This is a genomic window from Pinibacter aurantiacus, from assembly GCF_019130065.1.
Classification (GTDB): domain Bacteria; phylum Bacteroidota; class Bacteroidia; order Chitinophagales; family Chitinophagaceae; genus Pinibacter; species Pinibacter aurantiacus.
Genome location: NZ_JAHSPG010000001.1, coordinates 576713 through 634383, shown reverse-complemented (window position 1 = coordinate 634383; position 57671 = coordinate 576713). Strand labels below are relative to the sequence as shown.

The window sequence follows — 57671 nt, the reverse complement described above, 5'->3', positions numbered from 1 at the left end:
CCGGTAATGGAAAAGCCTGTAACCCTCGAACATTCAGCCGTTATGAAAATGGCTCTCTTTACACCTACGGGACGAAGGGGCGATGTGTATACTCTTAACTTCAATGAACAACAGTTGTTGCCGGCCAAAAGTATTGCGAATCTTAAAAGCGGTCTTACTGCCGGATTTTACAAAGGGGCATTTAAGCTTACCAGTGCGATTAAAGGAGCTCCGGATAGTGTGTATGTTGTGGATGGCATCAAAGTTCCTCCATCAATCAAGGCACCTACCTTTGGTTTGAAGTTCAAGGGATACATTGAAGTGCCGGAAACAGGTATCTACACTTTTTATCTCATGTGCAATGATGGTGGCGTATTGATTATCGATGATAAAAAAATAGTAGACAACGATGGTTTGCATCCTGACAAAACAGTAGGAGGGCAGGCGGCTCTGCAAAAAGGATTACATTCGCTTGCCGTTGATTTTTCAGAGTATGGCGGTGGCTATTCCCTGGAACTCAAGTATAGTTATAAAGGTAGCGAGCCGAAAGTGGTTCCGGCAGCGTGGCTAAAACGAATTAATAATTAATAATTAAGAATTAATAGGACAGGACAAAAAATCTTGACCAATCATGAGAATCATGAAAATCAGCGTTCCTATTTTGATGCTAATAAAAAATAACGATCAATGAAATGTAGAATGACGTTTACCCGCGTGTTTTTTGCGGGTGTTCTTGCAGGTAGCGCGATCGCTTCCGCACATGCACAACTTAAAAGTCCTGTGAAAGAGGCTGTGCCGTTGACTTTTGTTGATCCATATATTGGTTCCGGTGGTCATGGTCACGTGTTTGTTGGCGCGAGCGTGCCTTACGGAGCGGTGCAGGTGGGCCCAACCAACATTGTGAAAGGATGGGACTGGTGTTCAGGATATCATTATTCAGACAGTGTGCTGATCGGTTTTCCGCAAACCCATTTGAGCGGTACAGGCATTGGAGATTTAGGAGATGTAATGATCATGCCTTATACGGATCAACCGAACATTTACAAAGCACCGGACGAAACATCTAATGGAAAAAAAATTATAGGCCGCTCACATCCCGGTTCTAAATACACGCACGAGGAAGAAGTAGCAAGGCCGGGTTATTACAGTGTGCAGCTGCTGGACTATGGTATCAAAGCAGAACTTACGGCAACAGAACGCGTTGCAATGCATCGCTATACTTTTCCAAAAGACAAGGCCGGTAAAGTGTTGATCGATCTGCAGCAGGGCATTGGCTGGGATAGTCCTACAGACACATACCTTGAACAAAAGGATGACTATACACTGGTTGGTTATCGTTTCTCAAAAGGCTGGGCAAATGATCAACGTTTGTGGTTTGTCATAAAAAGCAATGTGCCGGTAAAACAATTGGAATTACTAAAAAATAATGAACCGGTTGCGGGAAAATCGCTCAAAGCGGTTAATACAAAAGGAGTGATCACATTTGCAAACGCAGGCACGGTGCAATTGAAAATAGGTATTTCTCCGGTGAGCAGTGAGAATGCCCTGGGCAATATACAAGCAGAATTGCCGGGTTGGGATTTCACCAAAACGGTAGAAGCCGCGAATGCAAAATGGAATGCGGCGTTGTCGCGCATTCAACTCAGCACTGATAACAGTGACCAGAGAGCAGTTTTCTATACGGCCTTATATCACACTATGGTTGCACCTGCGCTTTTCAACGACCATAATGGTGACTATCGCGGTACTGATAAAAAAGTATATCACAATCCGGGTTTTAATAATTATTCAGTGTTTTCGTTGTGGGATATTTATCGTTCCTGTGCGCTGCTTGCAACACTCATTCAGCCGGAAAAGATCAACGATTTTTGTAACAGCATGTTGGCCATTCACGCACAACAGGGCAAGCTACCTGTGTGGCCTCTGATGGGCAGCGAAACAAATTGCATGGTAGGCTATCACGCAGTTCCATTGCTCGCAGATGCCTACAAAAAAGGCTTTCGTGGCTTTAGCGGAGAGAAGGCATTGGAAGCAATGAAATCAACAGCAAACAATGGCGAGTTTGGTTTGAACTATGTTGCATCCAAAGGTTATATTCCAGCAGAGAAAGAACATGAATCTGTTTCCAAAGGAATGGAGTACGCCATTGATGATTGGTGCATTGCGCAACTGGCAAGGCAATTGGGCAAAAAAGATGATGCAGCCCTGTATGCAAAACGTGCCAAATATTATCAAAATTATTTTGACTCGTCCATTCATTTCGTAAGGCCGAAATTGGAGAATGGCTCATTTAAAATACCATACGATCCATTTAACTCTATTCATGAAAATGGTGACTTTACAGAAGGCAACGGATGGCAATACACATGGCTCGTGCCGCAGGATCCGCAGGGACTTATTAAACTGATGGGTGGCGACGAACCTTTCACCACCAAGCTCGATAGTTTATTTAATGTAAAAGGAGATATGGGTGCACAGGCATCAAACGATATCTCTGGTCTTATCGGCATGTATGCGCATGGCAACGAACCGAGCCACCACGTTACTTACCTGTATTCCTTTGCTGGCAAGCCGTGGAAGACAGCAGAGAAAGTGCGCCAGGTGAATAATGAGTTTTATACAACCAGACCAGATGGCCTTGCGGGCAACGAAGATTGCGGAGCGATGAGTAGCTGGTTCGTATGGTCCGCACTGGGCATGTACCCTGTGAATCCTGCAAACGGTGTGTATGTTTTTGGTAGTCCATTGTTTAACAGGGCGACGATCAATGTGGGTAAAGGAAAAACTTTTACCGTACAAACGACAAACAACAGCAAGGACAATATCTACATTCAAAGCGCTACTTTAAATGGCAAGCCTTACGCGAAAAGCTACATTCGCCATGAGGATATCCTGAAAGGTGGTACACTAATATTTGTTATGGGCAACAAGCCGAATAATGCTTTTGGAAAGGCAATTGGCAACAGACCTCCAGCTGAATAGAATTGTTGTAAGAAAATAAAAAAGGACAAACCGAAAGTAATTTCAGTTTGTCCTTTTTGTTTTCAACTTATGCCACTTCTCTATTGCTTGTTTTTTGTTGGTTGATTTACTTTTAGTTGAACTATTTGGAAAAGCAGAAGCAAATTTAAAAGCCAAAATGTTGCCACAGATTTTGCTGAATACTGCTTCTGTATTTTTCGAACCGCATCGACGTATTCTTTTGCTTTGTATCTAACCGTGTCGATGCTTTGTATAGAATCGATCTCCGCTTTCTTCATTGACGTCAAAGCGTTGTTCTTCGACGTTGCGAAATCAAAGTGTGAGAAATTGTCAGCAAGCAAATAAAAGATTAACCCGAATGAAAGTAGTTGCAAAATTTTTCTAAGAATCATGGTGATCAAACATAATATTATTTGTACAAAGGGTTGAAAGTTTGTGTTCTCATTTGTTCTTGCATCGCGAGTCAAAAAAGTACTTACCTAATCACAAAGGATAAGCCGTATCACTTTTTGTTTCCGACAGTACAAAGAAACTCTGCACTGTTGCGATGTTTGGAAGCTTGGCGAGTTTGTGGCGATAGAACTCGTGATAGCTGTCCATGTCGCTCGTGGCTATCCTAAGAATGAAATCAAAGGTTCCCGTCATTTGAAAACATTCCATTACCTCCGGAAACTTTGACACCTCTGTTTCAAAAGTATTCAGCGTTTCAAATGCGTGGTCACTCAGCAGCACATGACTGAAGGCAATCAGGTTTTTGTTGATCTTCTTGCGGTCGAGGATGGCGACCGTCCTTTTAATGTATTTTTCCTCCTTTAGCCTTTTCACACGTTCGTGAATGGTTGCGATCGACTTGCCGATAGTAAAAGCAATTTCCTTATTTGTCAGCTCTCCGTTTCGTTGTAGCAGCCGGAGTATTTCGTAGTCGGTATCGTCGGGTTGGTACATGGTAAATAATATTTGGTAAATGACTAAATAATCATGTTATTCTGAAAATAGTTCTAATGGATCGGTGAATTTCCATAAAATTTTCGGAAAAATGAGAAATCGTTGTATATATATCCGGAATTGTTGAAGTTTGTTAAGCATTTACGACAAAGTATTTCCTCAACCAACAAATTTTTTAAAAATGGCATCAAACGATTTTTTCTTCGTAAGAAGTGGTGGAACGGCTCAAAAAATTATGGTTGATTCCATCGTCTATATCGAAAGCCTTCGCAACTACAGTAAAATATATTCTTCAAATGCAGAGGTCATGACGCTGACGTCCATGCGCGATCTTGAAGGCTTTTTACCGAAGGATAAATTTATGCGTATTCACAAATCCTATATCGTGTCGCTCGATAGAATTCAAAAAATGGGTGGTCACATGGTCTATTTGGACAAGGACCTTTTCTTTCCCATCGGAGAGACTTTCAGAAAAGACGTGAATTCATTTATTTCCAAATATTCAATTGGCAATTAACGGCCATTCTGTTTAATATTTTTTGATCGTTTGTTTTTTCTCATGGTGTACGGGACTGTTATTTTTATAACGAGTCCCTTTTTTGTGTCCGGCGGTAGGCAGGCCTGCCTACTTGTTTATCACTTCGATTGCTTTATCCAACACTTCATCTTTGCCTTTTTTAATTCCTTCAATAGTTGGCTTTACGGTTATGTCAGGAACAATGCCGATGCGTTGGGTTTCTTTGCCATTTGGATAATATACTCCGATTCCCGAAATGATGGTGCTTAAACCGCCAGGTAAAACTATTGATGAAACATTTCCATCAGCGCCTGCGGTCGTACTTCCGATGATGGTGGAATTTTTACCTGCACGAAATGCCATTGCTGTATATTCTGCCTGGCTTTGTGAGATTTCATTTACCAAAACAACCAACTTGCCTTTGTAAGGATTTTTATTGCCCGGAATTTCCAGTGGTTTTGTAAAAGTGAATTCTTCGGGATTATTTATGTTGCCATTTGTGAATTTAACAAATGAGGTAGATCTGGAAACAAACCAGGAACCCAATGCAAATGGTACAAATGTTGACGGATAATTGCGGATATCGATGATGATTCCTTTTGTATCTCTTAATCTTTCTTTTATGTCTGGAATGTCCTCTTGTTTGATATTTGCCAATGTTACGTAACCGATATTGCCATCTAATAATTTGAAACATCTTTCATTCGCATTTACCTTGTACAAGCGATACATGTTTAGTTTTCCCTTTTCATACAAAGAGAGTTCTGTTTCTTTTCTTTGATTACCCGAAATGTATGATAGGCTGATTGTTTTTTGCGAAGAACGCAATAGATCCACTGACATATCTCTTAACATGGCGGCGTCATTAGATGCAGGATAATATGGTCGTAGGCTGTCAACGATCGATCTTATTGGCTTTCCGTTGATGTGAGTGATTACATCGCCAATCTTTAACCTAGCGACCTCCGAAAATTCAGGATTGTAATAATCTGTAACCACGAATTTATTTTCGACAAAGTCTCCTTTGAAAGGTGCAAAATTATTTCCTCTTAGCGCTGATATTTGATCACCGCCTCCCCATAAGTTCGCGTGCGTGTCATTTAATTCACCAATCAGTTGCAACGCTGCCAGCTCATATGCCAGTTCATCTTTTGAGTTGATAAATGTAGGAATGTATTCTTTCAAGACAGTATCCCATTTCTTGTTGGTCAGATGTTTGTTTGGATAAAAATATTCAACCATGCTCCAATACTTATACAAGCACAAAAGTCTGAAACCATCGTCAGGGTAACTCATCTTGTTGTACCTGTTCTCATGTTCAAAAGTAGGATTGCCAACATCGGGTGTAAGTGCTATATAGTAGTTGTTTCCCTGGTGCCTGTTGGCATAAATCTCTTTGAGTTTAGATTTTAAATCATTTGATAAATTTGAATTGTCGATCCATGAAAGGTCGGGTTTCAATACAGCATCCTTTGATGCCGGATCACATTTTTTGCAGGCAGGTACACTTCCATATTTGTCAATCCACGTGGTCAATATATTATCTCTTTCCTGGTTGTTCTTTACATTCAGATAGTCGGGTAAAACTCTGAACAACTCATAATCCCAGTTGTAGTTTCCCGCTGCGATCGCAGGATGATGATACTTAAGGAAGCCCCATACATTTCCTAATAATTCCAGGTTGTTTACCAACGCATCCGATAAAGCTGGAAAGACAATTTTTGAACCATTGTCAAACGCGGTGTCTTTGTCTGCAGGAAAAGTAGGTTTTTCTAAGACTGCAATTTTTTGAGAGTTAAGGTCCTTTCCGTCGACGATAACTTTAAAATCATCCAGCCACATTTTACCTTTTCCAACCAATAATCCACCAATCACGATTTTGTCAGTTTTATATGGATTAAGTGGTAAAGTAATATCATATTCTTTCCAGTCAGTTGTGCCGGTGATGCCCCTTTTATTCATATTGTCAAAGCCAACCTGCGGGTCAATCCTCATCCATAACCCGGCGTAGCCACCAGTAACATTTTCAGTTTTGATAAAGCCCTTTAAATGGATTGTTTTTCCATCATAATTGTCTGGCAGGTTAAATGCCAGCGCTGCGAAGTCTGATGCATCTCCATTGTTTTCTATAACGGCGGAAAATTTTCCACTCTTCACATGATCTGAGTCTGAGTATATTTTATAGCTTTTGTTGCCGAAAGTCTCCCATGTTGAAGGGAAGTTTTGAATAGTTTGTTCAAAATCAAGATTTAGATTTTGCTTCGATTGTGTAAGTCCGCATTGGAGAAAGAAAGAAGTAATGATAAGGCTTAAGGTTATTTTTTTCATATCGTACTAATGTTGCAAAGCTTCGCCATGTAACTCATAGACGAAGGTTCGTGTTGTTAAAGGGTGAACTTAGTAATTAATCAAGAAAATTAAAAACGAGCACGCCTTTGAGAATAGTTAAAATCCTTCTAAATCTTGCTACTTAAGATTTCGCTGTCTGGTTCCCGTTATAAGTAGTTGAGTAGTATATGAAAATATTCTGGCCGGCCCCGACCAAATTAACAACAGTCCTGAAGCACGCGGTCATGAACGATCACAAATGTCATCCACAATACAACCAGGATTAACAGCAGATTAATAATGGTAAATGTTGTGAGGTATTTCTTCTGGAAATTATTTGGCTTGCTAATGATTCTTTTTGAGAAAAACTTAGAAGCAATTGGAATAAGGCTCACCAACGACAATACAAATATTCCCGGATAAACACCAGTGATTGCGATTCCAACAATGCTCAGTACTGCAGCCGTAAGGGTCAATATCATAGAAACAGATGTAACAACGCTAAATGTTTTCATTTTCATTTTGAATTACTTGCAAAGTTAAAAGTATAAAAAGTGCTTTGAATTGCAAAGTATAAAATTAGAATGTGCTGACCACAGTATCGTGGAAAAGCTTATTGCCATGTCACAACAATTTCGGAACTGACTTGTTGTTTTTATATTAACCAGTTTATTTTTTGAACCTCTATAATTGTCAGTGTTTTATGAAATATCTATTACCCATACTCGTATTCCTAATGCCTTTTGTTTCAAAGGCACAGCTGAATTATAAAGTTGAGGACCGGTACCTGTACTATGGCGAGGTTGTTTCCGTTGACACTTCGTTTACCGTGGCCGACTTGTATAAGAATGCTAAATTGTTTGTGGTTAAGCTGGCTTTGCCAGATGTTAAAACGCTTACCGATGACCCGGCAGGAGGTACATTGAATGTGGCCGTAGAAGAGCCGGGAACCTATAAAACAGAAACCGGCATTGGCACCATACCAATGAAATTGAAGTACAATATTAAAATAGAAGCAAAGCAGGGCCGGTACCGTTATACGATTGACAATATAATGATCAACTATACGGACGATGGCAGGAGTGTAGATCATCCCCTGTACGATGTAGACAAAGGCAAAGGTGGCGGCATCATCGGCAATGGTGAAAGGAAGCGCATCCTGAAATCAATGGATGCATTGTTTATGCGTAAAATTGAATTGCTGAAAAACACCATGAAGGTTAGGTCAGACAGTTTTTAAAGGCAATCATTTCCATTAAAAATATCACTTACAACTTTTGGGGGCTGCAACCAGCTCTGACAGGTTTTTAAACCTGTCAGAGCTGGTTACCCACAAAGTCTGTATTGCCATCGCTAATGTGTAACCGGCACATTTGAATGCCGTTGTTCACGTTTACTTTACTTCAGCCCCAACTTCGGTTTTATCCAATTAACATATCGTGCTATCGCATCATTTGCCTCAGGCGCTCGTCCCACGGCCATTTGAAAGGTATGCTGCATGCCGGGAAAAATGTCCAGGCGAACATCAATTCCTGCTGCCTTCGCGCGCTTCGCGAGGGTGATGCTGTCATCTAAAAGAAGCTCATCACCGCCAACCTGTAGGTATACGGGCGGCAAACCTTTAAGGTCATCATAAAATGGATTTGCGTAACGGTCCTTTGGATTGCCTTCTTTACCGAGACGCATCTGTGCCATTTCAATTAGCCATTCTCTGTTCAATAAGAGATCCTCGCCTTTATTCGATTCCACGGATTCTCCGGTCACCTCCATATCAAACCATGCTGAAAAAGGCATGACCGCTGCAGGCATTGGCAGACCTTTGTCGCGAATGAGCAACGTGCTTGTTACGGCGAGCCCGCCGCCTGCAGAATCCCCGACTATAGCAATATGACCGGCTTGTATTCCCTGCCCGAGCAGCCAGCGGTAGGCTGTTACCACATCGTTGACCTGTGCCGGATGCACATGCTCAGGAGAGCGGCGATAATGGATGATCAACGCCCGGCATCCAACATCTTTGGCAAAATGACCGTACAATTTTCTGTGTGTGTACATGGATCCGCTGAAAAATCCTCCTCCATGCACGCACAAAAGAACGCGGTCCCCAAAGCATTCTTTTGGAATGGCCCACATGGCTTGCACGCCGCCCGCATCTACTTCGATGTAGTCAACGCTGCCTGGTTCTGCCGTAAGACTTTGCCAGTTTTCATTAATGTCGCGAACCTCTGCGAGGGATTGACTCTCTCTGGATGCAGCCACGCTTTTAAGCCACCATTTGCTCACTTCTTCTATTTGTTTGCTTGGTTTTACAGGTATTTCCTGCGTTGTTGTAAATGTCATAAACGGTGATTTTTTGTTTGAAAATTTCAACAAAACTATACAGCGGATCAGATGGCTAAAACTAGCATTGGTGACTTTCTGAGGGGGATAATTTGACATCAGAATGGCTTAAATTTACTGTTACTTATTCGCATAACACCATGAAGAAAATATCATTGCTGATTCATGAGGATGTATATTCATCGTCTGTTGCAGGCGTTATAGATCTGTTTGCCGGAGCCAACTGGTGCCTGCAGCTTGCTGGAAAAAGGCCGGCTTTTAAACTGGAACTGGTAAGTGAAAAAGTGAAAAACATACAACTGGATGCACCGGCCCAGTTTATATGTTTTACTACAATAGAAGAAGTGATGCAAACGGATCTGATCATTGTTCCCGGCTTTAATGGTGACAGCCAGGCTATTCTTAAAAAAAATAAAGCGGTTGTTGAATGGATCAGGGAAATGAACGGATTGGGCGCAGAAATAGCAAGTCTTTGCGTAGGCAGCTTTTTCCTCGCAGAAGCAGGATTGCTGGATGGTAAGATAGCCACTTCGCATTGGGCGGCGGCAGAAGAGATGCAATTGCGTTATCCCTTGATCAAAATGAAAGCAGATCATGTTATCACAGACCAGGGCGGAGTATATACCAGTGGCGGTGGCTTTTCTTCGATAAAGCTGGTATTGTACCTTATAGAAAAATTTTGCGGCAGGGAAACGGCGCTTTGGATCAGTAAGCGGTTTTCAATAGATATTGACCATGTGAGGCAATCGCATTTCGCCATCTTTACGGGACAACACGGGCATAGTGATGAGGTGATTTTAAAATCTCAATCCTATATCGAGCAGCATTATTCAAATGATATATCCATCGATGAAGTGTCGTCATTAAGCAACACAGGCAGGCGGAATTTTGCCCGTCGCTTCAAAGCAGCCACCAACAATACTCCCATAGAATATTTGCAACGCGTAAGAATAGAGGCTGCAAAAAAAGCCTTGGAAGACAATAACTCGCAGTTGAATGAAGTAATGGTTAATTCCGGGTATAAGGATATTAAAACGTTCAGGATGATTTTTAAAAGAATGACCGGTTTGTCACCGACTGACTATAGAAAAAAATATTCACGGGACATGAAACTGTAGAGACGCATTGAATGCGTCTCTCTTTGCACCACGGAATGTGGTTGCTAAATAATTCGTTTTCCCGCCTTTTTGTTGCATCATAGACGTGTTACAGAGACGCATTCAATGCGTCTCTACGGGCCGCCGGTTCGCGGCTATGGCCCAAATACATGCCGCCCAGTTTGATACCACCACGTTTGTTTTAAATTTGAATTTCTTAACTTTGGTCGATGGCAAAGCAAACGGAGCGTTCGGTATCAGCTTATAACAATGAGCTAAAGTTAAAAGGATTCAATGCCTTCCAGATCGGGCAGGACTGCAACACAACCCGCGTGTACAGCAGGAAAGATTTTTACAAAATTTGCCTTACTACCGGTAAAAGCCTGATTCATTACGCCGACCGTACTTTCGAAATGGACGGCACCATTCTGTTTTTCGGCAACCCGCATATTCCATATTCCTGGGAAACGATTTCAACCACTTACACTGGTTATTCTTGTCTTTTCTCAGAAGATTTTTTACAACTGGCCAACCGTTCAGAGAGTTTGCAGCAATCCCCGTTCTTTAAACTGGGTGGTACTCCCATTTTAACCATCAGCGAAGAACAGCGGGACTTTCTCAACACCATTTTCCGTAAAATGATTGAAGAGCAAAAGACTGACTACGCTTACAAAGATGAACTGATACGCAATTACATCAACCTTATTATTCATGAGGCGCTTAAGCTGCGACCCTCAGAAAATTTTGATAAACACTCCAATGCAGTTTCAAGAGTAGCGTCCGTTTTTTTTGATTTGCTGGAAAGACAATTTCCGATAGAGAACACGGACCGGCCGCTTACATTGCGATCTGCCCAGGATTATGCAAAGGCGCTTTCTCTTCATGTTAACTACCTTAACCGTGCCGTGAAAGAAGTGACTGGTAAATCCACTACTGCTCATATTTCCGAACGCATCATAACCGAGGCAAGGGCTCTTTTACAACACACAGACTGGAACGTTGCAGACATTGCCTATTCGCTTGGCTTCGAATACCCTACCTATTTCAACAATTTTTTCAAGCGCCTGACCGGTACAAATCCAAAGACCTTAAGAGAACAAGAGGTTTGAAATTCTTAATAATTGGTTTGATTGTCTTTATAATAACAATGATTTGATTTCGAACTTTGTGAACGAAAAAGATGTTCATCTGCTGCGAACATCGTTCCCCATCCAGTTAAAAATAAAGACAATAATATGAGTACTGTACAAGTAAAAGCATACGGCACAGAAGCTGCCGACGCATCATTAAATCAAATGGCGATCAGCCGCCGCAAGCCGCTGGCGCACGACGTGGAAATTGACATCATTTACTGTGGTGTTTGCCACTCCGATCTGCACACGGCAAGAAATGAATGGCACGGCACCATTTATCCTTGTGTGCCCGGCCACGAGATCGTTGGAAGAATTGTAAGTGTGGGCGATCACGTGCACAAATTCAAAGTAGGAGACACAGTGGGTGTGGGTTGTATTGTAGATTCATGCCGAGAGTGCCAGTATTGCAAAGAAGGCCTGGAGCAGTTCTGCGAACCGGGCATGACAGGCACTTATGGCTCACCTGATAAGTATATACCAAACCAGCAAACTTACGGCGGTTATTCAGAGCGCATTGTGGTAGATGAAAACTATATTTTGCGCATCCCGTCAAATCTTGATCTGGCAGCGACTGCGCCTTTGCTGTGTGCCGGCATTACGACTTATTCTCCATTAAGACACTGGAACGTAGGTCACGGTAAATCTGTGGGTATTGTAGGCATCGGCGGACTTGGTCACATGGGTATCAAAATTGCAAAAGCAATGGGTGCACACGTGGTAGCCTTTACGACATCCCAAAGCAAGTTCGATGAAGCGCAACGTCTCGGCGCAGATGAGGTGGTGCTTTCAAAAGATCCTGAACAAATGAAAAAGTACAGAGGTAAGCTCCATTTCATTTTGGACGCAGTATCTGCTGAGCACGACATCAATGCTTACATGTCCTTGCTTCGCGTAGACGGTTCTCTCGCGTTGGTAGGAGCGCCTGAACAACCATTGCCTGTAGCGGCATTCAGCGTTATCGTAGGACGTAAAAGCTTTGCTGGGTCTATGATCGGTGGCATTGCTGAAACACAGGAAATGCTGGATTTTTGCGGTGAGCACAATATCGTTTCAGACATTGAAATGATCAACATTGATAACATTAACGAAGCTTACGAACGCTTGCTCAAGGGAGATGTAAAATATCGTTTTGTGATTGACATGGCTTCGCTAAAAAATAAGCAGTAAACAACCTGCAAAAAATAAACGAAATGGACATAACAAGAATTGGCACAAAGCCATCCGTGAAGGGTCCTGCAGATTGGTTCACAGGTTCAGTAAGGATCGATTCATTGTTTGATCCCAACGATGCACGTCGCGCAGCTGCTGCCAGCGTTACATTTGAGCCCGGTGCAAGAACAGCGTGGCACACGCATCCGCTGGGTCAAACGTTGATCATTACTGCCGGTTGTGGTTGGGTGCAAAAGGAGGGAGGTCCTGTTGAAAATGTATTTCCCGGTGATATTGTTTGGTTTGAGCCAAACGAAAAACATTGGCATGGAGCAACATCAACAAATGGAATGACACATATTGCCATCCAGGAAAGTTTAAACGGAAAAGTAGTAGAGTGGATGGAGCATGTTACAGATTCGCAGTACCAGGCAAATGATTAATGCCTAACGCTAAACGCTGGGACACTGCGTTAGGCGTTAGGCGTTTAGCGTTCAATAGCTTTTTATCGTTTCACCGATGTATTTCATCGCCTTGTCATAGGTTTCTATGCCATGTCCAACGTTGTCAAAAACCTTTACGTCCTTTAAGTTTTTGAGGTGTTTTTTTGCATTCTCAATTGACCTTTGATAGGGAAACAACAGATCGTTATTGCCTTCAAGAAGATAGGTGTCAACTTTAGCCTCCGCCAACTGCTTATCCATGTAGTAAGGCTTTTGTGTATTGTCTTTGTAACGTGTGAGGGCAAAGATTTCATAATCTATAATCAGCTGCTCTGCTTCCGGCGACAATTGATGGTTGGGTTTTGAAAAGATTGCTTTATCTAAAAATAACAGAACATTTTTGGGAGTTGGTTTTATGATGGGTAACAGGTTGTAATAAAGATTGTTCCATTTCATTGAAAACGGTTGTAAACATCCCGCGTTCAGAAGAAACGCCGCTTTGATTTTTTCGGGGTTTGTAATGCCTAATTTCATACAAATCAATCCGCCAAAAGATGCACCCGCCACAAAAGCGTTTTCGATTTTCAATTTATCTAACACTTCATTTGCCCAATGACCATAGTCCAGTGATTTTATATCAGGCGTGGCTCCGCTGCTGAAATTTGGAAGTCCGTTTGTTTCTACCAGGAAAATCCTCAGTTTCACATTGATGTTGTCAAGTCCTTTATCAAAATCCCAAAACAATGAAGTCGTTCTTGCACCGGGGAAGATCACGAGCGTGTCCAAATCTTCTTTAGTGTTCAAGCCCCAAACGCAGGTTTTACCCAATGCGGTATCTATTTCAAATCGCTCATATTCTCTGCCATTGGCACTTTCCAATTTCTTTACCCATTTATCAAGAAATAGAAAGTCTTGTTTTTCATCTTTAAAAAATGATTGTCGTTTTATCTGCATGTTGCTTTGCTGAATGTGTCGCAAAATTACTGTTAATGACTGATTGACCAATTAACCATTTGCTTAAGCGCACTGATTTTACCATATTGATGTCCTACGGACAATATTGTTCTTGTTGTTACATTTTCTATTGATATAAATGCCCTACGGGCAATTCTTTCCCGTAGGGAAACAATATCAATAGAAAGTAGTCGGATTGGGCTTTGTTGCCCGTAGGGCATAAATATTTCAGCATTTTTTTAGTGAAACAATGTTGATTTGTGATTTAATCAATATCGTCTTTTGGCAATTGGTCGTCACTTTACGCTATTTCAAAGCCGGTATTTTTTTGATGAATATAATAGTAGAACAATGCGCCACCGATATAGGCAAATGCATCCAGCACATCACCCACCGTATTGTGAGCATACCTTGGTATGATCCACTCACACAGTAATCCACAGTAGATGGCTGCCAGGATGAGCCAATGTAAAGCATAGGTAAAGTGACCGCCTTTGAGGAGAATGTGTCGCGTGCAGGTGCGGGCAAAATGTGCCACCGCAGGTAGGAATATAAAATCGGTAAGCCAGCCATTTACATACGGCAGAGGGAAATGTAAATAACGAAAGCAATGAACTATAATCCACACAGCAATGTAGCCAAAGAAAAAAGGATCGAAGAGTTGCTTCACTACAGTGCTAAAAGAATAGCGATGCCAATGGCTACTGTGGCGCCGCCGAGTAAGATGATGGTACTCCAGAACCCAATGTGCTTCCCCGCCTTTACCGCCGGGTGATCGTTCTCCTGAATCGGTAATATCGATGCCTTTAAACTTGCCCATAGCGAATCCTCCTTTTCTTTAGTGTCCATCACAATAAATTTATGGTGCGAAAATACGTTGTTAGTGGAACCGCAAGGATTTTTCTGATTGCATGAACAAACCGTAATTAATAGAAAAATAACGTATTCTTAAGTGCCTTCGTAAGTCGTGGTTCGTGCTATTCCCTGAGCGAAATTTCGGCTCCATCTTTTATGGCCTCTGCAAGTACGTCAAGGTTTATATCACTTAGTTTTTTGAACTTAATGCAATACCCCGTCACGCTCGCTTTGCCTAACGTTTTCCCATAGGTTTGTGCCATGTATGTTTTGTCCTTGATACCGAGAATATAGACAGAGATGCCGGTTGTGTTGCCGCTTACGCCAATTTGAAAAAAATCTTTGGTTGTTCCGTTCGCATATTTGATCGTGAAAGATCCATACCCGATAGTAGGGTTGGCGACAATTTTGCCCTCGCTGTTTTTACCCTCGTCAAACCATAATTTACATTTTGGCAATGCCTGAAGCACTCGTTTGTGCAGCGCCTGTATCTCGTCACGTTTAGGCTCTGGCTGGCTGGCGATATAGTTTTTGATTTGTTCCTGTACGTTCATAAAAAATGATGTGTGTCGTGAAAAGCAAATGCCGGTTAAAGATATAAAAGTTAATGGTTACTGCTGTATAGCTGTTGCCGTTTGCGTATATTACAAGTCCATTTTAGAAACAAACTATGAGGGAGGGTTTATGAAGAAAATAGGATTTTTATCATTTGGGCATTGGGCCAATCATCCTGCCTATAAGGCCCGTACGGCAAGCGATACATTGCTTCAGTCAATAGATCTTGCGGTGGCTGCCGAAGAGATCGGTTTAGATGGTGCTTATTTTCGCGTGCACCATTTTGCTGCTCAGTTAGCCTCTCCATTTCCGTTGCTTTCAGCAATTGGCGCCAAAACAAGCAAAATAGAAATTGGAACGGGCGTAATTGACATGCGTTATGAAAATCCGCTCTATATGGTGGAAGATGCCGGAGCAGCGGATTTAATTTCGGAAGGACGTTTGCAATTGGGCATCAGCAGAGGTTCGCCTGAGCAGGTAATTGATGGATGGCGCTATTTTGGCTACGAACCGGCAGCGGGAGAAACCGATGCAGACATGGGACGTCGTAAAGCGATGGAGTTTTTGGAGAAACTAAAAGGCGTTGGATTTGCCCAGCCTAATCCATACCCGATGTTTCCGAATCCCCCGGGTTTGCTGCGTTTGGAACCACACTCACAAGGATTGCGGGAACGCATCTGGTGGGGAGCCGCTTCTAATGCCACCGCTGTTTGGGCCGCCGAAAATGCAATGCATCTTCAAAGCTCTACACTGAAATTCGATGAAAGTGGCAAGCCATTTCACATACAGCAGGCGGAGCAGATCAGGTTGTATAAAGAAGCGTGGAAAAAAGCGGGACACCAGCGTGAGCCAAGGGTTTCCGTAAGCCGTTCTATTTTCGCTCTGGTCACCGAACAGGATCGTTATCTCTTTGGACAGCAAGCCAAGAGCACCGATACCATCGGAATGATTGAACAGGACAAACGTGCCATTTTTGGGAAAAGCTATGCTGCAGAACCTGATCAACTTGTAAAGGAGCTGGCTAAGGATGAAGCCATACAGGAAGCCGATACGCTGCTACTCACGATACCCAATACACTGGGAGTCGAATACAATGTACACGTGCTGTCTTCTATTTTAGAACATGTAGCACCAGCATTAGGCTGGAGATGATTTTTTAATAGGAGCTCATTTACGATCCAACGTCGGTTCCTTAGCAAGAAGGCTTCGACAAGCTCAGCCTGACACTCCGCTTTCGCTGTCAGGCTGAGCTTGTCGAAGCCTCATTAAACAGAAACAATGTTGTTGAATCGTCTTGAGAAACGACATTAACTCTACGATCCTTTAGAGACACTATAGGCAGGTAAACGAAAAAGCCTTGATAGCTAACACTATCAAGGCTTGTGTTTCTAAATTATCGAGCAGGCACTAGTGTATCTTCCTCGTATATTCAGACAGTCGTACAATCTTTCCATTTTTCAGTTGTAAGTCATTAATGACATCTGCGGAATCTTTTACTCCTTTCGGTGTTTCCCAGGTTTGAAAATACCAAAGCGTTACCCATTCTTCACTTTTGTCTTTTGAAATAACAGATTCCCAATCGTACATTTTCACTTTAATTGTTTTGTAATTGTTCCTTGCGCGAGTCAGCAATGCTGTTAAACTGTCGTGCGACATTTTTTTATCCAGGCCGTCGAACTGCACCCTTACAGAGTCGCCAAAATAGCTGAGAGATTCATCCAATTTTCCATCTTCCCATGCCTTTAAGGCACTCAATGAAGTCGCTGTATTGGCCGGGTTTCCTATTTCCCAATAATCAGGATGCTCAATTGTATAAGCGTAATTTACGGGAGTTGCTGTAGCGGCTGTCGCTGCTGTATCTTTTACCGGCTCCTTTGGTGGTGTTTGCATATTGTTACACGAACATGCAAGCGCTGTCAAAAAAAAGAAAGTCAATTTTTTCATGATGTATTTTTTGTGAGTGAATAAACCGGACTGAGTTTTCTTGACGCGCAGCCGTCCACAATCAGCGGGTTTGCTGATTTTCCGTTTATTTCAGATTGAAGCTTCGAGAGGTTTGCTCCAGCTATAGCTTAGCTGGTAATGTCAACTATGAGCGCAGGAAAAGGTTTTGGGCTTTACTCTCTCAATATACTCAAAATATTTTAGGTTCCTAAGTTATCTTAACTGCAAATGCTTTCGTTCATTGTACAGTTTTCTATCACATCAAAACAATTAAGTAATATTATCAAAGGAATTGATCAAAAAGCACCAACTAAAATGAAGAAGATTATTGTTCTTGTTACTACTCTTTTGTTATTGACCACATCGAAGTTTTTATATGCCCAAAAACCAAAGCCGCCCATTATGGGATGGAGCAGCTGGAACCATTTTCGTGTGAACATTGACGAAAAAATGATCCGCGAACAAGCTGATGCATTGGTGACATCCGGAATGTATGACGCGGGATATCGCTTCATAAACATAGATGACGGTTATTTTGGCGGGAGGGATGCCAATGGCAACCTCCTTATAAATAAATCTAAATTTCCATCCGGAATGAAGGCGCTGGCTGATTATATACATGGAAAGGGTTTAAAAGCTGGCATATACACCGATGCCGGAATGAATACCTGTGGCTCAATTTGGGACAAGGATTCTCTTGGTGTTGGCGCTGGCATTTATGGTCATTGGTCAAATGATTGCAAGTTGTTTTTTAAAGACTGGGGTTTTGATTTTTTAAAGGTGGATTGGTGCGGAGGAGAAAAGCAACATCTTGATGAAGCAACCGAATACCTCAAAATTATCGATACCGTAAGGACAATCAATGCTGATATTGTTTTCAATGTTTGTCGCTGGCGGTTTCCCGGTGAATGGGCCATTAAGAAAGCAGACTCATGGAGAATATCCGGAGACATCAGTGAAAACTTTAAATCTATTCTTGGTATTATCGATTTAAATGCTGAATTGTACCGTTATTCTTCCGCCGGACATTACAACGACATGGACATGCTGCAAGTAGGGCAGGGCATGAGTTACGATGAAGACAAAAGTCATTTTTCCATGTGGTGCATGCTCAATTCACCGCTGCTGGCAGGCAACGACCTGCGCAACATGACGAAGGAAACACTGGAGGTACTTACAAACAAAGAGGTTATTGCGTTGAACCAGGACAAAGGCTTTGCACAGGCTCAAAGAATTATTAAAGATGGAGATGTGGAAGTTTGGGTTAAGCAGTTGGGTAAAGGAAATCAAAAAGCGTTGGCCATCCTGAACCGCGCCGGAGATGCTAAAACATATGAACTTGATCTTGCTAAACTTGGAATAACCACTCGCTATAAAGTGAGGGATTTATGGCTTCATAAAGAATTGGGCAAAGTTGACAGCAATAAAAGCTTCACTATTGCGAAACATGGCATTGTGGTGCTCAAGCTGTACTAGGGAAGCCTTTGGCGCAGTATAACCAGGAAAGAAAGGCTGCTTGTCATCCCGAGGAACGAGGGATCTGAGAGCCGCACGAACAGTATGCAAGCGTGAGACCCAGATCCCTCGTTCCTCTGGATGACAAGTAACATTCTTTTAATTCTTCAAACACCTTAACTAAACGGCATTACATGCTTAAAAAGTAAAAGAGCAATTTTCATTGCTCTTTTACTTTTTATTAAGGCCGCCAGTTTTAACAGCCTTCTATTTCGTTGAAAATAATTCAAGCGTATAAGAGAAATTGGTGCTGTCGCTCCAAACAAGGTATTTCTCCAGCGGTTTTGGTCCACAACTTCTGGAGCCTACACCAAGTGTTTTCGTGGAGATGGTAAATGCCGTTGATGTGCTTGCCGGTAAATCAATTTTATATTCAACCGGAAACATTTGTTCGTCAGTATATGGTAGTGCTGAGATCTGCATCAGATGTTCATCAGCCTTCACCATTAAAGGAGCCAGACCGATGCCCTCCAGTTTCGCCCAGCGAACATCTTCGCGGTTGCCATGTTCCATCGGCTTTTCATATTCGTATTGATCGTCTACCTTGATGAAATATTTTCCGACATCTGCGGATGTTTTGCGGTCAGCATAATTTTCCCATGGGCCACGACCAAAGTAGTTCAGACGATCCAGTTGCTTATTGAATAAAAATCTCACACCAATTCGGGCAAGGTTAATTCTTGGACCTTCGAATTGAACGTTGTTATCAACGTTTACCACGCCGCGGCCATCAACCAGGTAAGCGGCAGTATGATACGCCACAAAGCCTTCCTTGCCTTCTGCTTTTACGGTGGATGTAATTCTTACAGAAGCGGTACTAACTGTTTCCGTTTTAATACCAACCAAAGAAAATTTCAAATCGTTCAAGCCAAATTTCTTCCATGCATCAAAGGCCCAGTTATCATCATTGCGGTGAGGTGTTCTCCACAAAATGAGTTTAGAGTAACCATCGGGGGCAAGCAATTTTTCAGTACCTCTTGTTATCTGACTTAAAGCTCCTGTGCGTTTGTCAAATGTTATCATGAAGCCCGTTCCTTCCACTATTATTGAACTGTCGGTTTTTGTTAGTGAAACATTTTTTGCAACGTAGTCTACAGCCGGAGCTTCGGTTGCAGGTAGTTCGAATTGTTCGGACGCTACTTCAAAATATTTGTCTGCCCACAAGGTTTTATTTTTTTGAACATAAGAAACGCGCAGGAAATATGCTGCGCTTGCTTTTGGTTTAAATGTTGTTTTATATGGAACAGTAATTTTTGTTTCGCCAAAAGGAGCAACCTGAGGCAGCAGCAGATTTCCGCTACTGATTACTTGTCCATTTTCAGTTAGTTGCCATCTTGCCGCAAATCCATCCAGCGAAATAAACTGGTATTTGTTTTTAATGGCGATGGTTCCAGATGCCGTGTCTATCATCGTTGTGCTGATCCACTGAAATGCTTTTTTCACTTCAGGATAATGTGGTTTTACATGCGTGCCGGTTGTTGCCCTGTCATAAGAAATCACACCTTTGTGAATGAAATAGTCATTGTTTGGAAATTCGCCAAAGCCGCCGCCATACGCCAGTATAGGATGCGCCGGATTTCTTTTGTTCCATAATGCCTGGTCCTGAAATTCCCAAATCGCTCCGCCAACGATCTCCGGATTTTTATCAAATTCTTCTGAGTATTCAGACAATGAGCCCATAGAGTTAAACATAGCGTGGGCAAACTCACAAATGTAAAATGGCTTCGTTAACTCTTTGTTTTTTGCAACGGCAGTAAAGGCATCGGGAGTGCCATACATTCTACCATCAAGATCTGCAGGATTCTTTGCGCCTACACCAAAACGTTCATAGTGTACGGGACGGCTGGAATCAATTTTCTTGATTGTATGCATCGCTTCCACGAAGTTAGAACCCACGCCGCCACATTCATTTCCGAGCGACCAGATGATAACGGAAGGATGATTTTTAAAATTCTCAACATTCGCAACATTGCGATCGATAATCGCCGATTTGATGGTTGGCTCTTCATCGAATTTTCCATCGTAGCCATGCGATTCCACATTCGCTTCTGCTACCAGCCAAATGCCCCATTCGTCACACAATTCATACCAACGCGGATCGTCAGAGTAATGGCAGGTGCGTATATGATTACAGTTGCCCTGCTTGATAACCTGCAAATCTCTGATCATTTGTTCTTCCGTAATCGCATGCCCCACGTCTGACCAATGCTCATGGCGGTTAACGCCTTTTAATTTAATGGGCACTCCGTTCACTGTAAAAATTCTTCCTTTGATTTCTATTTTTCTAAACCCAACTTTAGAAGAAAGTATTTCGCCACCTGTTCCCGTTAAAACAACGGTGTACAACGCAGGCGTTTCAGCGGTCCACTTAGCCGGATTGTTTACCGAAAATTTGATCGATAGTTGTTGTTCCTCTTTTGCATTCAATTGCTTTCCTGCAACGCTGCCTTTGGCAACTTCTTTTCCGCTTGCATTGTATAGTGTTGCGGTGAAAGTTTGTGCCTTGCTGCCGGCATCTCCAAAGTTTTTAACCTTTGTCACTACTTCAACCGTTGCGTTTTTATAGTTATTGTCCAGGTCTTGTTTTACAAAAAAATCGCGGATGTGTACCTGTGGTGAACTCCACAGCGTTACGTTGCGAAAAATGCCATGCAGGCGCCACATATCCTGGTCCTCGAGCCAGGTGCCGGAACTGTATTGGTACACTTCAACGGCCAATGTGTTTTTGCCCGGCTTTACATACTTCGTCAGGTCAAAGTCAGCAGCATTGCGGCTGTTCACACTGTAGCCAACTTTTTCGCCATTTACCCAAATAAAGAAAGCGCAGTCTACACCATCAAATGTGATGAAGATGCGCCGGCCGTTCCAATTTTGAGGAACCACGAAGTCGCGCCTGTAACTGCCAACCGGATTGCGTTCTATATAAGCTGTGTACTTTTTATCGGGTTCAGTCATTACTCTTGGATAATCCCTTTGAATGGTATAACCCATGTTGCGGTAGAAGGGAGTACCATAGCCATGCACTTCCCAGTTTGAAGGAACAGGAATTTCTTTCCATTGGGAAACGTCAAAACCCGGTTTATAAAAATCGACCGGTCTTTTTTCCGGGCTTGGCACCCAGTTAAATTTCCAGTTGCCATTTAAACTTAGGGCGTATGAAGAAGCTCTGCGATTGGCTTTTAGCGCCTCCTGCAAGTTCGCGTAAGGCATTAATGTAGCATGCCAGGGTTCTTTGTTAATGCCTAAACATTCAGGATTTTCAAGTTCTGCAGGATAATCTATTCCTGGTCTTAATGTTGGCGGAGGCGCCTGTGCCAACACATCTGTAGTGCTTACTGTAACACTTAGTGCGCTGAATAAAATGATGCATAGAAACCTTGATACAACGGACATGTTTATACTTTTTTTAAGTACAGGATTAAGATGTTTTGTGTTAAGACAGCATATTAATGTCAGACCCAGATCCCTCGTTCCTCGGGATGACAAGCAACATGCTTTTGATTTCTCGAACGGGTTAACAAACAGTGTTGTTTTTATTGTCTGTCTACGACGTAATTCAGTTCTGTTACACCACTGGTAAATGGTCGCGTATTCAACAGGCTTAGCTTTATTTTGTCTTTGATATTTTCAAACAATGGAATGCCTTGTCCAAGTATAACCGGATTAACAAATAGCCAGTATCCGTCAATTAAGTTCAGTTGAATAAGAGCGTGTGTTGCTGTGGGGCTACCAAAAAGCAAGATCTCTTTGCCTGCCTGTTGTTTTATTTCATTTATTCTTTCCGCCAGGTTGTCGCTAATGATTGTTGTGTTCATTAAGCCTTCGGCTTTCGTTGTTTTTGACAGAACAATTTTGTGGGCTTTGTTATACCATTTTGAGTGTTCAACATCATGCTTGCTCGCTCCTGGCTTGTCTCCTGCAGTGGGCCAGTAATTTTCCATCATCTGGTAAGTTGAGCGACCGTATAATGCAGCATCGGTTTCGCTTATGCGCTTTCCTACATGGTCAAAGATCTCTTCATCAACTTTGATCCAGTTCATTTCGCCGTTGGGGCCTGCTACAAAACCGTCAAGCGATATGTGCATGAATGAAATTATTTTTCGCATATGGTTCAATTTTTTATTGTTGCTAATAGGAGGATGTCTTTTCGCAATAAAGATCAAAAATTATTGCGCAATAACGGCAATCAAATTGGCTTGAAGCTTTATTGGGATCAAAGAATGTGAACGATAAGCCGAAGAAGAGTGTTTTTGACACCAATTACTTCGGAAATAACCGTAGGCGCTATTTTTTAATGGCTGTTTTGTTTGTGTCTGCCTCTCAATTTATTGGTGCATTGATTGATTGTTGTTTCTTCGCCAATGCTTTTTTTCTTCCGACAGGAATGAAACCGGCTAGCTGAAAAGAACGGTTGGTATTGGAGCCGGGGTCTTGCGGAAAGATGTCAATAAAACCAAAGTAATAACGGACGCCAATCTTAATGCCGTTGCCTTTTATTTGGTAGGAGATGCCAGTCATTGCACCTATATCAAAACGAGTGGCCGAACCTGAAATGTCCTTTTCAAATTTTAACGTGCCATCATTCCGGTCTGTATAAAATACATCTTTGACCTTCGTCCGCAAAATGATCTGAGGGCCGAGTTCAACGTTGATATAGTTGAACACCCGGTATTGCGCGGTGGTGACAAGTCCCAGGTAATTGATTTGCCTTCCCACATTTCCTGAAGCAAACAAGGTGTCCAGGGCCTCGTCATGCAATTGATACACAGGCAGGCCTTTGGCACCTAATCTATATTTTGCCATGGCATCAAATTGCAGGAAAAAACGCTCATTCATTCTCAGCGTTAAGTATAGCCCCAAATTAAGATTCGATAGTGATGAAGATGTCTTGTAGTCAGATAAATGGGCCCACGAATTACCCACCAATAAGCCAAATGATAATTTCTCAGAGTTGAGTTTATCTCCAAACAAAAGAGAGAGAATTACTTGTGATTTTGCAATTGTACTAAATGTCAACATGCATGTAATAAAAATTATTGCCTTGATTTTCATTGTAGTGCTATTTTGTTTTTCCGGTCAGTCCTGTACACATTGCAAAGTGAACATACAAATTATTCAAGAGAATCAAAAGGCGAAAGATGCAGAACGTCAAACAAAGCGGGTAGAAGGAGATAAGTGCTATTGGTTTTTTAAGCAGAGTCTTCGGTGCAAATTGAAGTCGTCGAGTGCTGAAGTTCTCAAAATCGGTATATTTGTTGTCCTCACAAGGTCTCGCATCTATATTGTCTTGCCGGTTTGATAAGTTTCCAGGATTGAAATGAACAATAGAAAACGTTTCAGGAACCTCAGGCGCTTATTCAAGAATGTAGAAATGATAACAACTTTTGCCTGGTTATATGAAAAAGCATTTTAAATAAATCAATTTGCAGCGTGTGAATTAGAGCAGGCTGCCGCTAAATTTTTCATATGATCGACAGAAGAGTTTTGCCCTTAGCCCTGGGCGGTTTGGCCATTGGAACAACAGAGTTTACTATTATGGGATTATTGCCAGACATGGCTGCATCTCTTCATGCGACTATTCCGCAGGCCGGTATGCTCATCTCCGCGTACGCACTTGGCGTAGTTGTAGGTGCGCCGCTGCTAACGGGTATTTTTCTTAAACAACCTCCAAAGAAAACGCTGATCTTTCTTACCATTTTGTTTACCCTGTTCAATGGGTTATCCATTGTTGCACCGGGATACAGCTCTATGCTTCTGGTAAGATTCCTTGCGGGACTGCCTCACGGAGCATTCTTTGGTATAGGCGCAGTGGTTGCTTCGCGCATTGGAGGCAAAGGAAAAGAAGCCCGCTATATCTCCATGATGTTTACAGGGCTCACTCTTGCAAACCTGCTGATGGTTCCGCTTGTTACTTATATCGGGCATACTTTTCACTGGCGTTGGTACTTCGCGGTGGTTACGTTAATTGGAACAGTCACGCTTGCTTTTATTTCCAGTATGCTGCCGGACATCCAGGAAAACAAAGACAAAAATTTCAGAGAGGAAATGCAGTTTATTAAAAGCAGTCAGGTGTGGTTTGTACTTGCCATCACTGCAATAGGTTTCGGCGGGCTCTTCACCTGGTTCAGTTATATTACACCGCTAATGACTGTAGTATCCGGCATTAGTGCTGCAAACATGGCCTGGGTAATGGTGCTTGCGGGTGGAGGCATGGTGGTGGGCAATGTAGTGGGCGGCATGCTGAGCGATCGCATTGGCGCCACAAGGGCAACAATCGTGCTACTGGCTTCGATGATGATCGTGCTATTGCTGGTATTTTTCTTCAGCGCCAATACACTGGTTGCGCTGGTGCTAACTTTTATTTGTGGTGGACTTTCCATGTCCACTTCAGCACCGCTGAACATTATGATCATGAAAGCGGCGCCCCGGTCACAAATGATGGCAGCTGCTTTTATGCAAGCCGCCTTTAACATGGCGAATTCAGCCGGTGCATACTTTGGCGGCATTCCTCTTAAACATGGCTATGCGTATAACTATCCGTCGCTCGTTGGCGTGTACATGACCTTGTGTGGCTTGCTGATCTGCATCGTATATTCAATTAGATTTTCTACCAAAAAAGAACAACTCGAATATTCTTTGAGATAAGAAAAGTGTTTTTTGTTTTTTCTAAAACGTATTTGCAGATAACCATATCTTCGTCACGTTTAGAAAAACAAGACACCATGTTTAAACGATCAATATGCTTATCCGCTCTCGCAATATTTTCTATGCAGCTGGTAGTCGGTCAGCAAAACCGCAAGCCCAATATCGTCTTCATTTTAGCAGATGATCTTGGGTATGGCGATATACAGTCCTACGGACAAAAATTAATTCAAACGCCCAACCTGAACGCGCTGGCCAAAGAGGGAATGAAGTACACGCAGTTCTATGCGGGTACATCTGTATGTGCACCCTCGCGCTCATCGCTGATGACGGGGCAGCACACTGGTCACACGCCCATTCGCGGCAACAAAGAAGTGATGCCAGAGGGACAGGTTCCTATTCCTGATTCTACATTAACCATTGCGGAACTGATGAAGAGCGCCGGCTACACCACAGGATTGTTTGGTAAATGGGGACTGGGTTTCCCCGGCAGCGAAGGCGATCCAATGAAACAGGGCATTGATAAATTCTACGGATACAATTGCCAAAGAGAAGCACATCGTTATTATCCCACGCACCTTTGGGACAATTCAACAAGAATAGATCTTGAAGGCAATGACCACCTGCTCAAACCAGTTACTTATGCGCCGGAACTTATTCAGCAGAAAGCCTTGCAGTTTATTGATGATAATAAGGCAACGCCTTTCATGCTTTTCCTCACCTATAATTTGCCTCATGCGGAATTACTCGCGCCAGATGATAGTTTATTGAAAATGTATAAGGGCAAGTTTCCGGAAAAGCCTTACCATGGCGACGATTACGGAAGCAAGGCAAACACTGCAGGCTATGCATCTCAGCAAATTCCACACGCTACGTTTGCTGCAATGGTTACCAGGCTTGACATGTATGTGGGACAAGTGATGAATAAACTGAAAGCGCTTGGACTTGATGATAATACGCTGATCATATTCACTAGTGATAACGGCCCGCATTTCGAAGGAGGCGCTGATTCGAAGTTCTTCAATGGTGGAGGCGGTTTGCGGGGCGAAAAAAGAGATCTGTATGAAGGCGGTATTCGCGAACCATTTATTGTAAAATGGCCCGGTAAAGTAAAGGCCGGTACAACCAATAATTATGCTGGCGGCTTCTGGGATGTGTTGCCTACTTTAGCGCAAATAGTAGACAAACCAGTTCCTGCATCCATTGATGGCATTTCATTTCTTCCTTCCATGACCGGCAAAAAACAAAAAGCACATGATTATTTGTACTGGGAATTCCATGAAAGTGGAGGAAGACAGGCTGTACGAATTGATCAATGGAAATGCATTCGTTTGAATGTTGATGATCCTGCAAAAACTACAATAGAGTTGTACGATCTCGATAACGATAGAGGAGAGAAGAGTGATGTAGCCGCGCAGCATAAAGACGTTGTAGAAAAAGCAATCCGGTTGATGGATGAAGCGCACCGCAAGTCGGATGTGTTTCCGTTTGCGGACGAGAAGTAAAAAGTAAAAAGTAAAAATTAAAAAGTTAAAAATGCGGATTCCCGTTTTGGCTTTTGAATTTCTTTTTGTTTGGGAGCTGTTTGAAAAATAAAAAGAATGTTGTTTGTCATCCCGACGAAGGAGGGATCTGGGTTTCACACCAACAAGCTGCTTGAATAATTACCCAGATCCCTCCTTCGTCGGGATGACAAACGGTCTTTCGCTACTTGTAATGAACATCAACAAAATTAGAAAGTCAAAAATCAAAACGGGAGTCCGCATTTTTGACTTTTGACTTTTTAATTTTGGCTTTTGATATCAGGAAACTATTTCCCTCCTTTATTTAGCCTCAACCTTGCAAAGTGATTTTCGAGATGGCTGCGCATACCGTTTCTGAATTCTTCGGGTGTGCCTTTCTCAAGAATGGTGATGAGTTGTTTGTGTGAGGTGAATTTTTGTGCGCCAGCAATGGGTTTAAAGATTGAACTCTTCTCTACGAAATCAAAAATTGGTAATAACAGTCCCTGGAATTTCTTAAGTGTTTCATTTTTTGTGATCTGGTACAATTTTCCATGAAATGCTATTTCGTATGAAGCTTCAAACATGCGGTGTTTGGCGGAGAGTGGTTCGTTTTTTACAATCTCCTTGAGTTCCTTAATATCAGCATCTGTAACGTGGCTGAATAAAAGATCTGCCATTCCTACTTCCAGCACCAACCGTATTTCAAAGATTTCCTTTAAAGTGTCATCACTTAAAATATATGGATTTAGGCTTTTTGCCAGGTTGCCAAAGATGTCCGGACTCGTGATAACCGCGCCTTTCTTTTTCTTCGTGTCGATCAAGCCCATCATCCTTAGCCTCATCAATGCTTCGCGCACAACTGTCCGGCTTACACCAAGCGCAGCAGCGAGTTCGAGTTCTTTCGGAATACTATCGCCTACTTTTAGTTTTCGCTGATGTAACAAGGCAATCAGGCTGTCTTCCACCTTGTCAACCAGTGATTGCGTATCTATTGATTTAAAAACTTCCTTCACTTTTATTCTTTAATTATTAGTACATATTAAACGTACGGCCAAAGATAATATGTAAGATTTTATTAAGTCAAACATAATTTTCGATAAGGTCTGTAGAGACGCGTTGAACGCGACTCCCTGCACCTGAAATAGGTACGTGTAAAAGTGTAGCACCGAGCATTTTTTGTTGCAATACGATGGGATTGCTGAGACGAATTCAATGCGTCTCTGCGGATTTCGGTTCCCTAACCGTTGTAGCTACAAAATACCCCTTACCGAAAATATCTAAACATTTTTTTGGTTGGTATCTAAAAAACTCTCTAACTTTATTATGTCATACATAATACTAAAACCAAAAACTGCTTTTATGAAACTTGCCTGGCTGCGAATTGGAATGTTTATTTCCTTTTTCCTATCTGCCATAGTTGGCTTTTCTCAAGCAAAAATTTCGGGCCGCATTCTTGCATCCGAATCGAACAAACCGCTTGATGGTGTTAATATCTTAGTTAAAGGAACAAAACGGGGAACGATCACTGACGCAAACGGCGATTTTAATATCGCAGCAAATGCAAAAGATGTTCTCGTGTGTTCTTACACAGGCTACCAGGTACTTGAAGTGACCGTTGGCACAGAATCCAGGCTGAATTTGGTCATGGCCACAGCGACCGATAAAATGAGTGAGGTGGTTGTGGTAGGCTATGGAACACAAAACCGCAGAAACATTACCAGTGCCATTGCAAAACTGGATAGTAAGGTTCTGGAAAATGCACCGCGTGCGAACGTTGGAAGTGCATTGCAGGGAACCATATCCGGGCTGCAGGTGGTAAATGCTACGGGCCAGCCGGGTGCTTCTCCGTTGATATTGTTAAGAGGAGGCGCTTCCATCAATAATCCCGGATCTCCGCTTGTGGTGATAGACGGTATCATTCGTTCGTATAACGATATCGCCTCAGAAGATATCGCTTCAATTGAGCTGTTGAAAGATGCTGCTGCCACATCCATTTACGGGGCACGCGCAAACAATGGCGTTATCCTAATTACTACAAGGCAGGGAAAGGCAGGCGTTGCGCAGATTTCGTATAAGTTTACCGGTGGGTACAACCAACGAAGAAAAGGATATTCTTACTTAAATGCGCATGATTATATTTATTACAACAGGCTGGGCAATTTTAATTCGGGCAGAACACTTAGCCAGGTAAATACATCAAGAGGCTATGGCTTGCCTGCAGGCGTTGGTGGTGTGACCACTGGCACAGGTGCTGCTGATCTTGCTATTTTCGACATCAGGAAGTACGATGCCTCTATGAACGATTTGTTTTCTAAAGGCTGGGATACAGTAGGTGATCCTTATGGTGGAACAATTATTTTCAAGGATCACGGTGGCGAGATTGAGAACCTTGTTTTTAGAAATACGTACACACAAGATCATTACGTGAATGTTGCAGGTGGTAACGATAAAGGCAAGTATTTCGCCAGTTTTGATTATTACAACGAACCCGGCGTAATTGTCGGTTCAAGTTATAAACGCTATTCAGGCGTGTTGAATGGTTCTTATAAAGTAAAGCCTAACATAGAAGTATCAACAGGTGTGAATTTATCAACGTCGTCGCAGTTGGGTGTTAACGGTTCTGAGGTAAACAATCTTTACAGGAACTTAAGCATATGGCCAACCATGAACCCATGGCTGGATTCTGCTAAAACCAAACCAAACCCTGGCAATGGCGTGAACGATGGCAATCCTTTGTATTGGCTAAGTAAGCAAGACAGGAGCGATGAGGTGAACAGAATAACAGCAAATGCTTCAGTTAAATGGGACCTTCTTCCCGGTCTCTATTTGAAAGCTACGGGTTCAGCTTACCTGGCTGAGCAAATTGACCAGAGTTTTCAGCGTGCAACCCAAACCTATACAAATGTTTTTTCCAATCCCCCTTCATATAGCAACACGGCAAGAACTTCAATTGCTTATAATTCAAGGTCCTTTCAAAAGCAGTTCACCGCTAATCTGAACTATGATAAAATATTTGCACGAAAACATCGATTGAGCGCAATGGTTGGTGCTGAATACTATGGTATAAAAGACTTAGTTACGCAGGTGTATGGAACCAATGCGCCTACAGATGATATCCGCACAGTGAATGCTTCCACTACTTTCACGGCGGGGAATAATTATTCTACTGTTTCCGAATACAGAATGATCTCTACGCTTGGTCGTGTGGGCTACGTATTTGACCAGCGTTTTCTTGTCAATGGTTCTTTTAGAATGGATGCGGCGTCAAGCCTTGCGAAAGACAATAGAAATGGATTTTTCCCAGGTGTTTCTGCAGGATGGAACGTGCAAAATGAAAAGTTCTTCCGCAATTCAGGCATAAGCAATGTGGTCTCTACACTTAAACCGCGTATCAGTTATGGACAGAACGGAAATATAGCGGGACTGGGCAGGTATGAAGTACAAGGCACTTACGGCAGTGTAGGCTTATACAATAACAACGCAGGGTTCTTAAATACAGGCGTAGTAAATGCTGATCTGCAATGGGAAAAAAGTAAAACAACTGATGTGGGTGCAGATATTGGTCTTTTCCACGACAGGGTATCTTTCGTTTTCGACTATTACGATAGAAGGACGAGTGATCTGTTAACCAATCTTGCACTTCCCGGTTATACCGGTTTCAGTTCAGTAAGAACGAATTTAGGTACTTACCAAAACAAAGGATATGAATTTACGGTCAATGCAAACGTGCTTAACAATCCTAATGGCTTAAGGATAGATGTGAGCGCAAATGCGAGTTACGTTAAAAATAAAATTCTGCAACTGCCATATAACGGGCAGCCTAACAACAGGCAAAACGGCGCAGGCGCAGCAAGCCTGATTCAGATTTATGATCCTAATGCAAAACAACTTGTGTGGGTTTCCGGATTGCAGGAAGGACAACCGCTGGGTGCTATTTATGCATTCAAGCAGGTTTCAATTTTCAGAGATGATGCGGAGATTTTAAAACTCGCTGGCAACAGGAGAGATGTTGTTGCTCAGATCAGCGGACCGGGTGTGGACTTCGGTACAGGTAAAATAGCGCCGGGAGACGTTAACTGGATGGATGTGGATCAGAATGATACGATTGATTCAAGGGACCAGGTTTATGTAGGTAACATTTTCCCGAAATGGACAGGAGGCTTTTCTGCAAACTTCAGCTATAAGGGCTTCACTTTATACACCCGTTTTGAATTTGCTTTAGGTCATACTATATACAATGACCTCGTAGCAAGAACATTGGGCCAATACCAGGGTACATTCAACTATATAGACTGGCAAAAGAATGCATGGTCACCTACTAATACAAACACAGATATCCCTAAAGTTTACTATGCGGATCAGGTGGCAGCACCGCTCGGTAAAAAGAATTATACAAGGATAAATAATGCGTCAGCCACATTAAACAGCAACAACTCGAGATTTTATGAGAAGGGAGATTACCTGGCAGCAAGGGAGATAACACTGTCGTATGACCTCTCCAAATCATTGCTTTCCAAAACAAAGGTCCTGTCTCAGGCAAGAATCTATGTAAGTGCAAACAATCTGTTTTATATAACCAAGTTCAGCGGGCCTTCACCTGAGCCACCAATTGATCCAGGCACAGGTGCCATAAATGGAATTTACCAGGGAACCTATCCTACACCTAAAAGCTTTATGGTAGGTGCACAGATAACATTTTAAAACAAACTAATTGTTGACAGTATGAGAAAGATAAATATAGTTCTTGGGTTTTGTGCAGTCGTTGCTGCAAGCTCTTGTTCAAAGAAGCTGGACCTTGCTCCGGTGAGCAGTATAAGTGACGCCAACTATTGGCAAACGCCCGACCAGGTAGATGCATTTGTTTCAGGTTTGCATACCAGGCTCAGAAGCAGCACAGGACAGATTCAATACTTAGGTGAAATGAGGGCTGATATTTTTGGTACAGATCCGGGTTCAAGTTCCACATTTACAGGTGAGGCAACGCAAGGTGTTGAGAGACTATGGACAAATAATCTCGATCTGGATAATCCCGGTGTGTCTAACTATGGCGGCTTTTACGCCAACATTGCCCAGCTGAATTTGTTGATAGATAAGTTGAATACAACAAACATTGTTACGCAAGCCAATAAGAATTACTATCTCGGCATTGCTTATGGCATGAGGGCATATTCTTATTTTCACATTTACAGAAGCTGGGGCAAAGCTGTTATTCAAACAGAGCCAACCACTTCTTTTGATATTGCCAATCTCGCTAAAGCAGCTTCTCCTGAAGCGGATGTCTTAGCACTGGTAAAAGATGATGTTGAAAAGTCTCTTGCTGCTTTCGGAACGGACTATAGCTTCAGAAATCAAAAAGGATATTGGTCAAAGGCAGCAACGTTGATGTTGAAAGCAGAAATAAATTTGTGGACAAGCTACAGAGGAGGCGGAACAGCTGATGCAACCACCGCGAAAAATGTTCTGACAGATATACAGGCAAATGTTGCGGGACTAGCATTGTTGCCTTCTTTTGCTAATGTATTTGCATCTGCTAATTATGGAAATGCAGAAATGATCTTCGCAATCCGTAACAAGCTAAACGAAGCTCAACTGCCGTTCGCTGGTACATTCTTTCCGCAAACAAGTCTGATCGTAAACTATTATGATTCTGTGGGCAATCGCAAGTTCAACGTTACTACCGATAACTGGGGAGGTTTGTTGAGAGCGCCGATCATGATTTCCACTTTCAGAAAGTTCAGTGATTTGGATAGTCGCAAATGGGCCTCTATTGTAGCGGCATATAATTTAAGCGGCGGCTCGTATAAAATAGCTGGTGCTTTTGTTGGGAAATACCAGGGGGAACAATTGTCAGGGGCCAGGCAGTATACCAATGATTTTCCGGTGTACCGTTATGCTGATTTGCTGTTGATGTTGGCAGAAGCAAAAGTAATTCTTGGTGAGAGTCCTGCAACAGAAATTAACGCTGTAAGACAAAGAGCATATGGCACGAACTACAATGCAACCACGATGGGATATCCTAACCAGTCAGTTGATGCCGATGCTAAAGAGTCGATTTTGCAGGAGCGTTATTTTGAATTTGTCTTTGAAGGCAAACGATGGTATGATCTGCGCAGAATGGATGCGTCAAATGCCTACGTGTACAAGTATACCAACATCCTTCCGGCAGATTCATACAAAGTGCTCTGGCCGGTTGACAGGAACACGCTTACGAATAACAGGGCCCTAACACAGACTCCCGGTTATGCACAATTCTAAATCAATCATACTGACATCGAAATAGTTTTTCTCAAATAAGCAATGGTGCCGGGAGTAATCCTGCTCCTGGTTTTTTTAAACCTTAGAAAATAAATTGAGTTATGAGCATACAGAAACTTAAAGGACTTATCGCAGCTCCCTTCACACCTATGAAAGAAGATGGTTCGTTGAACCTATCCCTCATTCCCCGTTATTACGAAATGCTGATTGCCAACGGTGTTACCGGCGCATTTATCTGCGGATCTACCGGCGAAGGTGTTTCCATGACAACAGCCGAAAAGATGGCAGTGGCAGAAGCATGGGCGAGTTGTTCCCGGTCAAACCCTGATTTTAAAGTAATGACCCTGCTGGGAGGAACAAGCATTGCCGACTGTAAAATATTGGCAAGGCACGCCAGGGAAATAGGACTGTACGCAGTTTCCTTTACTGCACCATTTTATTTTAAACCCGCTGATGTTAAACAGCTTGCCGAGTGTTGCAAAGCGATAGCAGATGAGGTACCGGACATGCCATTTTACTACTATCATATCCCTGTGTTGACCCGCGTGGATTTTGCAATGTTTGATTTGTTGCAGGCGGTGGACGGCTATATACCAAACTTTGCAGGTGTAAAATATACGCACGAAGATTTCATGGATTTTCTTTCCTGTTTACACTACAAAAATGAAAAGTATGATATGTTGTGGGGAAGAGATGAAAACATGCTGGCAGCGCTGGCTTTAGGAGCGAAGGGCGCAGTAGGGAGTACTTTCAACTATGCGGCACCGTTATATTATAGAATGATGAACGAATATGAAAATGGAAGCATTGAAATTGCCCGCAAGCTTCAGCAAAAGTCTATTGATATGATTCGCCTGCTTGGAAAATATGGTGGGATAGCGACAGGGAAAGCATATATGAAAGTGATGGGCCTGGATTGCGGAACCTTCCGTTTGCCGGTAAGAAATATGAGCGCAGAACAATTTCATGCATTTAAAAATGAGGTGGAACAATTAAATTTTGGTAGTTTTTGTTCTCAAATATCGCCTTCGATTGAAGCCTGACATATGAAGTACATACCTTTTTGCATAGTAGCATCGTCACTTTTCGTAACAGCTGATCTGTCGGCGCAAAAAAATAAAGTGGAATCTATAAGCTGGAATGTAAGCGGGCAGTTACCTGCCTCAAATGGAAAGTTGTTAGGTTTTGCTGGCCCCGTTGTTGGCGTAAACAATAATGTATTGCTTGTAGGCGGCGGGGCCAACTTCCCGGGTGATATGCCGTGGAATGGTGGGAAAAAGAAATACTATGATGATCTTTATGTTTTTAAAAAAGATAACAAGGATTCTCTGGTTCTTTTTCAATCTCATAAACTTCCTTTTTCACTCGCGTATGCGGCTTGTGTCTCAACAGGCAAGGGACTCTTGGTTGCTGGCGGAGAAAACGACGAAGGCATTAGCAACAAAGTATTTTTGATACAGTGGGATGACCATGATCAAAATCTTCAAGTGATCAATTTGCCAGATCTCCCACATGCCGTAACGAATGCAGCAATTACAGTGAACAATGATAAAGTGTACCTTGTTGGTGGAGAAACGGTCGATGCTGTTTCCAAAACATTTTTGCTGTTGGATTTAAACAAGACGATACAGGCATGGCAACAACTGCCTTCATTTCCAAAACCCATTTCTCACGCAGTGATGGTTGTTCAGCACAATGGAAAAAATGATTGCATTTATGTCATAGGCGGACGGAAAAGAAATATTGGCAGCATCAGCGATTTATATGCGTCTACTTTTCAATTCGATTTTAAACAACGTAAGTGGAAAGAGAAGAGTGCACTGCCTTCTCCGCTTTCAGCAGGTACGGGAGTTGCTTTTGAGGACGATAACATTTTTCTCTTTGGAGGAGACAACGGAGAAACTTTTCACAGGACCGAAAAGCTGATAGCTGCAATAGCAACTGAAAAAGATGAAGACAAAAAGGCTTTGCTAATAAAAGAGAAAGCGTATGTTCAATCCAATCACCCCGGTTTTAGCAAAGCTGTTCTTAAGTACAATACCCTGAAAGATCAGTGGACGATAATAAAGTACATTCCATATGAATCGCCTGTTACAACAACCGCTGTAAAATGGGACGACCTTATCATTATTCCCGGTGGGGAAATAAAGGCAGGCGTTCGCACGTCGCAAATTATTTCGGCTAAAATTTTTTATAAATGAACATTCAGGGAAAACAATCGCTTACATATACGAGCGCTCCGATCGCCGCAAAGTCTTATTATCCCTGGGTTGTAGTTGCTTTGCTTTGGGTAGTGGCATTGCTTAACTATATGGATAGGCAAATGCTGTCAACGATGAGGCCGTTTATTCAATTGGATATAGCGGAGTTGCAATCGGCCACCAACTTTGGGCATCTGATGGGCATCTTCCTGTGGATATACGGATTGATGAGTCCCATAGCAGGCATCGTAGGAGACAGGGCCAACCGCAAATGGCTGATCGTTGCAAGTCTTTTTGTGTGGAGCGGTGTTACGTATGCAATGGGCTATGCCAATAATTTTAATCAGTTATACTGGCTCCGTGCTGTAATGGGCGTTAGTGAAGCGTTGTATATACCTGCAGGTCTTTCGCTCATCGCAGATTACCATAGTGATAAAACCCGTTCACTCGCCGTGGGCATTCACATGACCGGTTTATACATGGGGCAGGCGCTTGGTGGATTTGGAGCCACCGTTGCTGCGAACTTTTCCTGGCATAAAACTTTTCATTGGTTTGGATTGGTAGGAGTTGTTTATTCATTGCTGTTGATTCTTTTTTTGAAAGAGAAAAGGAACGCAACAGAGTTACATAACAACAGAAGTGAAAAGACGCCAACATTCGAAGGGCTTAAAGCAGTATGTTCTAATATTTCGTTTTGGATCATCGTTTGCTATTTTGCCATTTCGTCTTTGCCGGGATGGGGCATTAAGAACTGGTTGCCTACATTGTTTGCAACAGATTTGAAAATTGACATGGCAACAGCAGGCCCCATCTCAACGATTACTATAGCAGCCTCTTCACTGCTCGGAGTGTTGTTTGGTGGCATCTTATCTGATCGCTGGGTGCAGAAAAATATCAAGGGAAGAATTTACACAAGTGCAATAGGGTTGTCGTTAACAGTGCCCGCATTGTTGCTGATTGGTTTTGGTCACTCACTTTTTAATGTGATAGCAGCGGCATTTTGTTTTGGTTTCGGATATGGAATATTCGATGCGAACAATATGCCGATACTTTGCCAGTTCATCCCTGTTAAATACAGAGCAACGGGATATGGCCTGATGAATATGGCCGGTGTTTTTGCTGGGGCCTTTATTACTGATATACTTGGAAAATCAACGGATGCAGGCAACCTGGGAAAAAGTTTTGCGATGTTAAGTGGCATAGTTGCAATAGCAGTTGTAGGGTTGCTTTATTTTCTGCGTCCAAAGGCTTCGGCAAGCTCAGCCTGACATTCAGGTTGCGCTGTCAGGCTGAGCTTATCGAAGCCAGTGCCATTGTTCGTGAAGACACGGACCGCGGCACCAGGAGAACATTTCTCGCTTCGCGAAATTTAATATGTCGTCCGCCGCGGCGGACTGGCATTCGGTTCATGATAATTTAATAACGTAGCTACTAAATGTGGCCCCGCTGGGGCTATAAGGAGCACTCGGAGACTCCAACCAAGCCCCAGCGGGGCGACACGTCAGTAGCAGAAAATGAAAAAAGAATGAGAGGATTGAATGTTTTTCTATGGCCGGTAATGAATGTTTTTTTGTTGTGCAATGTTGAGTGCTATTCTCAAAGTGAATTAGCATCAGGAATAAGGGCTGTTGCTCATAGTGCCAGCATTCCTGTATTGAAAGGACGTGCCGAAAACCCGGTTTTACGACTTGCCATTTCGATACCAGATGGAAAAACATTTCAATCAACTAATCTGCATTGCTCATTAAATAATTTTAAAGACGTTGAAAAAATAAATGTTTTCAATACTGGTGCAGAGCCGTTTTCTACGACAAATTTGATCACCTATTTTCAACCAACATCTACGGTGTTCAACATTCCGGTGAGTTTGGATTTACAACCCGGCATAAGGTTTCTCTGGTTAAGTATCGTTCTGAAAAACGACGCCTCTGTCAACAAGAAAATTGAATTGCGTTGCCAGCAAATTACAGACGGAAAAGGCAACAAGATTGCGGTGATCCAGCAGAAAGGCAACAATGCAAAATATACGGGTGTTGCTATCAGGAATGCAGGAGATAACGGCGTAAATACATATCGCATACCCGGGTTGGTGCAAACGAATAAAGGAACGCTTATTGGCGTTTACGACGTCAGGTACAACAACAGCAGCGATCTTCCCGGATATATTGATCTCGGCATGAGCCGCAGCACGGACAGCGGACGTTCGTGGCAGCCAATGAAAGTTATCATGCGAATGGGCGGACCCAATGACAACAGCGGCGTGGGCGATCCTTCTATTTTATTTGATGAAACGACCAAAACGATTTGGGTGGCTGCATTGTGGAGCAAAGGCAACCATTCTATTGCAGGCTCCATTGGTGGGTTGTCGCCAGATTCAACGGGTCAATGGTTGCTGACAAAAAGCACTGACGATGGCAACACATGGAGCGAACCAATGAACATCACAGCGCAGATCAAAGATCCTGCGTGGAAACTTTTCTTCCAGGGACCTGGTAAAGGCATTATGATGCATGATGGCAAACTCGTTTTTCCTGCACAATACTGGGATGCTAAAAATATACCTTACTCCACCATTGTTTACAGCGATGACCATGGCAATACATGGAAAGGAAAAATGGCCGGACCCAAATCCAACACAACAGAAAGTCAGATCATAGAAACCGCACCGGGTGTGTTGATGTTAAACATGAGAGACAACAGAGGCAACTACAGGAGTGTTGCAACCTCTGCAAACATGGGCCAGTCCTGGACCGAACACCCATCGTCGTACAACGCACTGGTGGACCCGGTGTGTATGGGAAGCTTAATCAAAGCCCGTGTAATGGTAAAAGGAAAAATGAAAGACGTTCTATTCTTTAGTAATCCTGCAACAAAATCGGGACGGTATAACATGACCATTAAAGCAAGTTTGGACATGGGTGAAACCTGGTCCAATGCAAATGAGTTGCTGATTGATGAAAGACAATGCTACGGCTATTCATGCCTAACGAAAATCGATGATCACACCATTGGGATTTTGTACGAGGGAGTTAGAGATTTGTACTTTGTAAAAGTGCCGGTAAGCGATCTGATAAGATAAGTTTGAGTGAGGAACGCAGATTTTCATGATTGTCATGGTTGGTCATGATTGATATTTGAAAACGCGCACCAACTTTTTCACCACTAAGGCACTAAGGACACTAAGTTTCACTAAGGGTCTCCGATTGTTGTGAATTTCTTAGTGAGGCTTAGTGTCCTTAGTGCCTTAGTGGTAAATCTTGAAGCCTCCATTATGACGCTGTTTCAAAACTAAGATCTGCATTCCAACACATGTTAATAAAACAATCTTAAAAATGATTGATAAAAGATTCTTCATACCACTTCTTCTAAGTCTGATCTGTATTGTTGTTTTTTCGCAGCGGCCGATTAAGATTGCTTGCATGGGCAATTCTGTTACCTATGGATATCTTCATAAAGCACCATTGCAAACGTCTTACCCTGCTCAACTACAACAATTGCTGGGTGCTGATTATCTCGTGGAAAATTTTGGACACAGCGGAGCTACGCTTTTGCGACACGGGCACAATCCATTTAGCAAAACGAAAGAGTTTGCAGAGGCCATTAATTCTCATCCAGATATTGCCATCATTGATCTTGGATTAAATGACACTGATCCGCGCGACTGGCCCAATTATCGTGACGAGTTTGTACCTGACTATTCATGGCTCATTGATACGTTGCGTAAATCAAACCCAGCGGTAAAAATTTTTATCTGCAAAATGACACCCATATTCAGTGATCATCCAAGATTTAAATCAGGCACGAGGGAGTGGTTTTGGCAAGTACAAAATGTAATACCACAAATCGCTTCTGTTAATAAAACCGGCTTAATTGATTTTCATTCGCCATTGTATTCGCGGCCTGATTTATTTCCCGACGCCCTTCACCCAAACGAAGAAGGAGCGTCGATACTTGCTGCAACGGTCTTTCAAAAACTCACAGGCAATTACGGCGGCCTGAAGTTGGCGACGGTGTTCGCATCGCACATGGTGTTGCAGAGAAACAAACCCGTGCATTTTTATGGAAGAGCAAATGCTAATGAAAAAATTGTTGTCAGTTTTAATGGCAAAAAAGAAACTTGTTCAGCGAATGACGATGGGAAATGGGACGCGAAATTTCCCGCAATGCGGGCAGGAGGACCCTATACCGCAAGTTTTGTTTCTTCATCCGGATCTGTGACCCTGGAAGATATTTTAATAGGAGAAGTTTGGCTTTGCTCGGGACAAAGCAACATGTATTTCAAAATGCGCGAAGCTGTGAAGGATAGAAATGACATGGCCGAGGCAGAGACAAGCAGTGCAGTTAGATTGCTGAGGATGCAGCCTTTCGCCGAAACGGATAATTATGCATGGGATCAAGAAACGCTTCAAAAAGTAAATGAACTCGCTTATTTTTCTGGCACGTGGCAAAGATGTGATTCTGCGGCAGCAAAAGAATTTTCTGCTGTTGCTTATTTCTATGGTAAGACATTGCAGTCTGCTCTAAAAGTTCCCGTTGGCTTAATACAGGTAGCAATGGGCGGTTCAACTACAGAATCATGGATCGATCGATACGCCATGGAGCATTCACCCGTGCTGGTGAATGAATTAACGAATTGGCGCAAGTCTGACTTTATTATGCCATGGGTGAGAGAACGTGCGGATACGAATTTGAAAAAAGCTGACAATCCTAAACAGCGACATCCTTACGAGCCCTGTTATAATTTCGAAGCGGGCATTAAACCTTTTACCGGATTCCCAATTGCAGGCGTGATCTGGTACCAGGGCGAAAGCAACGCGCACAATATCGAACTGCACGAAACTGCTTTTACTGAATTGGTGAAAAGCTGGAGAGATCAATGGGGGTACAACTTCCCGTTTTACTATGTGCAGTTGTCTTCCATCAACAGGCCTTCGTGGCCCTCTTTCCGATACAGTCAACTACAAATGCTGAAACAAATTCCAAATACAGGCATGGCTGTCACCAGCGATCTCGGGGATTCTGCAAACGTGCATTACACTTCAAAGAAACCTGTGGGTGATCGCCTCGCAAACCTGGCCTTGCATTTTTCGTATGGACGCACAGACGTAGTGCCTTATGGGCCACTGCCTTTGAAAGCTGTGCGCAAAAATGACCAGGTAATTGTTTCTTTCAACTATGCCAATCATTTGCAAACAAAATGAAAGAAACCCCTGAAAGGATTTAAAATACTTGATGAATATGGTCGTTCAATCCCATCACACGTTTTTATAAAGGACGATAAAGTGGTTATTCAAATCGAAGGTAAGGCAACGCCCAAAATAGTTTTGTACGGGTGGGAGCCTTATACTGACGCCAATTTGGAGAATGGCGCGGCATTGCCTGCATCTACTTTTAGGATTGATATAAATTGACTTTCCCCAACAAATAAATGCGCAAGTGTTATACTTTAAAAACAGGAATAGTAAGATGAAATATTCGCAACAAGACTTAATTGCATTGCAGCAGTTTTATAAAAAACAATTGTTAGGCGATACCGTTCCATTTTGGTTCCCACGCTCATTTGACCATGAGCACGGTGGCTTTTTGTTGATGAGGGACGCAGATGGAGAATTGATCGATGATGATAAAGCAGTGTGGATACAGGGAAGAGCCACGTGGCTTTTGTCGACTTTGTACAACACGGTCGAACAAAAAGAGGAGTGGTTGCAGGGAGCCAAACTCGGTTACGACTTCCTCAATAAATTTTGCTTCGATGCAGATGGACAAATGTTTTTCCATGTAACCAGAGACGGCCGACCCATCCGGAAAAGGCGTTATTTTTTTTCTGAAACATTTTATGTAATTGCTGCCGCCGCTTATGCAAAGGCAAGTGGTGATCAACAAGCGGCCACGAACGCAAGACGTGTGTTTGGCGAGTGCATAGCCTATGCAAGCGGCGAGAAAAAAATGACTCCAAAGTTTACAGAAACGAGAACATCGAAAGGCATTGGCGTACCGATGATCATGATCAATACAGCCCAGCAATTAAGAGAGACCATTGGCGATCCCCGTTGCGATGAATGGATAGAAAAATGGATAACAGAAATTGAAAGGGATTTTGTGAAAGACGATATTAAATGTGTGATGGAGCAGGTTGCTCCAGACGGAAGCATTATAGATCATATTGATGGACGGACACTCAATCCGGGACATGCAATAGAAGGAGCATGGTTCATTCTCCATGAAGCTATTTACAGGAACAACGATAAACGGCTGATTGATTTGGGATGTCGCATGATTGACTATATGTGGGAAAGGGGATGGGACAAAGAATACGGAGGGATTCTGTATTTTCGGGATGTTTACAATAAACCTGTACAGGAATATTGGCAGGATATGAAATTCTGGTGGCCGCACAATGAAGTGATCATAGCTACATTACTTGCGCACTTGATGACGGGTAATGAAAAGTATGCCGGCTGGCATAAACAAGTGCATGATTATTCTTACCATAAATTTCATGATGCAAAAAATGGCGAATGGTTTGGTTATCTGCATAGAGATGGCACATTGGCACAAACAGCTAAAGGCAACCTGTACAAAGGTCCATTTCACCTGCCGCGACAGGAGTGGTATTGTTTGCAAATATTAAATCAATATCTTGAATAGGCAACCTGATAAAACACACTATGAACAATTATACGGCCCATGCAGCAGAGAAAATTTTTACCGGCAACGAATGGCTTGACGACCATGCAATTATTGTCGATGGCGAAATAATCAAGGATGTAGTTGCGCAGAGCAAACTTCCAGCCGACCTCAAATTGAATAACGTTAGTGATGCAATCATTTCTCCGGCATTCATCGATTTGCAGATATACGGAGCAAACGGAAAACTACTTTCTGAACATCCCACGCCGGAAGCATTAACCGATTTGTACAATTATTGCCGTGACGGAGGTGCAGCCTTTTGCATGCCCACTGTTGCAACCAATCATTACGACGTATTTAAGAAGGCAATAGATGCCATTAGAAATTATTGGAAACAGGAAGGTGAAGGTGTTTTGGGAATACATCTGGAAGGCCCATGGATCAATCCGCTAAAACGAGGTGCACATATTGAGTCGCTGGTTCGTTCTCCTTCATTAATTGAAGCAAAAGAACTATTGGAATACGGAAAAGGGGTAATTAAAATAATAACCCTGGCGCCAGAGCAATGCAGCAAAGAAGTAATTGATCTTATTCTTTCCTATGGTATTGTTATTTCCGCGGGCCATAGCAATGCTACTTACAAACAAGCTAAAGAAAGTTTCCGCGCTGGCATAAAAGCTGTTACTCATTTGTATAATGCCATGAGTCCATTACAGCATCGCGAGCCAGGACTGGCAGGCGCGGCAATGGATGATGATAGCGTAATGGCAAGTATTATTCCAGATGGCTATCATGTAGATTATGCGGCGATAAGAATAGCCAAAGCCGTTATGAAAAACAGATTGTTTGTAATTACAGATGCAGTTACGCAAACAACAGCGGGAGCTTATCAGCATGAACTTGCAGGAGACAAATATGAAGCCGCAGGTATTTTAAGCGGTTCTGCATTAACCATGCACAAGGCATTGTTGAACCTGGTGAATCATTGCGGTATAGAAATGGGAGAGGCTATTCGCATGTGCAGTTTATATCCTGCAAGGGTGATGGGTTTGGACAATGAATTGGGAGAAATTAAGAAGGGCTATAAAGCCAAGCTGGTTGCCATTAATCAACAAGAAGGTTCTTGTATCATGTTATAAATTGTCCATTAAAGAGAACAAATAATTGCAATAAAAGAAATGCAAACATCAAAAGCCGGAGGAATAAAATGGTTGGTTGGTGGATTATTATTCGCCATTCTTTGGCCCTCTGCATCCACTGCCACCAAAGCAGGATTAGCAGTGGCACAGCCTTTGGTCATTGCCATTGTGCGGTTTGCGTTGGCGGCATGCATCCTTTTGTTCATAGCACATATCATACAGCGTAAAAGATTACCGGCGGGCAAAGAGTGGAAGCAACTGGCTATTTATGGTTTGCTGAATATCACTATTTATCTCGGATGTTATGTAGTGGCCATGCAAACCGTAACGGCAGGTATTGGTTCGCTGGCAGTTGCTACCAATCCTGTTTTTATCAGTTTTCTTTCTGTTATTTTCTTAAAACAAAAAATGGGATGGCGCATCATTCTTTCATTGGTGATTTGTACACTCGGCGTTGGTTACGCTGCCTGGCCGTTATTCAGTAATGCGTCTGTAACTGCTGGGGGGCTGCTGCTTTTACTGTTTAGCATGCTGTGTTATTCCGCAGCCGCCATTTACTTCTCTTCAAGAACATGGAACAACCTTTCTTTGCTGGTTATTAATGGATGGCAAACATTGTTGGGCGGATTGTTCCTGTTGCCTGCCGTTTTGCTTTCTTATAAGCCGGAACAAAATCATTTTACAAAAACATTTTGGTTGTCAGTGACATGGCTGGCTATTCCCGTTTCAATTGTTTCGGTGCAATTATGGCTATGGCTTTTGTCCATAAACACAGTCAGGGCAGGCCTTTGGTTATTCCTGTGCCCATTGTTCGGGTTCATAATTGCCGCATGGTGGCTGAAAGATGTTATAAGTCTGTACACTGTTATCGGAATTGTTCTTGTTATAACAGGATTGTTGATTTCAAAAAAACGGAACAAGAGCGAAGTGGTTTTTGACTAAAGCTATTTGTTTGTAACAGATGGAGAATGTTGGTCCGGCAGGTAAAGCCAACAGGGTTAACGAGTATAATTTTTTTTGCATTTTCATATAACTTATCGCTCCTACGGAGCTGGCTATTATTTTGCGAAATGTTTACGTGGGCTACGAACGTTTAACCCCTACGGGGTTATTAAAGACACTGGGTGATGGAAAGCTCCGTAGGAGCAAAATGTTCGTAGAATCCAAACCATGACGGTGACAAATACCAGCTCCGTAGGAGCGACATATCAAATTAAAGGATATCACATTGTTAAAAGATTTGCTCTATATTTTTAGAGATCTCAATTCATTTCATAAACTATGAGAATAGCTGTAAAGATTGTTTTCCTGATTATCATTCTCTCATCAGTATTGGCGCAAGCGCAGACACAGATTCGATTGCCCAACCTGAGCGACTCCTTGTTCAGTACTTACTACCAGCAGCGCGTAAGCCATTTTAAACTTTTACCTGCAACGAAAAATGATATTGTTTTTATTGGCAACAGTATTACCGATGGTGCCGAATGGTCCGAGTTGTTTGCAGATATAAATATTAAAAACAGAGGCATTAGCGGCGACATCAGCGCGGGCGTGCTTCACCGCATTGGCGATATTGGCAAACAGAAACCAAAAAAAGTTTTTCTTTTGATAGGAGTCAATGACCTCGCAAAAGGCATCAGTACTGATTCCATTGTAAAAAATATTTTACTTGTTGCCAGTTGGATAAAGCAAGAATCTCCTTCCTCCAAACTGTTCATACAAAGCATTCTTCCGGTATCGGACAGGTTTAAGAAATTTGAAGGGCACACTAATAAAACAGATTCAATCCTGAAGGTAAATAGCAAACTAAACAGCTTCGCTTCAGGCTACGGCTATACATTCATTAATCTCTTTCCTTTCTTCATAAATCAACAGGGCAAATTGAATGAAAAATTCACGAATGATGGTTTGCATTTGTTGGGAGAAGGTTATTTGCTATGGAAGCATATTGTGTTTCCTTATGTTTATGATTTGCAGGCAAAACCATCACTAATCCCTTTGCCACAACAACTCACATGGAACAACGGATTTTTTCCATTATACAAGTGCCACTCCATTATGGTTACCGATAATGCTTTGATGAAGGAAGCAGAAAAATTGAAAGCCATATTTACTGAAAAAGGATTGCAAACCTCCATCAGCAACAAAGCTGGTAAAGATGAAACGGATATTGAATTGCGATTAAATGCCCAGGTTCCCGGCATGACAGATGAAGGCTACGCAATGAATGTTTCTGAAAATAAAATTCTTCTGACTGCTAAAACAACGCATGGGATTTTTAATGGCATTCAAACATTACGGCAGCTGATGAGAGATGGCGCAATGATTGATGCCTGCGACATTACGGACCATCCTACATTTTCCTGGCGCGGATACATGATTGATGTGGGCAGAAACTATATGTCAATGAAATTCCTGAAGGAACAGATTGATGTGATGGCCATGTATAAAATGAATGTGTTTCATTTTCATGCGACTGAAGATATAGCATGGAGATTGGCAAGCAAACAATATCCGCAGTTAACGGCCCCTGAAAATATGCTTCGCAATAAAGGCATGTATTATACCGAAACGGAGATAAAGGAATTGATAACTTTCTGCAAAGAAAGATACATCACATTCGTTCCTGAAATTGATATGCCTGGCCATAGTGCGGCTTTCAAAAGGGCTATGAAAACAGATATGCAGAGTGATTCAGGAATGCTAATGGTGAAAAATATTCTGAAAGAATTTTGCGCAACTTATGATGTGCCGTTCATTCACATTGGTGCTGATGAAGTAAAAATTACTAGCAAAAATTTTGTTCCCGAAATGACAGCCTGCATCGAAAGCCTTGGCAGGAAAGTAATTGGCTGGCAACCGGGTGGGAATTTTACCGGAAGCACCATTCGCCAATTGTGGATGGATGATAATGCACATCACGCATCGGGAAATGAGGTACAGTATATTGATTCGAGACATTTGTACCTGAACCACATGGACCCGCTGGAAGCAGTTACAACAATTTTCAACCGCAGGATAGCAGATAAAGAAAAGGGAGATGCGACCACATTGGGTGGCACCATTTGTATGTGGCCCGACAGGGCCGTTGGCAAGGAAGAAGATGTGCTACAAATGAATCCTGTTTATCCCGGTGTGCTTGCATTTGCAGAAAGATGTTGGCGCGGCGGCGGTCGCAGCGGCTGGGTTGCGAATATTGATGATGGCGATAAAAAACAATTCATAGATTTTGAAGGGCGGCTTCTTGAAAACAAGAAAATCTATTTCAACGATAAAATATTCAATTACGTTAAGCAATCCGATATTGTTTGGAAGTTGTATGGACCGTATGATAATGGTGGTGATCTGGCAAAACAATTTTTGCCTGAAACAAAAAAAGGTGATAAAGCAAACAGTAAGTTTTATAAAGAGGTAACCGGCGGCACCATTGTGCTCCGGCATTGGTGGGCACCCTTAATAAAAGGTGCCATTGAAAATCCTAAAGATAGCACTACGTGGTACGCTACAACATCCATTTGGGCGGATGAAGATGGTGTAAAGAACTTTTGGATAGGGTTCAATAATATTTCGAGGTCACCTGCTACAGATTCTCCGCCGCTGGATGGCTGGGACACCAAAAACAGTGCAGTGTGGGTGAATGGAAAATTAATTGCATCGCCTGTTTGGTTAAGGGGCGGACAGAAAGGAAATTCTGAAATACCCTTAAATGATGAAGGCTATGAATACCGCAGTCCCACAAAAATATATTTAAGAAAAGGTTGGAACGATGTTTTGATTAAAGCACCAATAGGAAGCTTTAAAGGGAAAGACTGGCAGAATCCGGTGAAGTGGATGTTTACTTTTGTCGAAATAAATTAAAAATTCAAAAGAGGGTCGTACCAGAAGCAACATTTTTGACTTCTTAATTTTTACTTTTTACTTGCTCTTTAACTACCACATGCTTTATGTTTGAACGATTGAAGGTGTAAGTAATGTGAATGAGGCCATCGCTTGTTTGAATAATTGCGGGATAACTGAATTCTTCCGTAGTGCCATGCTCAAGTGTCAGGATATCTTGCCATTTCTCACCGTCTTCTGAAACAGCTACTTTAAGGTTAGCGCGATTGTTGAACCATTCTTTGCCAGGCACGTCAGGGTTGTACACGATTAGTTGTTTGCCATTTTTTAGCGTAACTGCATCAGTACCTGAATTAGGATTGAGCAATTGGGTTTTGGACAATGCGCTCCACGACTTTCCATTATCATTCGATCTGGACTGAACGACGTTTCCCTGTTTGCTTCTGCAAAGTATTTGCAGTTTTTTGTTTCCGTAAAGAAGTATGCTTGGTTGAATCACATCAAACTTAGATGCAGTATCTACCGGGATAGATGTCCAGTCGGTTAGGCTTTCATCTGTTTTTTCTATAAAAGCTTTCCAATGCTCGTCAGTATATTCAACACTGGAAGGGCATAGGATAGTGCCATCTTTCAGTTGCACGGGTTTGTTTTTAATAGGGCCCAGTATTCCGTTTGGCAAGTGGGTCGCATTTGACCATGTCTGTCCCTGGTCATTGGAAACTTTATATAGCCCCTGCCATGTACGCGGATTGGGGCCTACTTTATAAAACAAAATGAGCGCTCCGTTCTTTTTTGTAAACAGGACCGGGTTCCAGCATGGATACCTGAGTGTGTCGTTTACAACACCATCAGCAGCTTGTTTGGGAATGACAGAGCCATCGGGTAATATTTTCCCCGTCCAGATAACAACATCTTTATTCCCTTCGTAAGCGCCTCCAAAACAGGCAACCACAATTTCTCCATTCTTTGTTTCTGTAATGGTGGATGCATGGCAGGCTTTGAATGGAGGGTTGTTAAACAAAAGACGCTCACTGATTATTGTCCATTTTGACTGGCTGTGAACATTTTGAATGGTAACAATCAGTACACTCAAAATGTATAACCGGTTTAATATTCTTTTATTCATAGCTGCTTATTGAATACCTTTTTTGCACGGAAAGAAAGATATGACAAATAATCTTTTCTAAAATCTTCGAAGCAACTTGTTTATATGGAATAGGGCTTAGGGGAATTTCTTTATCTTTTATGCGAACCATATCGTTGCAGATAGAAGAAATTTTATCTGTCATGACGATAAAAAACTTATGTACACGCGCATGTGAACCGGGTGGGAGTTTTTCTCCAATCGCACGCATGGTTAAATGCTCTATAAACCCTGTCATTTTATCTTGAACATTTTGTAGAACCTGATAAATAGTGTTTGGACCTGCCAACTTTTTATTTTCTTTATTGTTAACCTTCTACATGTCTCTGTAAACTAAGCTGGTACAGGTGACAAAGTATACAACCGGCAAGGAAGAATGTGACCCGGTGTGTCAAAAAACTAATCATTAACATTTATCAATTTAAAAAGCTGATCCATGGAGCAACAAACAAAAAAGTTCAATTGGCTGGTGACAGCTGGGATGCTGCTATTGGCAACGACGACCGCCCATGCCCAACAAAAAAAACCAAATATTCTCGTGATTTTTGGTGACGATGTTGGCCAAACTAACATCAGTGCCTATTCGTTTGGCGTTGTGGGTTACAAAACGCCGAACCTTGATAAACTGGCGAAAGAGGGTTTAATGTTTACAGATTACTATGCAGAAAATAGCTGCACAGCCGGTCGTTCTACCTTTATAACAGGACAATGTGCAAAGCGTACAGGGCTTTCAAAAGTAGGTGTGCCAGGTGCACCTGTCGGGCTGCAAGATCGCGATATTACAATTGCCCAGGCTTTAAAACCCCTTGGGTATTCTACAGGTCAGTTTGGCAAAAACCATTTGGGAGATAGAGATGAATATTTACCCACCAAGCATGGATTCGATGAGTTCTTTGGTAATTTATACCATCTGAATGCAGAGGAAGAGCCCGAACACGCGGCATGGCCAAAAGATGATCCTGCTTTTAAGAAAGCGTATCAACCTCGTGGAGTTATTCATTCAACTGCTGACGGCAAAATTGAAGATACAGGCCCGCTTACCATCAAAAGAATGGAAACCATAGATGATGAAACTACTACCGCCTGCATGAATTGGATCAAGAAGCAAGCTCAATCAGGCAAGCCCTTTTTTAGCTGGATGAATTTTACTCGTATGCACCTTCATACACATATTCGTCCATCTATGCAGGGAAGAGCAGGAATGCCGGGTAACGACTATGCTGATGGTATGCTGGAAATGGATGACAACGTGGGCAAACTGATGGCATTGTTGGATGAGTTAAAAATTACCGACAATACCATCGTTATTTTTACTACAGATAATGGCCCTAACCAATTTAGCTGGCCAGATGCTGCGACCACTCCGTTCAGAAGCGAAAAAAATACCAACTGGGAAGGCGCTTTTCGCGTGCCTGCATTTGTACGCTGGCCCGGACATATTAAACCAGGTGGCATTACTAACGAAATGTTTTCAGGCCTCGACTGGTTTCCAACGCTTTTAGCGGCAGCGGGCAATGCCAACATAACAAGCGATTTGTTGAAAGGTGCCAGTGTAGGTGGCAAAACATTTAAAGTTCATTTGGATGGCTACAACCAGCTGGATTTTTTAACTGGTAAGACTGATAAAAGTGCACGTAAAGAGTTCATTTATTTTAATGACGATGCACAGCTAGTAGCCATACGATGGGGAAACTATAAAACAGTATTTCGTCAACAGTCTGCACCGGCAGGCTTTGATGTGTGGAAAGATCCGTTCATTCTTTATCGTGTGCCAAAACTGTTTAATCTTCGAATGGACCCGTATGAGAGGGCAGACTTAACTTCATATGTATATTATCAGTGGGTTGTTGATAATGATTTTTTAGTCTTTCAAGGGGGCTTGCATGCCATTGAATTTCTTCAAACGTTTATCAAGTATCCACCTTCCCAGTTACCGGCAAGTTTTTCACCAGATGGAGTAGAGGATGAGATCAACCAGATCAATTCTCAAATATTAAAAGTTAAAGCACCTGTCTCATCTGAAAAATAGTGGGGTAAACATACAATCACGTTTGTGTAGGGTTTACACATTCGGTGAAGGTTAACATATTCTCAGGAGGTATTTAAGTAAGAAGAGGTTTGCAGAGCAATTTTGCAAACCTCTTCTTATTTAAATAAATTCAAGTGTGCCAAAATAAAAAAGGCTGCACTCCTTGCGAGTACAGCCAGTCGTTTTGGTTAATAGTGAGTGAAGCGTATAGTGATGGATTTCGTATCTATCGTATATCTGGTGCGGGAAGCAGAATGCCTCCAAACAAAAGCCAGGCCCAAAGTAGCGTCCATAAAATATTAAATAGTTGAGCGCCGACGAAAGCCAGGGCCGGCCGGCCGCCGTCCATTTTGTACAAATCGGAAAACCGCGCTTCCAGCCCAATGGAGACAAATGCCAACGCAAACCAAATCGTGCGCAAACTGCTGAAGATGCCAGATACTTGTTTGCCGGTATCGCCCGGAATCAAAAATGAAAAAAGTATAGAAGCGGCAATAAAACCGATAACGAATTTTGGGAAGCGTTCCCAAACCAATCTTAATGATGGTTTTTCCGCGTTCTCATTCACACCTGCGGTTTTGCGCCATACCCACCATCCTGCAATGAAAAATGCTGCAACACCTATCAATACATTTTGTGAAAATTTAATGATCACACCCGCTTTGGTTGCGATAGGCCCAACCAGTTCAGACGCTGCCGTTACAGAGGCTGTCGTGTCGAGCGTGCCGCCGAGCCATGCGCCGCCTACTACTTCTGATATGCCCAATTCTCTTATGATCCATGGCATGAAAACAAGCATGGGAATAGCAACAAGAAGCACCAGCGTGGTGATATAAGATAACTTCTTCTTATCGCCATTGATTGCTCCACACGCAACGATTGCTGCAGATACGCCGCAAATAGAAACGGCAGAGGCAAGTATTACTCCGAATTCATCATCAACCTTCAATCGGCGCGCTAACCAAAGTGCAAAGAACCACACTGCAGCTACAACAAAGATCGCTTGCAGGATGCCCGGCAGTCCCGCCTTTACAATGTCTGTAAAAAGAATGCTGGTGCCAAGAATTACAAGTCCGGTTTTAATGAAGAATTCAGAACGTGCCGCTTCTTTGATCCAGTCTGGTAACTTAGTTAGATTGCCTAATAACAAACCTATCGTCAATCCGAATACCACGTATTCAATGCCATAATAGCTAATGGTCTTGTTGCCGGAAACTACAAGTGAAACCAGCGCCAAAAGATAGATTGTCAGAAAACCTAAAATGAATCGGCGCACATTGCCTCCCGAAAACAAAATAGCAATGGACGATAATGAACAAAATACTGCGCCAATAATAACCAATAGAAAAAGGTTATTGAATGACAACACTTTTGTGAGCAAATCTGCTGAAGTCGCCCACTGGAAAACAGGCGTTTTAAAATGAAGGTCAGGTGATAGGAAAGCTCCCACCAATATGCCGGTTACCAATAGTCCTGCGATTATTACGGCCCATACATCTTCGTGCAAACCCTTTAGGATATTGCGTTTTGTCGCAACTGGAATTGCCAGTTCCGGCGATAAAGTGTTGCTGTTAATTGTTTCGTTTGACATGCGCTTTGTTGGTTGTTGTATCCTGGAAAAATGAACGATTTTAAAATCGTTTTCTAATCGTTAAGGATGTTTTATAAATAAGTTGTCGATGGTTTAAAATGCAGAAACCAGTTTTTATGGCCGCAAAATAATTCCTTTATATAAGTCTACAAAAATAATAGACTAGTTTATTAGAATAGATCTTTCAATACACGGCTGGCAGCGTGATAGCCGCACATTCCATGTACGCCACCACCCGGTGGTGTAGAAGCCGAGCATATGTAAATACCTTTTGTTGATGTTCTGTAAGGTGAATAACGCAATGCCGGCCTGGTAAACAGTTGCCCGATATCAGTAGCGCCTCCGATCACATCTCCTCCGATATAATTGGCATTGTATTGCTCCAACTGGCTCGTGTTGAATGTGTGCCTTCCAATGATTCTTTCTTTGAAGCCGGGAGCAAACCTTTCCACCTGGTTCTCTATAGCTGTTGTCATATCTTTTGTTGAACCGTTTGGTACATGGCAATATGCCCATGCAACATGCTTCCCTTCAGGTGCTCGCGATGTATCGAACAGGCTTTGCTGTGCGAGCAAGACAAAAGGTTTGTCAGGATGAGATCCATGCCATGTTGCTTTTTCATTGGCTGCTATCTCTGTTAATGTGTTGCCGATGTGGACTGTTCCCGCTTGCCTGCATTCTGCTGCCGTAAAGGGAATGGCATCGTCGAGTGCCCAGTCAATTTTGAACACGCCCATGCCGTAGCGGTATTTGCTTAATTGCGATTTGTATATCGACGAAAAATCGTGACCTGCGATCTGCAATAATTGTTTTGGCGAAACATCAAACAAAACGGCACGTGCCGAAGGCAATTGTTTCAATGAACTTATCGGAGTGCCTATTTCTATTTTTCCTCCCAGCGATAAGAAATATGATGTCATAGCATCGGCAATCACTTGCGAGCCTCCTTTTGGTATTGGCCATCCTTCAGCATGTGCAGCGATCGTAAGCACCAATCCAATTGCGGAAGTGGTAAGGCGATCAAGTGGCTGTACAGAGTGCGCAGTAATTCCTGCCCATAGCCCCTTTGCTTTTTCTGTTTGAAAACGTTTCGCAAATTGCGTAGCGGGCAACAATGCTTTTAATCCAAAGTCTGCAAACGAAATGGGCGCTTCAGGAAAATGCAATGGACCCAACACATCATGTTGGATCGATTTCCATTGTTTCACCAGCTTGCCGAAAACTTTTTGATAGACTTCTTTATCGCTGTTTAACAATTGCGCTGTGGTTTCCAGGGAACGGGTAAGCACTGCAGCGCTGCCGTCATCAAATGGATGGGCTGCAGCATTTGTAGGCTGTATCCATTCCAATCCAAAATCATGCAGAGGCAATGTTTTAAAAAACGGCGACATGACAGCCATGGGATGTATGGCAGAACATACATCGTGTTTAAATCCCGGCAATGTAAGTTCTGCGGTGCGCATGCCGCCGCCAATGGTTTCCTTCGCTTCTATCAGCAATACCGATAGTCCTGCCTGTTGTAAAGTGATCGTTGCGGCAAGACCATTTGGCCCTGCGCCTACAACCACTGCATCATAATCCTTTCTTTCGTTCTTCATTATTTCCATTTTTCCGGTTTAAACAAAACGCTGCCATCACGTTTTATTATCCATGCGGTAATAGGGTTGAGGTGATAACCTCCCATGTCGGTTCCACGGGCGTCGATTAGTTGCTGCAATGTTGGTTGCGTATATCCGGTTTCATCAATGGCCCTGCTCATGATCTCCGTTTCATTACCGTTCCATTTCCATAAAAAGCGGAAACGTGTGTGCGCTTTGTCCAGCACTGGTTCCTGCAGAGTTGCAGGATACCATTTTTTTCCTGCATCCACACTTACTTCAACTCTTAATATTTTTCCTCGTCCGCTCCAAGCAAGTCCTTTTATTTCCACCCAACCCTTGTCCAGCTGAACAGGGTAGGCGGGAAATGTAATGATGGAGCGTGCATCCATATCAAAACTAAATTGTCTTATTTTCCCATCCTTTATATTCTCCGTATACTTTGATGTTTCTTCCCTTGTCATAAATGGCTGATCAGATACTTCGATGCGCCTGATCCATTTTACATTGGTATTGCCTTCCCATCCCGGCAGAAACAACCGTGCCGGATAACCTTGCTGTGGTCGCAGCGCTTCACCATTTTGACCATAGGCAATCATTGCATCGTTCCAGCCTTTGCCCATCGGTATGCTTCTTGTCATTACTGCTGCATCAGAACCTTCTGCGAGAAACCATGTAGCCTTGGGGCTTGCACCCACTTCTCTGAACAATGTGGATAGCATAACTCCCGTCCATTCACTTTGACTGGTCAAACCACAAATTTCCTGCGGTGTCATTTCCTGTTTACCACTTCTAAAGTTACCGGAGCATTCGAGAAATGCAATGCGAGATACAGAAGGAAATCGTTTCAGATCGTTCAATGTAAATGTCATCGGTTTTTTCACCATGCCATGAATGACCAGCTTATACGCAGTTGGATCAATGACAGGCACGCCGCCATGATGTCTTTCAAAATGCAGATCAGAAGGAGTGATGGTGCCATAGAGACTTTGCAAAGGTGTACGTGAAGAAGTGTCTGACGTTTTCTTTGCGAGTTGTTCAAACGGAGAACGAGTACCCACAGCGCCCGGAGGCGGCCCCTGTACTTTTGTAGGATCGGGTGGAGCGGATGCAGGCTTGGCAACAGCAGCCGGCACGAACTGTCCCGTTGTCGTTTTAACAAGGGCAATAACGGCGCTTGCGGCCACTGATCCCAGCAGCAGTCTCCTGTTTATTTTTTTACTATCGTTAAATGAATATTCCTTTTCTTCTTTTGGTCTTTCCATGTCAAAGCTGTTTTACATAGCATCTTATCTTATCTCCGGGCCGCCGCGTCTGTCATCATCCACATAGTACTGTCGTGCAGGCATCACTACTTTGGGCAAGCTCTTTGCATCCATGTTTTTCGTAGAGTCGATGATTTTGTTGCGATACAAAAGATACGCGGTCAGGCTATACACTTCATCATCTTTCAAGGAACCCGGCATGTTATAAGGCATCGTGCGGCGGATATAATCAAACAGGGTAGTGGACCACGGCCAATAATTACCGATTGTTTTTGCCTTAACGGTATCGCCCATTGCGCCAACAAGACGGGCGTATGCGCCACCTTCACCTTCCTTGCCGTGACATGCCGCACATTTCTGTGTGAATATCACTTTGCCTTCTGTTGCATTGCCCGAGCCGTATGGTAATCCTTTGCCATCGGGCCGCACATCTATGTCCCAGGCTTTTATTTCTGCGTTCGTTGCTTTTCTGCCAATGCCAAATGTTGCGGGCATCTCTGTTATGATCTTTGTTTCAGTTGCACTGTCTATCTTACTTAGTGCTGCCGAATTTTTGTTGTAAACAATCATTTCATCTTCCTGCCTGCCTTTGCATGAAGCGATGTACAACGCGGCCAGAAATAAAAGCAGCATTTTGTATCTCACTGTTTGTTCAATATTTTCCAGCCTGGAGGCTGCTTTCAGTTAATGCATAATTTCTGTTGATCCTGTCCAGTACCACATAAATCGAATCCTTGTTCTCATTGATGCCGCTCAGAAAAATCCTGGAACCATCCTGTGTGTCATATTTCAAAACCATGCGGTTTCTGTTTTCGTCATTACGCACATTTTTTAATTCTCTTTTTCTGCGGGTAGAAATAGCATTCTTATCTATTTTGTACACTTCGTTGCCAATGTTAGCGAGTGCATCTTTAGGTATCCAGTTGTCCTCTTCTTTTTCTATTTTGGTTTTGTCTCTATTCCTTTTGCCTTTGCCTTTGTCTGCACTTTCATTATTGGATGATGGGTCCGGATCACCTGTATAATCGCCATCTTCGCCACCTCCGCGTCGTGCTTTATATTTATCCTGCAGGTAAAGTGTTTTGTTTTGTTCATCTGCATAGTAATGGAATACTCTTTGGCCTCCACCTACGCCGGTAAGTTCAAACGTGCGATACAAGTCTCTTTGAGGGCTGCCACCACCATTCGAAAGATCGAGTGGGTTAGGCTTGTTCACTCTGAAGGTAAGCGTGGTCCAGTTTTCGAACGTTGCTTCGTTCCATCTTACAGTATCTAGAGGAGAATAAGGAATCACTTTGTTGTTGATGCGGAATTCGCTTACAGTATAATTTCCTCTTAAAGTTTTCACACCGGCAACAGAAGGTTGTTTGTATGGATCATATCTCCAGTTGATGAACTGCAGATAGAAAAGTACACCTAGGAAAATTAATATCGTTGCGCTTTTTAATGTTGCGCGTGTAAGGCGCAACCATTTTGGAAATGCAGGATAAAAATTTACGGGAACAGTAAAACGTTCGAGGATAAAGAGGTTGTATATTTTTGGAAGATCATTGATCAATAGAAAGCCCGCAAGCAATACAAAATAGCTGCTGTATCCATGTACACCACCATCGTATGCAAAGTTCACATACACGATATCTCCCAATGCTCCGAAAAGCAATATTGCTCCCAATGTTGTGGTTCTTCTGAAAAATAGCAATGTGCCTGCGGTCAATTCAACAACACCCGCAAACACCTGGTACCACGGCACTATACCGATGGATAACCAATAGATCTTTTGAGAAGTGAGATCTCCAAAATCGGTGTTGAGCACACCAAGTGAAGGATAAGGCATTTGAACCGGCAATAGTTTCGTGAAACCAAAACCGATAATACCGATTGCTGCTCTGTATCGCACAATGGCACGAAGCCAGTAATAGGCAGTGTTGTATTCCTGTCTTTCTTTTTTTAGTGCCTTTGCGGTAAATGTCCAAACTAATGCAGCTGCGATGGAAAACAGTAAGGTGTTGATCCATACTGCATAACCCAGCAAAGAGTTTCCAAATATTTTGTTGCCGAACCACGTGATACCGGAGTTGAAGCGTGCGATATCATAGAGGTCGCGGTAGTGCAGGCTTGTCCAGTCGATGTGTGCAACCAATTTATACCAACCCCAGCTATTGGGGATAGACAAAATGATGAAGAATATGAAAGCAATGCGAAAAAGGAAACGTTGATAAGGTTTCCATACAGAAAGCTTTTCTTTCAGTTGCTTTTTATTCACAGCTTCGGGTGCCTCTTGTGGCAGCGAGTCTGTGTAAGGAGTATTTCTAATGGCTTCTATTGTTGACATGATATTGCTATTTATTTTTTATAACAGTTGATCAGAGCTTTAATGCTTTGCCGCGATGTTGTTTTGCCGCTTCCTTCAACAGATACTTTTTGTCGATCTTATCCAGCACTACATACAACGAATCATTGTTTTGATCTGTGCCGGTAAGAACAATTTGTTTTCCATCTGTTTTTGCGTAAGTCAAATGAAGCGTCTCGCTCGCATAGTTCTTATTTCTGTTGTGCAATACAAGCGCATGACTTGCCGTGTCTGCATCATAGCTGTAATAGTGTCTGCCACCGGAGCCTTCGAGTTCGTACGTTCTCAGGCTGTCTGCTTCTGTAAGTCGGTCCGTGTTGGAAGAGTCGATCTGTACCGGCCTGCTGGAGCGGATGCTTACTGTGTTCCATGTTTCAAACACGACATCTTTCCATCTGCGGGGATCTGTTTGTGAATAGGGAAGCGCTTGTCCGTTCACGCGATATTCGCTTACGTTGTAGATGCCGCTCACGCCAGCAAGGCCTTTGGCATTAGGGTATTGATAACTGTCTTTATGCGATCCTGACCATGTTTTTACCCCATACAATATCACGAAGAAGAACACCGCAAAACTCTTCAATCCGATGCGCAAATATTTTTGCCATGGTTTCTCAGACGCAGGAATATACTTATGTGGTGCAGTCGGTTTTTGAAGAATAAGCAAGTTGAAGAGGCGTTGCAGATCGTGTGCAATAACAAAAAATGCAAGTGTGATCAGGTAAAAACTATACACCACTTGTCCGCCATCATAC

General features: G+C 42.7%; 45 protein-coding genes (2 of these 45 running past the window's edge). 24 read left to right on the top strand and 21 right to left on the bottom strand.

Features of this window, described 5'->3' with window-relative positions:
* Both KTO63_RS02315 and KTO63_RS02310 read left to right on the top strand, forming a co-directional pair.
* Positions 1-567: the end of a family 20 glycosylhydrolase gene (locus KTO63_RS02315; protein ID WP_217789509.1), read on the top strand. It extends 1770 nt beyond the left edge of the window; the window shows 567 of its 2337 coding nt (coding positions 1771-2337); its start codon lies beyond the left edge, outside the window; it ends in the stop codon at positions 565-567.
* A 99-nt stretch (positions 568-666) separates the two neighbouring features.
* Entirely contained in the window at positions 667-2961 is a 2295-nt protein-coding gene (locus KTO63_RS02310) for a GH92 family glycosyl hydrolase (protein WP_217789508.1), read from the top strand.
* A 483-nt stretch (positions 2962-3444) separates the two neighbouring features.
* Here the strand turns inward: KTO63_RS02310 and KTO63_RS02305 are convergent, their stop codons facing one another.
* Positions 3445-3906, bottom strand: coding sequence for an Lrp/AsnC family transcriptional regulator (locus tag KTO63_RS02305; RefSeq protein WP_217789507.1), 462 nt, complete (start codon positions 3904-3906; stop codon positions 3445-3447).
* Between the two features lie 181 nt (positions 3907-4087).
* On the opposite strand from KTO63_RS02305, the gene KTO63_RS02300 reads away from it, so the two are divergent.
* Positions 4088-4423 (top strand): LytR/AlgR family response regulator transcription factor, encoded by a 336-nt coding sequence (locus KTO63_RS02300; RefSeq protein ID WP_217789506.1) that lies wholly within the window; start codon positions 4088-4090, stop codon positions 4421-4423.
* Positions 4424-4531: 108 nt separating this feature from the next.
* Here KTO63_RS02300 and KTO63_RS02295 read toward each other — a convergent pair whose 3' ends face one another.
* Both KTO63_RS02295 and KTO63_RS02290 read right to left on the bottom strand, forming a co-directional pair.
* Positions 4532-6751, bottom strand: coding sequence for a S41 family peptidase (locus KTO63_RS02295; protein WP_217789505.1), 2220 nt, complete (start codon positions 6749-6751; stop codon positions 4532-4534).
* 218 nt (positions 6752-6969) lie between these two features.
* Entirely contained in the window at positions 6970-7266 is a 297-nt protein-coding gene (locus KTO63_RS02290; protein WP_232372990.1) for a hypothetical protein, read from the bottom strand.
* A gap of 188 nt (positions 7267-7454) precedes the next feature.
* On the opposite strand from KTO63_RS02290, the gene KTO63_RS02285 reads away from it, so the two are divergent.
* Positions 7455-7991, top strand: coding sequence for a DUF4468 domain-containing protein (locus KTO63_RS02285; protein WP_217789503.1), 537 nt, complete (start codon positions 7455-7457; stop codon positions 7989-7991).
* 158 nt (positions 7992-8149) lie between these two features.
* Here the strand turns inward: KTO63_RS02285 and KTO63_RS02280 are convergent, their stop codons facing one another.
* Complete coding sequence (locus KTO63_RS02280; protein WP_217789502.1) at positions 8150-9088, bottom strand: alpha/beta hydrolase; 939 nt, start codon at positions 9086-9088, stop codon at positions 8150-8152.
* A 140-nt stretch (positions 9089-9228) separates the two neighbouring features.
* On the opposite strand from KTO63_RS02280, the gene KTO63_RS02275 reads away from it, so the two are divergent.
* The 4 genes from KTO63_RS02275 to KTO63_RS02260 all read left to right on the top strand — a co-directional run bounded on the left by KTO63_RS02275 (position 9229) and on the right by KTO63_RS02260 (position 12910).
* Positions 9229-10206: a GlxA family transcriptional regulator gene (locus KTO63_RS02275; protein WP_217789501.1), complete on the top strand. Its 978-nt coding sequence runs from the start codon at positions 9229-9231 to the stop codon at positions 10204-10206.
* Positions 10207-10415: 209 nt separating this feature from the next.
* A complete protein-coding gene (locus KTO63_RS02270) occupies positions 10416-11294 on the top strand; it encodes a helix-turn-helix domain-containing protein (protein WP_217789500.1) in 879 nt (292 codons plus the stop codon).
* Positions 11295-11420: 126 nt separating this feature from the next.
* Positions 11421-12485, top strand: a complete 1065-nt coding sequence (locus KTO63_RS02265; RefSeq protein WP_217789499.1) for an NAD(P)-dependent alcohol dehydrogenase — start codon at positions 11421-11423, stop codon at positions 12483-12485.
* Between the two features lie 23 nt (positions 12486-12508).
* Positions 12509-12910 carry a (R)-mandelonitrile lyase gene (locus tag KTO63_RS02260; RefSeq protein ID WP_217789498.1) on the top strand — a complete coding sequence of 134 codons (402 nt, stop codon included), beginning with the start codon at positions 12509-12511 and terminating at the stop codon, positions 12908-12910.
* 51 nt (positions 12911-12961) lie between these two features.
* Here the strand turns inward: KTO63_RS02260 and KTO63_RS02255 are convergent, their stop codons facing one another.
* The 4 genes from KTO63_RS02255 to KTO63_RS02240 all read right to left on the bottom strand — a co-directional run bounded on the left by KTO63_RS02255 (position 12962) and on the right by KTO63_RS02240 (position 15273).
* Complete coding sequence (locus tag KTO63_RS02255) at positions 12962-13888, bottom strand: alpha/beta fold hydrolase (RefSeq protein WP_217789497.1); 927 nt, start codon at positions 13886-13888, stop codon at positions 12962-12964.
* 277 nt (positions 13889-14165) lie between these two features.
* A complete protein-coding gene (locus KTO63_RS02250) occupies positions 14166-14534 on the bottom strand; it encodes a hypothetical protein (RefSeq protein WP_217789496.1) in 369 nt (122 codons plus the stop codon).
* Complete coding sequence (locus KTO63_RS02245; protein ID WP_217789495.1) at positions 14534-14713, bottom strand: hypothetical protein; 180 nt, start codon at positions 14711-14713, stop codon at positions 14534-14536. The genes KTO63_RS02250 and KTO63_RS02245 overlap by 1 nt, the downstream gene beginning before the upstream one ends.
* A gap of 128 nt (positions 14714-14841) precedes the next feature.
* Entirely contained in the window at positions 14842-15273 is a 432-nt protein-coding gene (locus tag KTO63_RS02240) for a DUF1801 domain-containing protein (RefSeq protein WP_217789494.1), read from the bottom strand.
* Between the two features lie 130 nt (positions 15274-15403).
* On the opposite strand from KTO63_RS02240, the gene KTO63_RS02235 reads away from it, so the two are divergent.
* A complete protein-coding gene (locus KTO63_RS02235; RefSeq protein ID WP_217789493.1) occupies positions 15404-16426 on the top strand; it encodes an LLM class flavin-dependent oxidoreductase in 1023 nt (340 codons plus the stop codon).
* 255 nt (positions 16427-16681) lie between these two features.
* On the opposite strand, the gene KTO63_RS02230 is transcribed toward KTO63_RS02235, so the two are convergent.
* Positions 16682-17218, bottom strand: coding sequence for a hypothetical protein (locus tag KTO63_RS02230; RefSeq protein ID WP_217789492.1), 537 nt, complete (start codon positions 17216-17218; stop codon positions 16682-16684).
* 315 nt (positions 17219-17533) lie between these two features.
* Here KTO63_RS02230 and KTO63_RS02225 point away from each other — a divergent pair, with 315 nt between their 5' ends.
* Positions 17534-18694, top strand: coding sequence for a glycoside hydrolase family 27 protein (locus KTO63_RS02225; protein ID WP_217789491.1), 1161 nt, complete (start codon positions 17534-17536; stop codon positions 18692-18694).
* Positions 18695-18940: 246 nt separating this feature from the next.
* On the opposite strand, the gene KTO63_RS02220 is transcribed toward KTO63_RS02225, so the two are convergent.
* The 3 genes from KTO63_RS02220 to KTO63_RS02210 form a co-directional block, all read right to left on the bottom strand.
* Entirely contained in the window at positions 18941-22126 is a 3186-nt protein-coding gene (locus KTO63_RS02220) for a glycoside hydrolase family 2 TIM barrel-domain containing protein (RefSeq protein ID WP_217789490.1), read from the bottom strand.
* A gap of 140 nt (positions 22127-22266) precedes the next feature.
* Complete coding sequence (locus tag KTO63_RS02215) at positions 22267-22839, bottom strand: dihydrofolate reductase family protein (protein ID WP_217789489.1); 573 nt, start codon at positions 22837-22839, stop codon at positions 22267-22269.
* Positions 22840-23053: 214 nt separating this feature from the next.
* On the bottom strand, positions 23054-23785 hold the full coding sequence (locus KTO63_RS02210; RefSeq protein ID WP_217789488.1) for an outer membrane beta-barrel protein: 732 nt from the start codon (positions 23783-23785) through the stop codon (positions 23054-23056).
* 414 nt (positions 23786-24199) lie between these two features.
* On the opposite strand from KTO63_RS02210, the gene KTO63_RS02205 reads away from it, so the two are divergent.
* Both KTO63_RS02205 and KTO63_RS02200 read left to right on the top strand, forming a co-directional pair.
* Complete coding sequence (locus KTO63_RS02205) at positions 24200-25378, top strand: MFS transporter (RefSeq protein WP_217789487.1); 1179 nt, start codon at positions 24200-24202, stop codon at positions 25376-25378.
* Between the two features lie 77 nt (positions 25379-25455).
* On the top strand, positions 25456-26880 hold the full coding sequence (locus tag KTO63_RS02200) for an arylsulfatase (protein ID WP_217789486.1): 1425 nt from the start codon (positions 25456-25458) through the stop codon (positions 26878-26880).
* A 305-nt stretch (positions 26881-27185) separates the two neighbouring features.
* Here KTO63_RS02200 and KTO63_RS02195 read toward each other — a convergent pair whose 3' ends face one another.
* On the bottom strand, positions 27186-27893 hold the full coding sequence (locus tag KTO63_RS02195; protein WP_217789485.1) for a FadR/GntR family transcriptional regulator: 708 nt from the start codon (positions 27891-27893) through the stop codon (positions 27186-27188).
* Positions 27894-28239: 346 nt separating this feature from the next.
* Here KTO63_RS02195 and KTO63_RS02190 point away from each other — a divergent pair, with 346 nt between their 5' ends.
* The 11 genes from KTO63_RS02190 (at position 28240) to KTO63_RS02140 (ending at position 46963) form a co-directional block, all read left to right on the top strand.
* Positions 28240-31581, top strand: a complete 3342-nt coding sequence (locus tag KTO63_RS02190; protein WP_217789484.1) for a SusC/RagA family TonB-linked outer membrane protein — start codon at positions 28240-28242, stop codon at positions 31579-31581.
* A gap of 21 nt (positions 31582-31602) precedes the next feature.
* Positions 31603-33135 (top strand): SusD family outer membrane lipoprotein NanU, encoded by a 1533-nt coding sequence (nanU, locus tag KTO63_RS02185; protein ID WP_217789483.1) that lies wholly within the window; start codon positions 31603-31605, stop codon positions 33133-33135.
* A gap of 101 nt (positions 33136-33236) precedes the next feature.
* Positions 33237-34178: a dihydrodipicolinate synthase family protein gene (locus tag KTO63_RS02180; protein WP_217789482.1), complete on the top strand. Its 942-nt coding sequence runs from the start codon at positions 33237-33239 to the stop codon at positions 34176-34178.
* 3 nt (positions 34179-34181) lie between these two features.
* Positions 34182-35336, top strand: a complete 1155-nt coding sequence (locus KTO63_RS02175; RefSeq protein ID WP_217789481.1) for a Kelch repeat-containing protein — start codon at positions 34182-34184, stop codon at positions 35334-35336.
* A complete protein-coding gene (locus tag KTO63_RS02170) occupies positions 35333-36604 on the top strand; it encodes an MFS transporter (protein ID WP_217789480.1) in 1272 nt (423 codons plus the stop codon). The genes KTO63_RS02175 and KTO63_RS02170 overlap by 4 nt, the downstream gene beginning before the upstream one ends.
* A gap of 257 nt (positions 36605-36861) precedes the next feature.
* On the top strand, positions 36862-38415 hold the full coding sequence (locus KTO63_RS02165) for a sialidase family protein (protein WP_217789479.1): 1554 nt from the start codon (positions 36862-36864) through the stop codon (positions 38413-38415).
* 253 nt (positions 38416-38668) lie between these two features.
* Complete coding sequence (locus KTO63_RS02160; protein WP_217789478.1) at positions 38669-40537, top strand: GDSL-type esterase/lipase family protein; 1869 nt, start codon at positions 38669-38671, stop codon at positions 40535-40537.
* 265 nt (positions 40538-40802) lie between these two features.
* Complete coding sequence (locus KTO63_RS02155) at positions 40803-41984, top strand: AGE family epimerase/isomerase (RefSeq protein WP_217789477.1); 1182 nt, start codon at positions 40803-40805, stop codon at positions 41982-41984.
* A gap of 20 nt (positions 41985-42004) precedes the next feature.
* Positions 42005-43105: an N-acetylglucosamine-6-phosphate deacetylase gene (gene nagA / locus KTO63_RS02150; RefSeq protein ID WP_217789476.1), complete on the top strand. Its 1101-nt coding sequence runs from the start codon at positions 42005-42007 to the stop codon at positions 43103-43105.
* 39 nt (positions 43106-43144) lie between these two features.
* On the top strand, positions 43145-44047 hold the full coding sequence (locus tag KTO63_RS02145) for a DMT family transporter (protein ID WP_217789475.1): 903 nt from the start codon (positions 43145-43147) through the stop codon (positions 44045-44047).
* Between the two features lie 339 nt (positions 44048-44386).
* Entirely contained in the window at positions 44387-46963 is a 2577-nt protein-coding gene (locus KTO63_RS02140) for a family 20 glycosylhydrolase (RefSeq protein ID WP_217789474.1), read from the top strand.
* Between the two features lie 43 nt (positions 46964-47006).
* Here KTO63_RS02140 and KTO63_RS02135 read toward each other — a convergent pair whose 3' ends face one another.
* Both KTO63_RS02135 and KTO63_RS02130 read right to left on the bottom strand, forming a co-directional pair.
* Entirely contained in the window at positions 47007-48068 is a 1062-nt protein-coding gene (locus tag KTO63_RS02135) for a sialidase family protein (protein WP_217789473.1), read from the bottom strand.
* Positions 48061-48375, bottom strand: coding sequence for a LytTR family transcriptional regulator DNA-binding domain-containing protein (locus tag KTO63_RS02130; protein WP_217789472.1), 315 nt, complete (start codon positions 48373-48375; stop codon positions 48061-48063). The genes KTO63_RS02135 and KTO63_RS02130 overlap by 8 nt, the downstream gene beginning before the upstream one ends.
* A gap of 147 nt (positions 48376-48522) precedes the next feature.
* Between KTO63_RS02130 and KTO63_RS02125 the strand changes: the two genes are divergently transcribed.
* Positions 48523-50115, top strand: coding sequence for an arylsulfatase (locus KTO63_RS02125; RefSeq protein ID WP_217789471.1), 1593 nt, complete (start codon positions 48523-48525; stop codon positions 50113-50115).
* Positions 50116-50341: 226 nt separating this feature from the next.
* On the opposite strand, the gene KTO63_RS02120 is transcribed toward KTO63_RS02125, so the two are convergent.
* The 6 genes from KTO63_RS02120 to KTO63_RS02095 form a co-directional block, all read right to left on the bottom strand.
* A complete protein-coding gene (locus KTO63_RS02120) occupies positions 50342-51706 on the bottom strand; it encodes a YeiH family protein (protein WP_217789470.1) in 1365 nt (454 codons plus the stop codon).
* A gap of 170 nt (positions 51707-51876) precedes the next feature.
* Positions 51877-53304 (bottom strand): phytoene desaturase family protein, encoded by a 1428-nt coding sequence (locus tag KTO63_RS02115; protein ID WP_217789469.1) that lies wholly within the window; start codon positions 53302-53304, stop codon positions 51877-51879.
* On the bottom strand, positions 53304-54569 hold the full coding sequence (gene soxC, locus KTO63_RS02110) for a sulfite dehydrogenase (protein WP_217789468.1): 1266 nt from the start codon (positions 54567-54569) through the stop codon (positions 53304-53306). The genes KTO63_RS02115 and soxC overlap by 1 nt, the downstream gene beginning before the upstream one ends.
* A gap of 24 nt (positions 54570-54593) precedes the next feature.
* Positions 54594-55202 carry a c-type cytochrome gene (locus KTO63_RS02105; RefSeq protein ID WP_217789467.1) on the bottom strand — a complete coding sequence of 203 codons (609 nt, stop codon included), beginning with the start codon at positions 55200-55202 and terminating at the stop codon, positions 54594-54596.
* 19 nt (positions 55203-55221) lie between these two features.
* The gene (locus KTO63_RS02100) at positions 55222-56901 is read right to left on the bottom strand and encodes an MFS transporter (protein ID WP_217789466.1); all 1680 of its coding nucleotides are present in this window, start codon (positions 56899-56901) and stop codon (positions 55222-55224) included.
* 31 nt (positions 56902-56932) lie between these two features.
* Positions 56933-57671, bottom strand: the 3' portion of a protein-coding gene (locus tag KTO63_RS02095; protein ID WP_217789465.1) for a DoxX family protein. The gene runs 608 nt beyond the window's last position; the window shows 739 of its 1347 coding nt (coding positions 609-1347); its start codon lies off the right edge, out of view — the gene reads right to left on this strand; the stop codon is at positions 56933-56935.

Bases quoted from the DNA above. Each gene is read 5' to 3' on its own strand.
- KTO63_RS02100 (WP_217789466.1), bottom strand. From the start codon at position 56,901: ATGTCAACAATAGAAGCCATTAGAAATACTCCTTACACAGACTCGCTG.
- KTO63_RS02260 (WP_217789498.1), top strand. From the start codon at position 12,509: ATGGACATAACAAGAATTGGCACAAAGCCATCCGTGAAGGGTCCTGCA.
- KTO63_RS02190 (WP_217789484.1), top strand. From the start codon at position 28,240: ATGAAACTTGCCTGGCTGCGAATTGGAATGTTTATTTCCTTTTTCCTA.
- KTO63_RS02160 (WP_217789478.1), top strand. From the start codon at position 38,669: ATGATTGATAAAAGATTCTTCATACCACTTCTTCTAAGTCTGATCTGT.
- KTO63_RS02145 (WP_217789475.1), top strand. From the start codon at position 43,145: ATGCAAACATCAAAAGCCGGAGGAATAAAATGGTTGGTTGGTGGATTA.
- nanU (WP_217789483.1), top strand. From the start codon at position 31,603: ATGAGAAAGATAAATATAGTTCTTGGGTTTTGTGCAGTCGTTGCTGCA.
- KTO63_RS02200 (WP_217789486.1), top strand. From the start codon at position 25,456: ATGTTTAAACGATCAATATGCTTATCCGCTCTCGCAATATTTTCTATG.
- KTO63_RS02220 (WP_217789490.1), bottom strand. From the start codon at position 22,126: ATGTCCGTTGTATCAAGGTTTCTATGCATCATTTTATTCAGCGCACTA.
- KTO63_RS02235 (WP_217789493.1), top strand. From the start codon at position 15,404: ATGAAGAAAATAGGATTTTTATCATTTGGGCATTGGGCCAATCATCCT.
- KTO63_RS02280 (WP_217789502.1), bottom strand. From the start codon at position 9,088: ATGACATTTACAACAACGCAGGAAATACCTGTAAAACCAAGCAAACAA.
- KTO63_RS02170 (WP_217789480.1), top strand. From the start codon at position 35,333: ATGAACATTCAGGGAAAACAATCGCTTACATATACGAGCGCTCCGATC.
- nagA (WP_217789476.1), top strand. From the start codon at position 42,005: ATGAACAATTATACGGCCCATGCAGCAGAGAAAATTTTTACCGGCAAC.
- KTO63_RS02295 (WP_217789505.1), bottom strand. From the start codon at position 6,751: ATGAAAAAAATAACCTTAAGCCTTATCATTACTTCTTTCTTTCTCCAA.
- KTO63_RS02245 (WP_217789495.1), bottom strand. From the start codon at position 14,713: ATGGACACTAAAGAAAAGGAGGATTCGCTATGGGCAAGTTTAAAGGCA.
- KTO63_RS02240 (WP_217789494.1), bottom strand. From the start codon at position 15,273: ATGAACGTACAGGAACAAATCAAAAACTATATCGCCAGCCAGCCAGAG.
- KTO63_RS02305 (WP_217789507.1), bottom strand. From the start codon at position 3,906: ATGTACCAACCCGACGATACCGACTACGAAATACTCCGGCTGCTACAA.
- KTO63_RS02300 (WP_217789506.1), top strand. From the start codon at position 4,088: ATGGCATCAAACGATTTTTTCTTCGTAAGAAGTGGTGGAACGGCTCAA.
- KTO63_RS02290 (WP_232372990.1), bottom strand. From the start codon at position 7,266: ATGAAAACATTTAGCGTTGTTACATCTGTTTCTATGATATTGACCCTT.
- soxC (WP_217789468.1), bottom strand. From the start codon at position 54,569: ATGGAAAGACCAAAAGAAGAAAAGGAATATTCATTTAACGATAGTAAA.
- KTO63_RS02310 (WP_217789508.1), top strand. From the start codon at position 667: ATGAAATGTAGAATGACGTTTACCCGCGTGTTTTTTGCGGGTGTTCTT.
- KTO63_RS02115 (WP_217789469.1), bottom strand. From the start codon at position 53,304: ATGAAGAACGAAAGAAAGGATTATGATGCAGTGGTTGTAGGCGCAGGG.
- KTO63_RS02275 (WP_217789501.1), top strand. From the start codon at position 9,229: ATGAAGAAAATATCATTGCTGATTCATGAGGATGTATATTCATCGTCT.
- KTO63_RS02120 (WP_217789470.1), bottom strand. From the start codon at position 51,706: ATGTCAAACGAAACAATTAACAGCAACACTTTATCGCCGGAACTGGCA.
- KTO63_RS02225 (WP_217789491.1), top strand. From the start codon at position 17,534: ATGAAGAAGATTATTGTTCTTGTTACTACTCTTTTGTTATTGACCACA.
- KTO63_RS02155 (WP_217789477.1), top strand. From the start codon at position 40,803: ATGAAATATTCGCAACAAGACTTAATTGCATTGCAGCAGTTTTATAAA.
- KTO63_RS02265 (WP_217789499.1), top strand. From the start codon at position 11,421: ATGAGTACTGTACAAGTAAAAGCATACGGCACAGAAGCTGCCGACGCA.
- KTO63_RS02105 (WP_217789467.1), bottom strand. From the start codon at position 55,202: ATGCTGCTTTTATTTCTGGCCGCGTTGTACATCGCTTCATGCAAAGGC.
- KTO63_RS02180 (WP_217789482.1), top strand. From the start codon at position 33,237: ATGAGCATACAGAAACTTAAAGGACTTATCGCAGCTCCCTTCACACCT.
- KTO63_RS02205 (WP_217789487.1), top strand. From the start codon at position 24,200: ATGATCGACAGAAGAGTTTTGCCCTTAGCCCTGGGCGGTTTGGCCATT.
- KTO63_RS02125 (WP_217789471.1), top strand. From the start codon at position 48,523: ATGGAGCAACAAACAAAAAAGTTCAATTGGCTGGTGACAGCTGGGATG.
- KTO63_RS02230 (WP_217789492.1), bottom strand. From the start codon at position 17,218: ATGAAAAAATTGACTTTCTTTTTTTTGACAGCGCTTGCATGTTCGTGT.
- KTO63_RS02210 (WP_217789488.1), bottom strand. From the start codon at position 23,785: ATGAAAATCAAGGCAATAATTTTTATTACATGCATGTTGACATTTAGT.
- KTO63_RS02165 (WP_217789479.1), top strand. From the start codon at position 36,862: ATGAGAGGATTGAATGTTTTTCTATGGCCGGTAATGAATGTTTTTTTG.
- KTO63_RS02135 (WP_217789473.1), bottom strand. From the start codon at position 48,068: ATGAATAAAAGAATATTAAACCGGTTATACATTTTGAGTGTACTGATT.
- KTO63_RS02215 (WP_217789489.1), bottom strand. From the start codon at position 22,839: ATGCGAAAAATAATTTCATTCATGCACATATCGCTTGACGGTTTTGTA.
- KTO63_RS02285 (WP_217789503.1), top strand. From the start codon at position 7,455: ATGAAATATCTATTACCCATACTCGTATTCCTAATGCCTTTTGTTTCA.
- KTO63_RS02175 (WP_217789481.1), top strand. From the start codon at position 34,182: ATGAAGTACATACCTTTTTGCATAGTAGCATCGTCACTTTTCGTAACA.
- KTO63_RS02140 (WP_217789474.1), top strand. From the start codon at position 44,387: ATGAGAATAGCTGTAAAGATTGTTTTCCTGATTATCATTCTCTCATCA.
- KTO63_RS02270 (WP_217789500.1), top strand. From the start codon at position 10,416: ATGGCAAAGCAAACGGAGCGTTCGGTATCAGCTTATAACAATGAGCTA.